At 38.7% G+C, this 56,262-nt stretch carries 70 protein-coding genes, 1 pseudogene and 2 other annotated features (1 of these 73 only partly in view); of the genes and pseudogenes, 68 read left to right on the top strand and 3 right to left on the bottom strand.

The window, feature by feature from the left end; translation table 11 throughout:
• From ispF to ACFSO7_RS14625, 63 genes and pseudogenes are all read left to right on the top strand, one after another.
• On the top strand, positions 1–129 hold the end of the coding sequence (ispF, locus tag ACFSO7_RS14935; RefSeq protein ID WP_377878131.1) for a 2-C-methyl-D-erythritol 2,4-cyclodiphosphate synthase. It extends 348 nt beyond the left edge of the window; 129 of the gene's 477 nt are visible here — the last part of the coding sequence; its start codon lies off the left edge, out of view; its stop codon occupies positions 127–129.
• 90 nt (positions 130–219) lie between these two features.
• A complete protein-coding gene (gene gltX / locus ACFSO7_RS14930) occupies positions 220–1,671 on the top strand; it encodes a glutamate--tRNA ligase (RefSeq protein ID WP_377878130.1) in 1,452 nt (483 codons plus the stop codon).
• A gap of 200 nt (positions 1,672–1,871) precedes the next feature.
• Positions 1,872–2,099, top strand: a binding site (T-box leader).
• A 69-nt stretch (positions 2,100–2,168) separates the two neighbouring features.
• On the top strand, positions 2,169–2,816 hold the full coding sequence (gene epsC, locus ACFSO7_RS14925; RefSeq protein ID WP_377878129.1) for a serine O-acetyltransferase EpsC: 648 nt from the start codon (positions 2,169–2,171) through the stop codon (positions 2,814–2,816).
• Entirely contained in the window at positions 2,806–4,203 is a 1,398-nt protein-coding gene (gene cysS / locus ACFSO7_RS14920) for a cysteine--tRNA ligase (protein WP_377878128.1), read from the top strand. Before epsC ends, cysS begins: the two co-directional genes overlap by 11 nt.
• Positions 4,204–4,206: 3 nt before the next feature.
• The gene (locus ACFSO7_RS14915; RefSeq protein ID WP_377878127.1) at positions 4,207–4,632 is read left to right on the top strand and encodes a Mini-ribonuclease 3; all 426 of its coding nucleotides are present in this window, start codon (positions 4,207–4,209) and stop codon (positions 4,630–4,632) included.
• Positions 4,629–5,372, top strand: coding sequence for a 23S rRNA (guanosine(2251)-2'-O)-methyltransferase RlmB (gene rlmB, locus ACFSO7_RS14910; protein ID WP_377878126.1), 744 nt, complete (start codon positions 4,629–4,631; stop codon positions 5,370–5,372). Before ACFSO7_RS14915 ends, rlmB begins: the two co-directional genes overlap by 4 nt.
• A 2-nt stretch (positions 5,373–5,374) precedes the next feature.
• Positions 5,375–5,884 (top strand): NYN domain-containing protein, encoded by a 510-nt coding sequence (locus ACFSO7_RS14905; RefSeq protein ID WP_377878125.1) that lies wholly within the window; start codon positions 5,375–5,377, stop codon positions 5,882–5,884.
• 45 nt (positions 5,885–5,929) lie between these two features.
• Positions 5,930–6,607 carry an RNA polymerase sporulation sigma factor SigH gene (sigH, locus tag ACFSO7_RS14900; RefSeq protein WP_377878124.1) on the top strand — a complete coding sequence of 226 codons (678 nt, stop codon included), beginning with the start codon at positions 5,930–5,932 and terminating at the stop codon, positions 6,605–6,607.
• 77 nt (positions 6,608–6,684) lie between these two features.
• A complete protein-coding gene (gene rpmG / locus ACFSO7_RS14895) occupies positions 6,685–6,834 on the top strand; it encodes a 50S ribosomal protein L33 (RefSeq protein WP_377878123.1) in 150 nt (49 codons plus the stop codon).
• 60 nt (positions 6,835–6,894) lie between these two features.
• Complete coding sequence (gene secE / locus ACFSO7_RS14890) at positions 6,895–7,077, top strand: preprotein translocase subunit SecE (protein ID WP_377878122.1); 183 nt, start codon at positions 6,895–6,897, stop codon at positions 7,075–7,077.
• A 264-nt stretch (positions 7,078–7,341) separates the two neighbouring features.
• On the top strand, positions 7,342–7,875 hold the full coding sequence (nusG, locus tag ACFSO7_RS14885) for a transcription termination/antitermination protein NusG (protein ID WP_377878121.1): 534 nt from the start codon (positions 7,342–7,344) through the stop codon (positions 7,873–7,875).
• 173 nt (positions 7,876–8,048) lie between these two features.
• Positions 8,049–8,474 carry a 50S ribosomal protein L11 gene (rplK, locus tag ACFSO7_RS14880; RefSeq protein WP_192654866.1) on the top strand — a complete coding sequence of 142 codons (426 nt, stop codon included), beginning with the start codon at positions 8,049–8,051 and terminating at the stop codon, positions 8,472–8,474.
• A gap of 111 nt (positions 8,475–8,585) precedes the next feature.
• Complete coding sequence (gene rplA / locus ACFSO7_RS14875; RefSeq protein ID WP_377878120.1) at positions 8,586–9,284, top strand: 50S ribosomal protein L1; 699 nt, start codon at positions 8,586–8,588, stop codon at positions 9,282–9,284.
• 48 nt (positions 9,285–9,332) lie between these two features.
• Positions 9,333–9,479: a sequence feature (ribosomal protein L10 leader region), on the top strand.
• Positions 9,480–9,513: 34 nt separating this feature from the next.
• Complete coding sequence (gene rplJ, locus ACFSO7_RS14870) at positions 9,514–10,014, top strand: 50S ribosomal protein L10 (RefSeq protein ID WP_377878119.1); 501 nt, start codon at positions 9,514–9,516, stop codon at positions 10,012–10,014.
• A 55-nt stretch (positions 10,015–10,069) separates the two neighbouring features.
• Positions 10,070–10,432, top strand: coding sequence for a 50S ribosomal protein L7/L12 (rplL, locus tag ACFSO7_RS14865; RefSeq protein WP_377878118.1), 363 nt, complete (start codon positions 10,070–10,072; stop codon positions 10,430–10,432).
• A gap of 99 nt (positions 10,433–10,531) precedes the next feature.
• Positions 10,532–11,140 (top strand): class I SAM-dependent methyltransferase, encoded by a 609-nt coding sequence (locus tag ACFSO7_RS14860; RefSeq protein WP_377878117.1) that lies wholly within the window; start codon positions 10,532–10,534, stop codon positions 11,138–11,140.
• A 242-nt stretch (positions 11,141–11,382) separates the two neighbouring features.
• Complete coding sequence (gene rpoB, locus ACFSO7_RS14855) at positions 11,383–14,943, top strand: DNA-directed RNA polymerase subunit beta (protein WP_377878116.1); 3,561 nt, start codon at positions 11,383–11,385, stop codon at positions 14,941–14,943.
• 104 nt (positions 14,944–15,047) lie between these two features.
• Positions 15,048–18,647, top strand: coding sequence for a DNA-directed RNA polymerase subunit beta' (gene rpoC / locus ACFSO7_RS14850; RefSeq protein ID WP_377878115.1), 3,600 nt, complete (start codon positions 15,048–15,050; stop codon positions 18,645–18,647).
• 127 nt (positions 18,648–18,774) lie between these two features.
• A complete protein-coding gene (locus ACFSO7_RS14845) occupies positions 18,775–19,023 on the top strand; it encodes a 50S ribosomal protein L7ae-like protein (protein WP_377878114.1) in 249 nt (82 codons plus the stop codon).
• 105 nt (positions 19,024–19,128) lie between these two features.
• A complete protein-coding gene (gene rpsL, locus ACFSO7_RS14840; RefSeq protein WP_377878141.1) occupies positions 19,129–19,551 on the top strand; it encodes a 30S ribosomal protein S12 in 423 nt (140 codons plus the stop codon).
• 47 nt (positions 19,552–19,598) lie between these two features.
• Positions 19,599–20,069, top strand: a complete 471-nt coding sequence (gene rpsG, locus ACFSO7_RS14835; RefSeq protein ID WP_377878113.1) for a 30S ribosomal protein S7 — start codon at positions 19,599–19,601, stop codon at positions 20,067–20,069.
• Positions 20,070–20,117: 48 nt separating this feature from the next.
• On the top strand, positions 20,118–22,196 hold the full coding sequence (gene fusA, locus ACFSO7_RS14830) for an elongation factor G (RefSeq protein WP_377878112.1): 2,079 nt from the start codon (positions 20,118–20,120) through the stop codon (positions 22,194–22,196).
• Positions 22,197–22,315: 119 nt separating this feature from the next.
• On the top strand, positions 22,316–23,503 hold the full coding sequence (tuf, locus tag ACFSO7_RS14825; RefSeq protein WP_377878111.1) for an elongation factor Tu: 1,188 nt from the start codon (positions 22,316–22,318) through the stop codon (positions 23,501–23,503).
• Positions 23,504–23,880: 377 nt separating this feature from the next.
• Positions 23,881–24,189: a 30S ribosomal protein S10 gene (gene rpsJ, locus ACFSO7_RS14820; protein ID WP_009336571.1), complete on the top strand. Its 309-nt coding sequence runs from the start codon at positions 23,881–23,883 to the stop codon at positions 24,187–24,189.
• 35 nt (positions 24,190–24,224) lie between these two features.
• Positions 24,225–24,851: a 50S ribosomal protein L3 gene (gene rplC, locus ACFSO7_RS14815; protein WP_377878110.1), complete on the top strand. Its 627-nt coding sequence runs from the start codon at positions 24,225–24,227 to the stop codon at positions 24,849–24,851.
• A 29-nt stretch (positions 24,852–24,880) separates the two neighbouring features.
• Positions 24,881–25,504, top strand: a complete 624-nt coding sequence (gene rplD / locus ACFSO7_RS14810) for a 50S ribosomal protein L4 (protein ID WP_377878109.1) — start codon at positions 24,881–24,883, stop codon at positions 25,502–25,504.
• Positions 25,501–25,788, top strand: a complete 288-nt coding sequence (rplW, locus tag ACFSO7_RS14805; protein ID WP_377878140.1) for a 50S ribosomal protein L23 — start codon at positions 25,501–25,503, stop codon at positions 25,786–25,788. Before rplD ends, rplW begins: the two co-directional genes overlap by 4 nt.
• A gap of 29 nt (positions 25,789–25,817) precedes the next feature.
• Entirely contained in the window at positions 25,818–26,648 is an 831-nt protein-coding gene (rplB, locus tag ACFSO7_RS14800; protein ID WP_377878108.1) for a 50S ribosomal protein L2, read from the top strand.
• A 60-nt stretch (positions 26,649–26,708) separates the two neighbouring features.
• Positions 26,709–26,987, top strand: coding sequence for a 30S ribosomal protein S19 (rpsS, locus tag ACFSO7_RS14795; protein WP_377878107.1), 279 nt, complete (start codon positions 26,709–26,711; stop codon positions 26,985–26,987).
• Positions 26,988–27,004: 17 nt separating this feature from the next.
• The gene (gene rplV / locus ACFSO7_RS14790) at positions 27,005–27,346 is read left to right on the top strand and encodes a 50S ribosomal protein L22 (protein WP_377878106.1); all 342 of its coding nucleotides are present in this window, start codon (positions 27,005–27,007) and stop codon (positions 27,344–27,346) included.
• Between the two features lie 3 nt (positions 27,347–27,349).
• On the top strand, positions 27,350–28,006 hold the full coding sequence (gene rpsC, locus ACFSO7_RS14785) for a 30S ribosomal protein S3 (RefSeq protein ID WP_377878105.1): 657 nt from the start codon (positions 27,350–27,352) through the stop codon (positions 28,004–28,006).
• Between the two features lies 1 nt (position 28,007).
• On the top strand, positions 28,008–28,442 hold the full coding sequence (rplP, locus tag ACFSO7_RS14780) for a 50S ribosomal protein L16 (RefSeq protein WP_377878104.1): 435 nt from the start codon (positions 28,008–28,010) through the stop codon (positions 28,440–28,442).
• Complete coding sequence (rpmC, locus tag ACFSO7_RS14775) at positions 28,432–28,635, top strand: 50S ribosomal protein L29 (RefSeq protein WP_230498271.1); 204 nt, start codon at positions 28,432–28,434, stop codon at positions 28,633–28,635. Before rplP ends, rpmC begins: the two co-directional genes overlap by 11 nt.
• 18 nt (positions 28,636–28,653) lie before the next feature.
• On the top strand, positions 28,654–28,917 hold the full coding sequence (gene rpsQ / locus ACFSO7_RS14770) for a 30S ribosomal protein S17 (protein ID WP_214898872.1): 264 nt from the start codon (positions 28,654–28,656) through the stop codon (positions 28,915–28,917).
• A 39-nt stretch (positions 28,918–28,956) separates the two neighbouring features.
• Complete coding sequence (gene rplN / locus ACFSO7_RS14765) at positions 28,957–29,325, top strand: 50S ribosomal protein L14 (RefSeq protein ID WP_377878103.1); 369 nt, start codon at positions 28,957–28,959, stop codon at positions 29,323–29,325.
• A 32-nt stretch (positions 29,326–29,357) separates the two neighbouring features.
• On the top strand, positions 29,358–29,669 hold the full coding sequence (gene rplX / locus ACFSO7_RS14760) for a 50S ribosomal protein L24 (RefSeq protein WP_377878102.1): 312 nt from the start codon (positions 29,358–29,360) through the stop codon (positions 29,667–29,669).
• 25 nt (positions 29,670–29,694) lie between these two features.
• On the top strand, positions 29,695–30,234 hold the full coding sequence (gene rplE, locus ACFSO7_RS14755) for a 50S ribosomal protein L5 (RefSeq protein WP_377878101.1): 540 nt from the start codon (positions 29,695–29,697) through the stop codon (positions 30,232–30,234).
• Between the two features lie 25 nt (positions 30,235–30,259).
• The gene (locus ACFSO7_RS14750; RefSeq protein ID WP_230498276.1) at positions 30,260–30,445 is read left to right on the top strand and encodes a type Z 30S ribosomal protein S14; all 186 of its coding nucleotides are present in this window, start codon (positions 30,260–30,262) and stop codon (positions 30,443–30,445) included.
• 31 nt (positions 30,446–30,476) lie between these two features.
• Positions 30,477–30,875 (top strand): 30S ribosomal protein S8, encoded by a 399-nt coding sequence (rpsH, locus tag ACFSO7_RS14745; protein WP_377878100.1) that lies wholly within the window; start codon positions 30,477–30,479, stop codon positions 30,873–30,875.
• 32 nt (positions 30,876–30,907) lie between these two features.
• Positions 30,908–31,444, top strand: coding sequence for a 50S ribosomal protein L6 (gene rplF / locus ACFSO7_RS14740; RefSeq protein ID WP_377878099.1), 537 nt, complete (start codon positions 30,908–30,910; stop codon positions 31,442–31,444).
• Between the two features lie 32 nt (positions 31,445–31,476).
• Positions 31,477–31,839: a 50S ribosomal protein L18 gene (rplR, locus tag ACFSO7_RS14735; protein ID WP_377878098.1), complete on the top strand. Its 363-nt coding sequence runs from the start codon at positions 31,477–31,479 to the stop codon at positions 31,837–31,839.
• 24 nt (positions 31,840–31,863) lie between these two features.
• Positions 31,864–32,364, top strand: coding sequence for a 30S ribosomal protein S5 (rpsE, locus tag ACFSO7_RS14730; RefSeq protein WP_377878097.1), 501 nt, complete (start codon positions 31,864–31,866; stop codon positions 32,362–32,364).
• A 14-nt stretch (positions 32,365–32,378) separates the two neighbouring features.
• Positions 32,379–32,561: a 50S ribosomal protein L30 gene (gene rpmD, locus ACFSO7_RS14725; protein ID WP_377878096.1), complete on the top strand. Its 183-nt coding sequence runs from the start codon at positions 32,379–32,381 to the stop codon at positions 32,559–32,561.
• 31 nt (positions 32,562–32,592) lie between these two features.
• Entirely contained in the window at positions 32,593–33,033 is a 441-nt protein-coding gene (gene rplO, locus ACFSO7_RS14720) for a 50S ribosomal protein L15 (RefSeq protein WP_377878095.1), read from the top strand.
• A complete protein-coding gene (gene secY, locus ACFSO7_RS14715) occupies positions 33,033–34,328 on the top strand; it encodes a preprotein translocase subunit SecY (protein WP_377878094.1) in 1,296 nt (431 codons plus the stop codon). Before rplO ends, secY begins: the two co-directional genes overlap by 1 nt.
• A 56-nt stretch (positions 34,329–34,384) precedes the next feature.
• Entirely contained in the window at positions 34,385–35,038 is a 654-nt protein-coding gene (locus ACFSO7_RS14710; protein ID WP_377878093.1) for an adenylate kinase, read from the top strand.
• Between the two features lie 53 nt (positions 35,039–35,091).
• A pseudogene (locus ACFSO7_RS14705) lies at positions 35,092–35,311 on the top strand (M24 family metallopeptidase); the annotation flags it as partial.
• Positions 35,312–35,400: 89 nt separating this feature from the next.
• A complete protein-coding gene (infA, locus tag ACFSO7_RS14700) occupies positions 35,401–35,619 on the top strand; it encodes a translation initiation factor IF-1 (RefSeq protein WP_040372572.1) in 219 nt (72 codons plus the stop codon).
• A 36-nt stretch (positions 35,620–35,655) separates the two neighbouring features.
• The gene (gene rpmJ / locus ACFSO7_RS14695; RefSeq protein WP_000868344.1) at positions 35,656–35,769 is read left to right on the top strand and encodes a 50S ribosomal protein L36; all 114 of its coding nucleotides are present in this window, start codon (positions 35,656–35,658) and stop codon (positions 35,767–35,769) included.
• Between the two features lie 23 nt (positions 35,770–35,792).
• Complete coding sequence (rpsM, locus tag ACFSO7_RS14690; RefSeq protein ID WP_377878092.1) at positions 35,793–36,158, top strand: 30S ribosomal protein S13; 366 nt, start codon at positions 35,793–35,795, stop codon at positions 36,156–36,158.
• A 22-nt stretch (positions 36,159–36,180) separates the two neighbouring features.
• Positions 36,181–36,570: a 30S ribosomal protein S11 gene (gene rpsK, locus ACFSO7_RS14685; RefSeq protein WP_377878091.1), complete on the top strand. Its 390-nt coding sequence runs from the start codon at positions 36,181–36,183 to the stop codon at positions 36,568–36,570.
• A gap of 169 nt (positions 36,571–36,739) precedes the next feature.
• Complete coding sequence (locus tag ACFSO7_RS14680) at positions 36,740–37,684, top strand: DNA-directed RNA polymerase subunit alpha (RefSeq protein WP_377878089.1); 945 nt, start codon at positions 36,740–36,742, stop codon at positions 37,682–37,684.
• 80 nt (positions 37,685–37,764) lie between these two features.
• Positions 37,765–38,127: a 50S ribosomal protein L17 gene (gene rplQ / locus ACFSO7_RS14675; RefSeq protein WP_377878088.1), complete on the top strand. Its 363-nt coding sequence runs from the start codon at positions 37,765–37,767 to the stop codon at positions 38,125–38,127.
• A 346-nt stretch (positions 38,128–38,473) separates the two neighbouring features.
• Positions 38,474–39,313 (top strand): energy-coupling factor ABC transporter ATP-binding protein, encoded by an 840-nt coding sequence (locus ACFSO7_RS14670; RefSeq protein ID WP_377878087.1) that lies wholly within the window; start codon positions 38,474–38,476, stop codon positions 39,311–39,313.
• Complete coding sequence (locus ACFSO7_RS14665; protein WP_377878085.1) at positions 39,289–40,158, top strand: energy-coupling factor ABC transporter ATP-binding protein; 870 nt, start codon at positions 39,289–39,291, stop codon at positions 40,156–40,158. The genes ACFSO7_RS14670 and ACFSO7_RS14665 overlap by 25 nt, the downstream gene beginning before the upstream one ends.
• On the top strand, positions 40,155–40,952 hold the full coding sequence (locus tag ACFSO7_RS14660) for an energy-coupling factor transporter transmembrane component T family protein (RefSeq protein WP_377878084.1): 798 nt from the start codon (positions 40,155–40,157) through the stop codon (positions 40,950–40,952). The genes ACFSO7_RS14665 and ACFSO7_RS14660 overlap by 4 nt, the downstream gene beginning before the upstream one ends.
• 12 nt (positions 40,953–40,964) lie before the next feature.
• Positions 40,965–41,702 carry a tRNA pseudouridine(38-40) synthase TruA gene (gene truA / locus ACFSO7_RS14655; protein ID WP_377878083.1) on the top strand — a complete coding sequence of 246 codons (738 nt, stop codon included), beginning with the start codon at positions 40,965–40,967 and terminating at the stop codon, positions 41,700–41,702.
• 422 nt (positions 41,703–42,124) lie between these two features.
• On the top strand, positions 42,125–42,562 hold the full coding sequence (rplM, locus tag ACFSO7_RS14650) for a 50S ribosomal protein L13 (protein WP_377878082.1): 438 nt from the start codon (positions 42,125–42,127) through the stop codon (positions 42,560–42,562).
• Positions 42,563–42,583: 21 nt separating this feature from the next.
• The gene (gene rpsI, locus ACFSO7_RS14645) at positions 42,584–42,976 is read left to right on the top strand and encodes a 30S ribosomal protein S9 (RefSeq protein WP_377878081.1); all 393 of its coding nucleotides are present in this window, start codon (positions 42,584–42,586) and stop codon (positions 42,974–42,976) included.
• A 246-nt stretch (positions 42,977–43,222) separates the two neighbouring features.
• Complete coding sequence (locus ACFSO7_RS14640) at positions 43,223–43,516, top strand: heterocycloanthracin/sonorensin family bacteriocin (RefSeq protein ID WP_377878080.1); 294 nt, start codon at positions 43,223–43,225, stop codon at positions 43,514–43,516.
• A gap of 223 nt (positions 43,517–43,739) precedes the next feature.
• Entirely contained in the window at positions 43,740–45,680 is a 1,941-nt protein-coding gene (locus ACFSO7_RS14635) for a putative thiazole-containing bacteriocin maturation protein (protein WP_377878079.1), read from the top strand.
• A complete protein-coding gene (locus ACFSO7_RS14630) occupies positions 45,680–47,620 on the top strand; it encodes a TOMM precursor leader peptide-binding protein (RefSeq protein ID WP_377878078.1) in 1,941 nt (646 codons plus the stop codon). The genes ACFSO7_RS14635 and ACFSO7_RS14630 overlap by 1 nt, the downstream gene beginning before the upstream one ends.
• A 21-nt stretch (positions 47,621–47,641) precedes the next feature.
• Positions 47,642–49,225: a SagB family peptide dehydrogenase gene (locus tag ACFSO7_RS14625; RefSeq protein ID WP_377878077.1), complete on the top strand. Its 1,584-nt coding sequence runs from the start codon at positions 47,642–47,644 to the stop codon at positions 49,223–49,225.
• 154 nt (positions 49,226–49,379) lie between these two features.
• Here ACFSO7_RS14625 and ACFSO7_RS14620 read toward each other — a convergent pair whose 3' ends face one another.
• Positions 49,380–50,573: a class I SAM-dependent methyltransferase gene (locus ACFSO7_RS14620; protein WP_377878076.1), complete on the bottom strand. Its 1,194-nt coding sequence runs from the start codon at positions 50,571–50,573 to the stop codon at positions 49,380–49,382.
• A gap of 159 nt (positions 50,574–50,732) precedes the next feature.
• On the opposite strand from ACFSO7_RS14620, the gene ACFSO7_RS14615 reads away from it, so the two are divergent.
• The 3 genes from ACFSO7_RS14615 (at position 50,733) to ACFSO7_RS14605 (ending at position 53,219) form a co-directional block, all read left to right on the top strand.
• On the top strand, positions 50,733–51,176 hold the full coding sequence (locus tag ACFSO7_RS14615; RefSeq protein ID WP_377878075.1) for a YbaK family protein: 444 nt from the start codon (positions 50,733–50,735) through the stop codon (positions 51,174–51,176).
• A 112-nt stretch (positions 51,177–51,288) separates the two neighbouring features.
• Complete coding sequence (cwlD, locus tag ACFSO7_RS14610) at positions 51,289–51,999, top strand: N-acetylmuramoyl-L-alanine amidase CwlD (protein WP_377878074.1); 711 nt, start codon at positions 51,289–51,291, stop codon at positions 51,997–51,999.
• 164 nt (positions 52,000–52,163) lie between these two features.
• Positions 52,164–53,219: an Mrp/NBP35 family ATP-binding protein gene (locus ACFSO7_RS14605; RefSeq protein WP_377878073.1), complete on the top strand. Its 1,056-nt coding sequence runs from the start codon at positions 52,164–52,166 to the stop codon at positions 53,217–53,219.
• A 66-nt stretch (positions 53,220–53,285) separates the two neighbouring features.
• Here ACFSO7_RS14605 and gerD read toward each other — a convergent pair whose 3' ends face one another.
• Entirely contained in the window at positions 53,286–53,927 is a 642-nt protein-coding gene (gerD, locus tag ACFSO7_RS14600) for a spore germination lipoprotein GerD (protein ID WP_377878072.1), read from the bottom strand.
• A 134-nt stretch (positions 53,928–54,061) separates the two neighbouring features.
• Between gerD and ACFSO7_RS14595 the strand changes: the two genes are divergently transcribed.
• Entirely contained in the window at positions 54,062–54,697 is a 636-nt protein-coding gene (locus tag ACFSO7_RS14595; RefSeq protein WP_377878071.1) for a KinB-signaling pathway activation protein, read from the top strand.
• Between the two features lie 173 nt (positions 54,698–54,870).
• Here ACFSO7_RS14595 and pdaB read toward each other — a convergent pair whose 3' ends face one another.
• Complete coding sequence (pdaB, locus tag ACFSO7_RS14590; protein WP_377878070.1) at positions 54,871–55,623, bottom strand: polysaccharide deacetylase family sporulation protein PdaB; 753 nt, start codon at positions 55,621–55,623, stop codon at positions 54,871–54,873.
• 135 nt (positions 55,624–55,758) lie between these two features.
• Between pdaB and ACFSO7_RS14585 the strand changes: the two genes are divergently transcribed.
• Positions 55,759–55,992 (top strand): hypothetical protein, encoded by a 234-nt coding sequence (locus ACFSO7_RS14585; RefSeq protein WP_377878069.1) that lies wholly within the window; start codon positions 55,759–55,761, stop codon positions 55,990–55,992.
• Positions 55,993–56,262 lie beyond the last annotated feature (270 nt).

Raw genomic sequence — 56,262 nt, 5'->3', positions numbered from 1 at the left:
ATTGCTGAATTGCTAGAATCGTCCGAGGATCAAGTAAATGTGAAGGCAACGACAACAGAAAAGCTTGGCTTCACTGGACGTGGAGAAGGTATTGCCTCGCAAGTAGCTGTGTTGCTACAGAAAGTTTGATTCTATTCATTCAAGGTAAGACATGATAAAATAGATTCCATTGGCTAGAAGCCATATATTGCGTTTTTCTAATGAGGAGGTTCACCACATATGTCAAATGAAATTCGTGTTCGTTATGCGCCAAGTCCGACTGGCCACTTACATATAGGTAATGCTCGTACTGCTCTATTTAACTATTTATATGCACGAAATAAAGGCGGTAAATTTATTATCCGCATCGAAGACACAGATCAAAAGCGAAATATCGAAGGCGGCGAGGAAAGTCAGCTGAAATATTTAAATTGGCTTGGGATCGATTGGGATGAAAGTGTTGATGTAGGGGGAGAGTATGGTCCTTATCGTCAATCAGAACGTAACGATATATACGAAGAGTACTATTCACAGCTTTTAGAACAAGGAAAAGCGTATAAATGCTATTGTTCAGAAGAGGAATTAGAAGCGGAGCGGGAAGCCCAAATGACCAAAGGGGAAAACCCTCAATATTCTGGTAAATGTCGTCATTTATCTGCAGAACAACGCGCTACTTATGAAGCAGAAGGACGTAAGCCAAGTATTCGTTTGATGGTTCCTGCAAATAAAGTATATGAGTTTGACGATATGGTAAAAGGCAATGTTTCTTTTGAGTCTGATGGTATTGGTGACTGGGTAATGGTAAAAAAGGACGGAATCCCGACTTATAATTTTGCCGTTGCGATTGATGATTACCTAATGAAGATCTCTCACGTGTTACGTGGAGATGACCATATTTCAAACACTCCAAAACAGTTAATGGTCTTTGAAGCACTTGGATGGGAAGTTCCTCAATATGGCCATATGACATTAATTGTAAATGAGAGTCGCAAAAAACTAAGTAAACGTGATGAAAGTATTATCCAATTCATCGAGCAATACGAAGAGTTAGGCTATTTACCTGAAGCTCTATTTAATTTCATCGTTTTATTAGGATGGTCGCCGTCTGGAGAAGAAGAGCTATTCACAAAGGATGAGTTTATTGAAATCTTTGATGCGAATCGTCTTTCAAAGTCTCCAGCATTATTTGATAAAAATAAACTTACATGGATGAACAACCAATACATTAAAAAGCTTGAATTGGATAAATTAGTGGAGATTTCTCTTCCGCATTTAATAAAATCTGGACGTCTTTCAAATGAACTTTCCAATGAGCAAAAGGAATGGGCACGCCAATTAATTGCTCTCTTCCAAGAAAAAATGAGTTTTGGAGCAGAAATTGTTCCGTTAACAGAAATTTTCTTCCAAGATGAAGTGAGCTATGAGGAAGAGGCAAGAGATGTATTAGCGGGTGAGCAAGTTCCAGAAGTATTACAAGCCTTTGCACAAGAAATAGAAGCCTTAATCGAGTTTAAAGCAGCTGAAATTCAATCTGCCATGAAGGCTGTTCAAAAATCAACCGGTCAAAAGGGTAAAAATCTCTTTATGCCAATACGAGTAGCGACAACAGGTCAAACTCATGGTCCAGACTTGCCAGAAGCAATCTCATTATTAGGGAAAGAAAAAGTTCTTCAACGTTTAAGACAATTTTAGTTAACATATGAATCAAAATGTAATATAGTAAGAGTAATTAAGAAAAGCGGAAGCGCCCGTTTAGCGGCGTATGAATTGGACCGCTCCGTATGAGATAAAGGAAACACGAACGAGCGCGAGCGTTCGATGTTGACTTATCGTAAGGAGGAGAAGGCCAATTCACTAGCCGTTTGACACTTGCGCTAGACAATAAAAATATGAGAAAAATGTTGATGAGGAAAAGTAGAAAAATGAAGCTTAAAAGAGAGAACCATCACCGGCTGAAAGTGGTTTAAGTCCCTCATTTTTTGAAGTGCCCCTCAGAGTCTCTAATTAAACGGATCTTTCCAAGTAAATTAGAGCGGAGCCTACCGTTATTAGGTTTTAAGCGAGATGATTTATTTAATCATCTAATCAGAGTGGAACCGCGTCTAACAAGCGTCTCTGTCTTCGGACAGGGGCGCTTTTTATTTTTGGAAATATTCAATCTATAAAGCACCAGAAAGGAGGGAAGCGGTATGTTTAAAACAATAAAAGAAGATATTGCAGTTGTTTTTGAACAGGACCCATCGGCAAGAAGTTATTTAGAAGTAATTTTAACTTACTCTGGTATACATGCGATCTGGGCTCATCGGATTGCGCATGCCTTTTATAAACGAAGATTTTTCTTTTTGGCCCGATTGATTTCTCAAATAAGTCGCTTTTTCACAGGAATAGAAATTCATCCTGGTGCAACCATTGGTCGCCGATTTTTTATCGATCACGGAATGGGAGTTGTCATCGGTGAAACGTGTGAAATTGGTGACAATGTTACAGTTTTCCAAGGGGTCACTCTAGGTGGAACAGGGAAAGAAAAAGGTAAGCGGCATCCAACGATTAAGGATAATGCGTTAATTGCTACTGGTGCAAAAGTATTAGGTTCGATTACGATTGGAGAGAATTCTAAAATAGGTGCTGGATCAGTTGTCCTAAAAGATGTTCCTCCAAATTCGACAGTCGTTGGCATTCCAGGCAAAGTCGTTATTCAGGATGGAATTCGAATTGGTAAAGATTTGAATCATTGTGATCTACCGGATCCAATCAATGACCGATTAAAAGAATTAGAATACGAAATTGAAACATTAAAGGAATCAACATTAGAAAGGAGCAAAGTAAATGGCGATTAAAATATATAATACAATGTCGAGAAAAAAAGAAGAATTTGTCCCGCTCGAAGAAGGAAAGGTAAAGATATATGTATGCGGTCCAACCGTGTATAACTTTATTCATATCGGTAATGCAAGACCACCGATCGTCTTCGATACAGTGAGAAGATATTTTGAGTACCGAGGATATGAAGTTCAGTACGTTTCTAATTTTACAGATGTTGATGATAAGCTTATTCGTGTAGCAAATGAATTAGGGGAAGATGTACCAACGATCGCGGATCGTTTTATTGAAGCCTATTTTGCTGATGTATCGGCATTAGGCTGCAGAAAGGCGGATGTACATCCGCGAGTGATGGAAACAATGGATATTATCATCGAGTTCATTGCAAAGCTAATAGAAAAGGATTTTGCTTATGAGTCCGAGGGTGATGTATACTTCCGTACAAGAAAATTTGATGAATATGGGAAGTTGTCACATCAATCTGTTGATGAACTTCGACTTGGAGCAAGGATTGAAGTTGGAGAGAAAAAGCAGGATGGTCTAGATTTCGCCCTTTGGAAGGCAGCGAAAGAAGGGGAAATTTCTTGGGAAAGTCCTTGGGGGCTTGGTCGACCAGGTTGGCATATCGAATGCTCGGCGATGATTAAGAAATTCATGGGAGATTCAATTGATATTCATGCAGGTGGGCAGGATTTATCTTTCCCTCATCACGAAAATGAAATCGCTCAATCCGAAGCCTTATCTGGAAAAGAGCTTGCACGTTATTGGATGCATAATGGTTATATTAATATCGATAATGAAAAAATGTCTAAGTCACTTGGGAACTTTGTCTTAGTGCACGATATTATTCAAAAGCATAACCCGCAAGTATTAAGATTTTTCATGCTATCTGTTCATTATCGCAACCCGATTAACTATAGCGAGGAACTATTAGAAAATACGGCAGCTGCTTTTGACCGAATTCAAACATCCTATCAGAATTTAACTCATCGCCGTGAAATAAGTGCTGATTTAAATCCGAAAAAGCAAGAATGGTTAGAAAAAATAGCGGAATTAAAAGAACAGTTTATCGAAGCAATGGATGATGATTTTAATACAGCAAATGCGGTGTCCGTGCTCTTTGAACTTTCAAAGCTGGCCAATTATTATTTGTTAGAGAAAAATACCTCCGTTGAAGTTATTGATGTCTTTAGGAAAGAATTTGAAGAATTATTTGGGGTACTCGGTCTGGAACTGAAACAAGCTGAGCTACTTGATGAGGAAATTGAAACGTTAATCCAAAAAAGAATTGATGCAAGGAAAAATCGAGACTTCGCATTATCTGACCAAATACGCGATCAATTAAAAGAGATGAATATCATTTTGGAAGATACACCTCAAGGCACCCGTTGGAAAAGAGGCTAAAGGATGCTTCCATATGATGAGAAAATTGATGAAAAACAATTAAATAGTCTTGCCCTTGCTTATATGGGTGATGCCGTATTTGAAACATATGTCCGTCATCACCTATTACAAAAGGGTAAGGTGAAGCCCAATCAGCTTCATCGGGAAGCGACAAAATTTGTTTCAGCAAAATCACAAGCGAGTTTATTATTTCATCTGCTAGATGAGGGATACTTAACAGAACATGAAATAGCGGTGGTGAAGCGGGGGAGAAATGCAAAGTCTGGTTCGATTCCGAAAAATACGGATGTTCAAACGTATCGGTATGGAACAGCCTTTGAAGCATTAATTGGCTATCTATATTTATCAAATAGTATCAATCGGTTAGAGGAAATGATCCAATTCATCTTTACATTTATAGAAGAAAAGGAAGGAGGAAAAGTAGAATGAGCGAAGAATACGTCATTGGTAAAAATCCAGTTTTGGAAGCATTAAAATCAGGTCGAGATATTAATAAAATTTATATTATAGAGGGATTGCAAAGAGGCCCAATGCTTCAGATTACCGAACTTGCAAAAGAAAATAATGTGATCATTCAATTTGTTCCGAAGAAAAAGCTTGATCAAATGAACGACGGGAATCACCAGGGGGTTATTGCTCACGTAGCTGCTTATCAATATTCAGAGCTGGATGATTTATTTAATTTGGCAGAAAAAAGAAACGAACTCCCTTTCTTTCTCATATTAGATGAAATTGAAGACCCGCATAATTTGGGCTCTATCATGAGAACAGCAGATGCAGTGGGGGCACATGGAATTATTATTCCGAAGCGTCGAGCTGTGGGATTAACCGCAACGGTAGCAAAGGTTTCAACAGGTGCTATCGAATATATTCCTGTCGTAAGGGTAACAAATATGGCAAGAACTATCGATGAACTAAAGGAAAGAGGCATTTGGATAGCAGGAACGGATGCAAAAGGCAGTGATGATTACCGGAGAATGGATGCAAGTATGCCGCTAGGTTTAGTCATAGGCAGTGAAGGAAAAGGAATGGGACGACTCATTCGTGAGAAATGTGATTTTCTATTTCATCTTCCTATGGCAGGTCATGTTACGTCCTTAAATGCTTCTGTAGCAGCAGCCATTCTAATGTATGAGGTATATCGAAAAAGACAACCGATAGAGGGATAAGCATGGATATCCTCATTGTTGATGGATATAACATGATCGGGGCTTGGGGAGAGCTACGAGCGTTAAGGGACAAGGATCTTCCCGCTGCGAGAGATCGTTTAGTGGAGATGATGGCGGAGTACCAAGCCTTTACTGGATATCGGGTCATTATCGTTTTTGATGCTCATTTTGTCCAAGGAACAGAGAAGAAATACCGAAATTATAAAATTGATATTATTTTTACGAAAGAAAATGAAACAGCGGATGAGCGAATTGAGAAGCTAGCCATTCAATTGAATAATCGAAAAACACAAATTCATGTTGCAACCTCCGACTTTACCGAGCAATGGTCAATTTTTGGACAAGGAGCCTTAAGAAAGTCAGCAAGGGAATTATTAATTGAAGTCCAATCCATTGATAAAAAAATTGAAAAGAGCGTTCAGAAAATTCAGGAGCAACGCCCGCTTTCGAAAATTAAGCTTAGTGATGAAGTGGCAGAAATTTTCGAAAAATGGCGCAGAGGACAGCAGTGACTCTCTTGACGCTTGGAAAAACCTTACTGTATAATATTGCTATCTATGCTTTTACAGTCGGAGGGATCTAGTGTGAGTGTTGACTTAAGAACAAAAATCAACGAAAAATATTCCCACCTAGAAGATGAAGAAATTGTTGATTTGGTCCATAAAGGTGAAAGCGAAGCGTTAGATTACCTCATACATAAATATCGTAATTTTGTTCGTGCAAAGGCTAGATCGTATTTTTTGATTGGTGCGGATAAAGAGGATATTGTACAGGAAGGGATGATCGGACTTTATAAAGCAATCCGTGACTTTAAAGAGGACAAGCTTACCTCATTTAAAGCATTTGCTGAACTCTGTATTACCCGGCAAATTATTACCGCTATTAAAACAGCGACTAGACAAAAACATATTCCTCTCAATTCCTATGTTTCTTTAGATAAGCCTATTTATGATGAAGAATCTGATCGAACTCTAATGGATGTGATATCAGGGGCGAAAGTAATGGATCCAGAAGAGCTCATTATCAGTCAAGAAGAGTTTGATCAGATTGAATTTAAGATGGCCGAATTATTAAGTGACTTGGAACGAAAAGTATTAGCCCTTTATTTAGATGGGCAATCATATCAAGAAATTTCAGAAGAGTTAAACAGGCATGTTAAATCCATTGACAATGCTCTTCAACGCGTAAAACGTAAATTAGAAAGATACCTCGAGATTCGTGAGTTTTCATTGTAATGTACGTGTTATTGACAACCCTTAACTCACATGTTACATTTTTAAGGATATAATTAAGGATATTAGTAGGTGTCAGGATGAATAAAAAAGTGGTTCTTTCTTGTGTAGATTGTGGTTCGCGGAACTATACAACAGTGAGCAATAAAGCAACTCAACCTGAAAGACTTGAACTAAAAAAGTTCTGTTCTACTTGTAATAAACATAGTATTCACCGAGAAACAAAGTAAAAACAATAGATATAAAATGAAAAAGAAATCATTGTATTATGGTGGTTTGGGGGTTAATAAATGCAACGCATAGTAAATTTTTTCCGTGATGTTGTTCGCGAAATGAAGAAGGTTAGCTGGCCCAAGCGTAAAGAGATGACTAATTATACAATTACGGTTATGGCAACAGTTACTTTATTTGCAATCTTTTTTGCGGTTTTGGATTTAGGGATTTCTGAGTTAATTCGTCTGATCCTTGAATAACCGATGGCAGGTTATGGTATAATGGAAAAAGAATGAGACAAACCGTGTAAAGCCCGTTTAGCGGGTTTTTTCATTTGGACAAGAAAAGCGGAAGCGGCTTATGATCTGAGGTCGACAAAAACGCGATGTCCTGTTGCATTGTCGACACTAGGACATCCTGTACGTCGGGACTAGCGTGCTTGCGCTAGACATTTTTTAAAAGCGAAATATTAACACTAAATTTATTTCAACGATAGGGAGGGAAGGACAATTTAGTCCTCTTGAATGGAAAAAAATTGGTATGTTGTTCACACGTACTCTGGATATGAGAATAAAGTAAAAGCAAACCTCGAAAAGCGTGTAGAATCGATGGGAATGCAAGATAAGATCTTCAGAGTTGTCGTTCCGGAAGAAGAAGAAACAGATATTAAAAACGGCAAAAAGAAAATTGTAAAAAGAAAAGTATTTCCAGGTTATGTATTAGTAGAAATTGTGATGACGGATGATTCCTGGTATGTGGTTCGTAATACACCTGGTGTAACGGGCTTCGTTGGTTCAGCGGGTTCTGGTTCAAAACCAACACCGCTTTTGCCGGAGGAAGTAGTTGTTATTTTAAAACGCATGGGTGTAGAAGAAAAACGTATCGACTTTGACTTTACGATTGGGGAAACCGTTCAGGTGAAAGAAGGTCCATTTGCAAACTTCACAGGTACAATTGAAGAGATGGATAAAGATAAAGCGAAGCTGAAAGTATTAGTGAATATGTTTGGTCGTGACACTCCAGTTGAGCTTGATTTTACACAGATTGAAAAAATATAACCCAAAAAAACTTGAAATCAAATTAAAAAAATGTTAATATTTCATAGGTCAGTATGTCTCGGAAATGAGACTGGACAAATTTGTAAAAGTTCTTTATTTTTATATAAAGAAAATTGTTGAGTGGGAGGGTAAAACCCTATTACCACATCACGGACTTTAAGGAGGTGTGTCTCGTGGCTAAAAAAGTAATTAAAGTTGTTAAATTACAAATTCCTGCTGGAAAAGCTAATCCAGCGCCACCGGTTGGTCCTGCACTAGGTCAAGCAGGTGTTAATATCATGGGATTCTGTAAAGAGTTTAACGCTCGTACAGCTGATCAAGCCGGTTTAATCATTCCTGTTGAAATTACGGTTTTTGAAGACCGTTCATTTACATTTATTACGAAAACTCCTCCTGCTGCAGTATTATTAAAAGTAGCAGCTGGAATCCAGTCTGGTTCTGGACAACCAAACCGTAATAAAGTAGCAACAGTTAAGCGTAATACAGTACGCGAGATTGCTGAACAGAAAATGCCTGACCTTAACGCAGCAAGCGTAGAAGCAGCTATGCGTATGGTTGAAGGTACTGCTCGCAGCATGGGTATTGTAATCGAAGATTAATCTTGTGTTTTGTTGTTTGATTGGGGTTGCGGGGGCGAACTAAGTTTCACTTCGCAACCTTTATTCGTGGGAGGTAAATCCGTTAAAACCACATTTTAGGAGGATTTTAAAATGGCTAAAAAAGGTAAAAAGTATTTAGAAGCTGCAAAGCTTGTAGATCGTACAAAAGCTTATCCAATTGGAGAAGCAATTGAACTTGCAAAGAAAACAAACTTTGCGAAATTCGATGCAACTTTAGAAGTAGCTTTCCGTTTAGGAGTAGACCCTAAGAAAGCTGACCAACAAATCCGTGGAGCAGTTGTGCTTCCAAACGGAACTGGTAAAGTTCAACGCGTTTTAGTTTTTGCTAAAGGTGAAAAAGTGAAAGAAGCTGAAGCAGCTGGTGCAGACTATGTTGGCGATGCTGAATACATCAACAAAATCCAACAAGGTTGGTTTGAATTTGATGTAATCGTTGCTACACCTGACATGATGGGTGAAGTAGGGAAATTAGGTCGTGTATTAGGACCTAAAGGCTTAATGCCAAACCCTAAAACAGGCACAGTTACATTTGATGTAACAAGAGCTGTAAATGAAATTAAAGCTGGTAAAGTTGAATACCGCGTTGATAAAGCTGGAAACATCCACGTTCCAATCGGTAAATCATCTTTCGAAAACGAAAAGCTAGTTGAAAACTTCAATACAGTTTTTGAAACAATGGTTAAAGTGAAACCTGCTGCAGCAAAAGGTACTTACATGAAGAACGTAACTGTTACTTCAACGATGGGACCTGGTGTGAAAGTAGACCCTTCATCTGTAACTGTAAAATAATAATTGACAATCGCTAAACAACTGATTATAATTAATTTTGTTGTTTGAAAATATATAACATTTGTACCGTAGACAGTAGGGGCTAACGCTTAAAAATCCTACCGAGGTTATTGATAGAATTAAGTTCGTTTAATTACGACTCTTTTATCTGCCTCCATGTCTACAAATGCAGCATGGAGGTTTTTATATGCTCGGTATAAATGTAGCAAATCTACAGGAGGTGTTATAGATGAGCAGCGCTATCGAATCAAAGAAATTAATCGTCGATGAAATCGCAGACAAGTTAAAAAACAGTAAATCAACTATTGTTGTTGATTACCGTGGACTAACAGTTGGTCAAGTAACTGAACTTCGTAAGCAATTACGTGAGGCAGGGATCGATTTCAAAGTTTACAAAAACTCTATGACTCGCCGTGCAGCAGAAGCTGCTGGGTTAGAAGGTTTAAATGCGGCTTTAACAGGCCCTAATGCTATCGCATTCTCAAATGAAGATGTAGTAGCACCAGCGAAAATCCTAAACGATTTTGCGAAAAAGAATGATGCACTTGAAATTAAAGCTGGTGTCATCGAAGGAAACATCGCAACTGTTGAAGAAGTTAAAGCTCTTGCTGAACTTCCATCACGCGAAGGTTTACTATCTATGTTACTCAGCGTTCTTCAAGCTCCTATCCGCAACCTTGCACTTGTTGCAAAAGCGGTGGCAGATCAAAAAGAAGAACAAGGCGCGTAAGCTGACCTTATCGGTATTATCATATTAAAACAAAATTTAAGGAGGAAATCTTATCATGACTAAAGAACAAATCATTGAAGCAGTTAAATCTATGACTGTTTTAGAATTAAACGACCTAGTAAAAGCAATCGAAGAAGAGTTTGGTGTAACTGCAGCTGCTCCTGTAGCTGTTGTGGCTGGTGGCGGTGCTGCTGCTGCTGAAGAAAAAACTGAGTTTGACGTTGTTCTTGCTTCTGCAGGCGACCAAAAAATCAAAGTTATCAAAGTTGTACGTGAAATCACTGGTCTTGGTCTTAAAGAAGCAAAAGACCTTGTTGACAACACTCCAAAGCCAGTTAAAGAAGGCGTTTCTAAAGAAGAAGCTGAAGATATCAAAGCTAAACTTGAAGAAGTTGGAGCTAACGTTGAAGTTAAGTAATTCAAATATGAAAAAGCTCGCTATTAGGCGGGCTTTTTTCCTCTAGTAAAAATTTAAATCCTCATTACACTTCTATCATATCTTTGGAGGTGGTAAAAGATGACTGAACATTACTATTCCAAAAAGCAACAAGTTGAAAGTAGTCCGCGAAACTGGAGTTTTAAACTAAGAGACCGTTCATTTCGATTTACAACAGACAATGGTGTATTTTCAAAGGCAGAGGTTGATTTTGGATCAAGATTATTAGTTGAAACTTTTATTTTTCCAGAAATAGGTGGGGACATACTTGATGTTGGTTGTGGTTATGGTCCAATTGGCCTTTCAATAGCGAATGCTGATTCTGGTCGTAAAGTACATATGGTAGACGTAAATGAAAGAGCACTTCATTTAGCAAAAGAGAATGCTGAGCTAAATCAAATCTCAAATGTTTCTATATATGAAAGTTATTGTTTGGACCAAGTGGTTACAGATAACTTTGCTGCAATCTTGACCAATCCACCAATTCGGGCGGGCAAGAAAGTGGTTCATCAAATTTTGGAACAAAGCTACCATCACTTAGTACCTCAAGGTGAATTGTGGGTTGTGATTCAAAAGAAACAGGGAGCACCTTCTGCGATTGAGAAATTAGAAGAGATTTTTTCTGAAGTTGAGGTCGTAGAGAAGAAAAAAGGCTATTTTATCATTAAGGCAACAAAACATTTGACGTAAGTAATACCCCTATGTTAGCATTATAAAATGCCAACAAAGTATACTCTGGAAAAATGCTAAATTAAACAATCTTTGTATAATTTTGGTTTAACGGGGAATGCTATTAAAATAATAGTGTAAATGTGGAAATGTGGTTTTTTTGCTTAAAAACCCTTTTTCTTTTTGTCTTATGGATGCATGATTTTTGCAACTATAAGATTTAATAGATGTAATAATAACGCTTGATTTGAGGGGTGAATCAGTTGACAGGACAACTAGTTCAATATGGACGACACCGCCAACGAAGAAGTTATGCGCGTATCAGTGAAGTTTTAGAATTACCAAATTTAATTGAAATCCAAACCTCTTCCTATCAGTGGTTTCTTGATGAGGGTTTGCGTGAGATGTTTCAGGATATTTCACCAATTGAAGACTTTACTGGTAATCTATCGCTAGAATTTATTGATTACAGTCTTGGCGAACCAAAATATTCCGTTGCGGAATCAAAAGAACGAGATGTCACATATTCGGCACCATTACGTGTGAAAGTGCGTCTTATCAACAAAGAAACTGGTGAAGTAAAAGACCAGGATGTTTTCATGGGGGATTTCCCTTTGATGACTGAAACAGGTACATTTGTGATCAATGGGGCTGAACGTGTTATCGTTTCTCAGCTTGTTCGTTCGCCAAGTGTATATTTCAGTGGGAAAGTTGATAAAAACGGTAAAAAAGGTTTTACCGCTACGGTTATTCCTAATCGTGGTGCATGGCTTGAATATGAGACAGATGCGAAAGATGTAGTATATGTTAGAATCGATCGTACCCGGAAACTACCCGTTACGGTTCTTTTGCGTGCTCTCGGGTTCGGCTCTGATCAGGAAATCACCGAATTGATTGGAGATAATGAATATCTTCGCAATACATTAGACAAAGACAATACAGAAAGCACTGAAAAAGCATTATTGGAAATTTATGAGCGTCTACGTCCAGGAGAACCGCCGACAGTAGAGAATGCAAAAAGCTTATTAGTTTCAAGATTTTTTGATCCTAAGCGCTATGATTTAGCGAGTGTAGGACGTTATAAAATTAATAAAAAGCTTCATATAAAAAATCGTTTGTTTGGTCAGCGTGTAGCAGAAACGCTTGTTGATCCAGAAACAGGTGAAATTATCGTTGAAAAAGGTACGATTTTAGATCGTCGTACTCTTGATAAAATTCTACCTTTCTTAGAAAACAATCATATTGGTTATAAGACGACACAGCCTGTAGGTGGGGTCGTTGAAGACGCAGTTACTTTACAGTCCATTAAAATCTATGCTCCGCATGATGATAATGAAAAGGTAATCAATGTAATTGGAAATGCCTATATTGAGGAACAGGTGAAAAATATTACGCCTGCAGACATCATGGCTTCCATTAGTTATTTCTTTAACCTATTACATGGGGTTGGCGACACAGATGATATCGATCATTTAGGTAATCGTCGCCTACGTTCTGTAGGTGAACTTCTACAAAATCAATTCCGTATTGGGTTATCTCGTATGGAACGGGTTGTTAGAGAAAGAATGTCTATTCAAGATACGGCAACTATCACTCCACAGCAATTAATTAATATACGTCCAGTAATTGCTTCTATTAAGGAGTTCTTTGGTAGTTCACAATTATCACAGTTCATGGATCAAACGAATCCATTAGCCGAGTTAACTCATAAACGTCGTTTATCTGCATTAGGACCAGGTGGTTTAACACGTGAACGCGCTGGATTTGAAGTACGTGACGTTCACTATTCGCATTATGGTCGTATGTGTCCGATTGAAACACCAGAGGGTCCAAACATTGGATTGATTAACTCTTTGTCGTCATATGCAAAAGTAAATCGCTTTGGATTTATCGAAACACCATATAGACGTATTGACCCTGATACAGGTAAAGTGACTTCTCGAATTGATTATTTAACAGCTGATGAACAAGATAACTATGTTGTCGCACAGGCGAACTCACTTCTATCTGATGACGGTTCATTCTTAGATGAAGATGTTGTAGCTCGTTTTAGGGATGAAAACGTCGTAGTCAATCGAGATCGAATTGACTATATGGATGTTTCGCCTAAGCAGGTTGTATCTGCAGCTACCGCTTGTATCCCATTCTTAGAAAATGACGACTCCAACCGTGCCTTAATGGGAGCGAACATGCAGCGTCAAGCAGTTCCGTTAATGCAACCAGAAGCTCCAAGAGTAGGAACTGGAATGGAATACGTTTCAGGTAAAGACTCGGGTGCTGCGGTTATTTGTAAACATGATGGAATTGTCGAACATGTGGAAGCACGTGAAGTATGGGTCCGTCGTGTAAAAGAAGTAGATGGTCAAGAAGTTAAGGGCGACCTAGATAAATATCGTATGCTTAAATTTATCCGTTCTAACCAAGGAACTTGCTATAATCAAAGACCAATTGTTGCTGTAGGTAATAGAGTAACAAAAGGTGAAATTTTAGCAGATGGTCCATCAATGGAACTGGGTGAATTGGCATTAGGACGTAACGTTCTTGTAGCCTTCCTAAACTGGGATGGTTATAACTATGAGGATGCCATCATCATGAGTGAAAGACTAGTGAAGGATGATGTATATACCTCGATTCATATTGAAGAATACGAATCAGAATCTCGTGATACAAAACTAGGGCCAGAAGAAATTACACGTGACATTCCGAATGTCGGTGAAGATGCTCTACGAAATTTAGACGAGCGAGGTATCATTCGAATTGGTGCTGAAGTAAAAGATGGAGATTTACTTGTTGGGAAGGTTACTCCTAAAGGTGTGACTGAATTAACAGCAGAAGAACGTCTATTACATGCTATATTCGGTGAAAAGGCTCGTGAAGTACGTGACACCTCCTTACGTGTTCCAAATGGTGGTGGTGGTATTGTTCTAGATGTAAAAGTCTTCAATCGTGAAGATGGTGACGAATTACCTCCAGGAGTAAACCAATTAGTACGTGCCTACATTGTTCAGAAACGTAAAATCTCTGAAGGTGATAAAATGGCTGGACGACACGGTAATAAAGGGGTAATTTCCCGTATTTTACCGGAAGAAGATATGCCGTATTTACCTGATGGTACACCTGTTGATATTATGTTAAATCCATTAGGGGTTCCATCTCGTATGAATATCGGTCAGGTATTAGAGCTTCATCTTGGAATGGCCGCACGTTATCTTAATATTCACGTAGCTTCTCCGGTATTTGACGGTGCTCGTGAGGAAGATGTATGGTCAACCATTGAAGAAGCAGGTATGGCTCGTGATGCGAAAACTGTCCTTTATGATGGCCGTACAGGAGAACCATTTGATAACCGTGTATCCGTTGGGGTCATGTACATGATTAAACTAGCGCACATGGTTGATGATAAGCTTCATGCTCGTTCTACTGGTCCTTACTCGCTTGTAACGCAGCAACCACTTGGTGGTAAGGCTCAGTTCGGTGGACAACGTTTTGGTGAGATGGAAGTATGGGCACTTGAAGCATATGGTGCTGCATATACATTGCAAGAAATTCTAACTGTAAAATCGGATGATGTTGTCGGTCGTGTGAAAACATACGAAGCGATAGTAAAAGGTGAAAATGTCCCTGAGCCAGGTGTCCCTGAGTCATTTAAAGTATTAATAAAAGAGCTTCAAAGTTTAGGTATGGATGTTAAAATTCTTTCCGGAAACGATGAAGAAATCGAAATGAGAGATACAGAAGATGATGATGACATTCAACAGGCAGAATCTTTTACGATTGCTCCTGAATCTGAAATCTCAGTAGAAACTGTAAGTATAAAAGACTAAATCCTCTTTCATTTATTGGTAGCTACTCCGCTCTAGAAAGAACGGAGTAGCGCCGATTAATCGCAATTAGGGTAAAACCTGAAGATCAAAAGGGAGGTAGCCCCTTGATAGATGTTAATAATTTTGAATATATGAAGATTGGTCTTGCTTCACCAGATAAGATTCGCTCTTGGTCTTTCGGTGAGGTGAAAAAGCCAGAAACTATTAATTATCGTACACTAAAGCCAGAAAAAGACGGTTTATTCTGCGAACGAATTTTTGGTCCTACAAAGGACTGGGAATGTCATTGCGGAAAATACAAACGTGTTCGTTATAAAGGTGTTGTCTGTGACCGATGCGGCGTTGAAGTGACGCGTGCAAAAGTCCGTCGTGAGCGCATGGGGCATATTGAATTAGCTGCTCCTGTATCTCATATTTGGTATTTTAAAGGGATTCCAAGTCGAATGGGTCTAGTATTAGACATGTCACCACGTGCATTAGAGGAAGTCATTTACTTTGCTTCTTATGTTGTGACAGAAACAGGCGACACGACTCTTGAAAAGAAACAATTATTATCAGAAAAAGAATATCGTGCTTACCGAGATAAGTACGGCAATAAATTCCAGGCATCTATGGGTGCCGAAGCCATTAAAAAGCTTTTACAAGATATCGAACTTTTAAAAGAAGTTGATATTTTAAAAGAGGAATTAAAAACAGCTCAAGGTCAACGTAGAACTCGAGCAATCAAACGTTTAGAAGTTTTAGAAGCATTCCGTAATTCAGGAAACGAGCCATCTTGGATGATATTAGATGTATTACCAGTTATTCCACCAGAACTTCGTCCGATGGTTCAATTGGATGGAGGTCGTTTTGCGACATCGGATCTAAATGATCTATATCGCCGTGTAATCAACCGTAACAATCGTTTAAAACGACTATTGGATTTAGGTGCTCCAAGTATTATCGTTCAAAATGAAAAACGTATGCTTCAGGAGGCAGTAGATGCTTTAATTGATAATGGTCGACGTGGACGTCCAGTTACAGGACCAGGAAATAGACCATTAAAATCTCTTTCACATATGCTTAAAGGGAAACAAGGTCGTTTCCGTCAAAATCTATTAGGTAAGCGTGTTGACTATTCTGGCCGTTCGGTTATCGTTGTTGGACCGAACTTAAAGATGTATCAATGTGGTCTTCCAAAAGAAATGGCTCTTGAATTATTTAAGCCGTTTGTTATGAAAGAGCTAGTAGAAAAAGGCTTAGCACATAATATTAAATCAGCTAAACGAAAAATTGAGAGAGTTCAGCCAGATGTGTGGGATGTCCTTGAGGATGTCATTAAAGAACATCCTGTTTTATTGAACCGTGCACCAACTCTACACAGACTTGGAATTCAAGCGTTCGAGCCGACATTGGTAGAAGGTCGTGCGATCCGCTTGCACCCATTAGTATGTACAGCTTATAACGCGGACTTCGATGGAGACCAAATGGCTGTTCACGTTCCGCTTTCTGCAGAAGCACAAGCAGAAGCTAGATTGCTCATGCTTGCAGCTCAAAACATCTTAAACCCTAAAGATGGTAAGCCAGTAGTAACACCTTCTCAAGATATGGTTTTAGGTAACTATTATTTAACGCTTGAGAGAGAAAATGCTGTTGGTGAGGGTATGATTTTTAAAGATACAAATGAAGCTTTACTAGCCTATCAAAATGGCTATGTTCATCTTCATACTCGTGTAGCAGTCCATGCTGGATCGCTTAATAACGAGACTTTTACAGATGAACAAAACCAAAAGTTATTAATTACGACTGTAGGTAAATTAATATTTAATGAAATTTTACCGAAGTCATTCCCTTATATTAATGAACCGACTCAAAATAATTTAGAGGTAGAAACTCCTGCTAAATATTTTGTGGAAAAAGGTGCAGATATTAAAACACTTATTAATGAAATGCCGCTAGTGGATCCATTTAAAAAGAAAATCCTTGGAAATATTATTGCAGAAGTATTTAAACGTTTTAAAATTACAGAAACGTCAAAAATGCTAGACCGCATGAAGGACTTAGGTTTTAAATATTCCTCTAAAGCTGGTATTACAGTAGGTGTAGCGGATATCGTTGTACTTGGTGAAAAAGAAGAAATTTTAAAAGAAGCTCAAACGAAAGTGGATAATGTCTTAAAGCAATTTAGACGTGGTTTAATCACTGAGGATGAGCGCTACGATCGTGTAATTTCTATTTGGAGCCAAGCGAAAGATGTTATTCAAGGAAAATTGATGAAATCTTTAAGTAAGACGAATCCAATTTTCATGATGAGTGATTCCGGAGCCCGTGGTAATGCTTCAAACTTTACACAGCTTGCTGGTATGCGTGGATTGATGGCCAACCCGGCTGGGCGAATTATTGAGTTACCGATTAAGTCAAGTTTCCGTGAAGGATTAACCGTTTTAGAATACTTTATCTCTACGCATGGTGCTCGTAAAGGTCTTGCGGATACAGCCCTTAAAACAGCTGACTCAGGATATTTAACAAGACGTCTTGTTGATGTTGCCCAAGATGTCATTGTCCGTGATGATGATTGTGGTACTGACCGCGGATTATTAGTAAGTGCGTTAAGAGATGGCACTGAAATTATTGAGCCGTTAGAAGAACGTCTAATCGGTCGCTATGCACGTAAAGTGATTAAACACCCTGAAACAAATCAAGTACTGGTAGAAGAGAATGGTCTAATTACTGAGGATATTGCGAAAGAGATTACTTCTTCCGGAATTGAAACAGTAAACATCAGATCTGCCTTTACATGTAATACGAGACATGGTGTGTGTAAAAAGTGTTATGGCCGCAATTTAGCAACGGGTCAGGAAGTAGAAGTAGGCGAGGCAGTTGGAATTATCGCTGCTCAATCTATTGGAGAGCCTGGTACACAGTTAACGATGCGTACATTCCATACTGGTGGGGTAGCAGGGGATGATATTACCCAAGGTTTACCGCGTATTCAAGAATTATTTGAAGCACGTAATCCTAAAGGGCAAGCTGTTATTTCTGAACTTAATGGTGTGGTTGTTGGAATTAATGAAGGTCGAGACCGTCAACACGAAATCATTGTTCAAGGTGAACTTGAATCAAGAACATACACAGCTCCGTATACTGCACGTTTAAAGGTTGCTGTAAACGATCATGTGTTAAGAGGTCAAGAGCTTACAGAAGGTTCCATTGATCCGAAGGAATTATTAAGAGTAAAAGACGTTGGTTCTGTCCAAGAGTATTTATTACGTGAAGTTCAAAAAGTTTACCGTATGCAAGGGGTAGAAATTGGTGATAAGCACGTTGAAGTAATGGTTCGACAAATGCTTCGTAAAGTTCGTGTTATTGATGCGGGTGAAACAGATGTATTACCTGGATCATTATTAGATATTCACCAGTTTACTGATGCTAACGAGAAGGCATTATTAGAAGGTAATTTACCTGCAACATGCCGACCAGTTCTTCTTGGTATTACGAAAGCTTCACTTGAAACAGATTCGTTCTTATCAGCTGCTTCTTTCCAAGAAACAACTCGTGTTCTAACAGATGCAGCAATCAAAGGTAAAAGAGATGAATTACTTGGATTAAAAGAAAACGTCATAATCGGAAAACTTGTACCTGCAGGAACTGGAATGCAGCGTTATCGCAAAACAGAGTCATTCCTAAAAGGTGAAATGACAGAAGAACCACTATTAGTAGAATAAACAGTTTCGGTACTTGTGGAATATCCACAAGTACCGTGTTTTTGAAATATCTTGTTGACAATGATTTTTACAAATGATAATATAGCAAAGGTGCTCCTATTCACCTGATACTTTGGAGGATATCCTAATGTCTTATGAAAAAGTATTACAGGCAAAAGATATAATTGTAGGAACAAAGCAAACAGTGAAGGCTCTACGAGAAGGTACCGTTAAATCTTTAGTCGTTGCAAATGATGCTGACCTAAGAGTAACATCAAAGGTAGTGGAAATTGCTAAAGAAGTTAATACGCCTATCTACTATGTGGATTCAATGAAAAAGCTGGGAAAGGCTTGTGGAATTGAAGTTTCTGCTGCCACTGTTGCCATACTTTATTAAAAACTGTTTTTGTGGGTCGTCTTGATCTTCAAGAACTTTGTTTTTGCTTCAAAATGAACCACCTGGATGTGTGGGCTTAACAAAAATGTGAAGGGAGGAAAAATCATGCCTACTATTAATCAATTAGTGCGCAAGCCTCGTAAATCAATCGAGGAAAAATCAAAATCACCTGCGCTTAATAAAGGTTATAATAGCTTCAAAAAATCTCATACGAATGTAACTTCACCTCAAAAACGTGGTGTTTGTACACGTGTTGGTACAATGACACCAAAGAAACCGAACTCAGCGTTACGTAAATATGCGCGTGTTCGTTTAACAAACGGTATCGAGGTAACAGCTTACATTCCTGGTATCGGTCATAACTTACAAGAACACAGCGTTGTATTAATTCGCGGTGGACGTGTAAAAGACTTACCAGGGGTACGTTATCACATTGTGCGTGGAGCGCTTGACACTGCTGGTGTTAACAACCGTATGCAAGGTCGTTCCAAATACGGAACTAAGAGACCGAAAGCTCCGAAAAAATAATAAACTAAAAATAATTTGAATGAACAAGTCTGAAAGGAGGAAACAACATGCCACGTAAAGGTCCTGTAGCAAAAAGAGATGTATTACCAGATCCGATTTACAACTCAAAATTAGTTACTCGTCTAATTAACAAAATGATGATAGATGGTAAAAGAGGTAAATCTCAAGCTATTCTATATGCATCATTTGATATCATCCGTGAACGCACGGGCAAAGAGCCAATGGAAGTTTTCGATCAAGCTCTTAAAAATATCATGCCAGTTCTAGAAGTAAAAGCTCGTCGTGTAGGTGGGTCAAACTACCAAGTACCAGTAGAGGTGCGTCCTGATCGTCGTACAACACTTGGTCTTCGTTGGTTAGTAAACTATTCACGTAATCGCGGTGAAAAAACGATGGAAGAGCGTTTAGCTCATGAAATTCTTGATGCAGCTAACAACACTGGTGCTGCGGTTAAGAAACGTGAAGATACACACAAAATGGCTGAAGCAAACAAAGCGTTTGCTCATTATCGCTGGTAGAATCACCTTCAATCCAATACTATTTATCCTAGGAAGGAGAAAGACCCAATGGCAAGAGAGTTCTCCTTAGAAAACACTCGTAATATCGGTATCATGGCTCATATTGATGCTGGTAAAACGACTACAACTGAGCGTGTCCTTTATTACACTGGTAAGATCCATAAAATCGGTGAAACACATGAAGGTGCGTCTCAAATGGACTGGATGGAGCAGGAACAAGAGCGCGGAATTACAATTACTTCCGCTGCTACAACTGCTCAATGGAAAGGTCATCGAGTAAACATCATTGATACACCAGGGCACGTAGACTTCACAATTGAAGTTGAACGTTCATTACGTGTACTTGATGGAGCGGTTGCTGTACTTGATGCACAGTCTGGTGTTGAGCCTCAAACTGAAACAGTTTGGCGCCAAGCAACAACTTACGGTGTACCACGTGTAGTATTCGTAAATAAAATGGACAAAATCGGCGCGGATTTCTTGTATTCTGTAGGTACAATTCATGACCGTTTACAAGCAAATGCACATCCAATTCAATTACCAATCGGTGCAGAAGATCAATTCGAAGGAATCATCGATTTAATCGAAATGAAAGCTACATTCTATGGTAATGATTTAGGAACCGATATCGAAGTACGCGATATTCCAGCTGAGTATATGGACAAAGCTCAAGAATATCGTGAAAAGTTAGTTGAAGCAGTCGCTGAACTAGATGAGAATTTGATGGAGAAATACCTTGGTGGCGAAGAGATCACTATCGAAGAGCTTAAAGCTGCTATTCGAAAAGGTACTACAAACGTTGAGTTTTATCCTGTAATTTGCGGATCTGCTTTCAAAAACAAAGGTGTTCAATTAATGCTTGATGCGGTAATCGACTATCTTCCATCTCCATTAGATGTACCTGCTATTAAAGGTACATTACCGGATACAGACGAAGAAGTAGAACGTCATTCAAGTGACGAAGAGCCGTTCTCAGCACTTGCATTTAAAGTAATGACGGACCCTTATGTAGGTAAATTAACATTCTTCCGTGTATACTCTGGAACATTAGAGTCAGGATCATATGTACAAAACTCTACAAAAGGTAAACGTGAGCGTGTAGGACGTATCCTTCAAATGCATGCGAACAGCCGTCAAGAAATTTCAAAAGTATATGCTGGTGACATTGCTGCTGCTGTTGGTTTGAAAGACACTACTACTGGTGATACGCTTTGTGATGACAAAAACCTTGTTATCTTAGAGTCTATGGTATTCCCAGAGCCAGTAATTGAGCTTTCAGTTGAACCTAAGTCAAAAGCAGACCAAGACAAAATGTCAACTGCATTACAAAAATTACAAGAAGAAGATCCATCATTTAGAGCACATACTGATGCAGAAACTGGTCAAACGATCATTGCTGGTATGGGTGAGCTACACTTAGACATCATCGTTGATCGTATGCGTCGCGAGTTTAAAGTTGAAGCTAATGTTGGAGCTCCACAGGTTGCTTACAGAGAAACTTTCCGTGCTTCTGCTTCAGTTGAAGGTAAGTTTGCTCGTCAATCTGGTGGTCGTGGTCAATACGGACACGTTTGGATTGAATTCTCACCAAACGATGAAGGAAAAGGCTTCGAATTCGTTAATGGAATTGTCGGTGGTGTTGTTCCACGTGAATACATCCCAGCAGTTGAAGCAGGTCTAAAAGATGCCCTTGAAAGAGGGGTTCTTGCTGGATATCCTATGGTTGATATTAAAGCAAGACTATTTGATGGATCTTACCATGATGTTGACTCCTCTGAAATGGCGTTTAAGATTGCTGCTTCTATGGCTCTTAAAAATGCTGCTTCCAAGTGTCAACCAGTCATCCTTGAGCCAGTCATGAAAGTAGAAGTAATTATTCCTGAAGAATATCTTGGTGATATCATGGGACAAATCACTTCACGTCGTGGACGAGTTGAAGGTATGGATGCTCGTGGTAATGCTCAAGTTGTTCGTGCAATGGTTCCACTTTCAGAAATGTTTGGTTACGCAACATCTCTTCGTTCAAGTACACAAGGTCGTGGAGTATTCTCTATGCACTTTGATCATTACGAAGATGTTCCAAAATCAATTTCTGAAGAAATCGTTAAAAAAAATAAAGGTGAATAATTGATTTTCACCAAACTTTAAAGTATAACTACTTATGTAAGCAGAGGTAAGAAAAAGGGACAACCCTTTTTCTTACTTCCATATATACTTAACCTTAAAATTAAGAGGAGGATTTCCTAATGGGTAAAGCTAAATTCGATCGCTCAAAGCCACACGTAAATATCGGTACAATCGGTCACGTTGACCATGGTAAAACAACTTTAACAGCTGCAATCACTTCTGTTCTTGCTAAATCAGGTAAAGCTGAAGCACGTGCATACGATCAAATCGACGGTGCACCAGAAGAGCGTGAGCGTGGAATCACTATCTCAACTGCACACGTTGAGTATGAAACTGACACTCGTCACTATGCACACGTTGACTGCCCAGGACATGCTGACTATGTTAAGAACATGATCACTGGTGCTGCTCAAATGGACGGCGGTATCTTAGTAGTATCTGCTACTGATGGTCCAATGCCACAAACTCGTGAGCACATCCTTTTATCTCGTCAAGTAGGTGTACCTCACTTAGTAGTTTTCATGAACAAATGTGATATGGTTGAAGACGAAGAGCTTCTTGAATTAGTAGAAATGGAAATTCGTGACCTATTATCAGAATACGAATTCCCTGGTGATGACACTCCAGTTATCAAAGGATCTGCCCTTAAAGCATTAGAAGGCGATGCTGCTTGGGAAGAAAAAATCATTGAACTTATGAATGCAGTTGATGAGTATGTACCAACACCAACTCGTGACACTGATAAGCCATTCATGATGCCTGTTGAGGATGTATTCTCAATTACAGGTCGTGGAACTGTTGCTACTGGACGTGTTGAGCGTGGAGTAGTTAAAGTTGGTGACGTAGTTGAAATCGTAGGTTTTACTGAAGAGCCAAAATCTACTACTGTAACAGGTGTAGAAATGTTCCGTAAGCTTCTTGACTATGCAGAAGCTGGAGATAATATTGGTGCACTTCTTCGTGGGGTATCTCGTGAAGAAATCGAGCGTGGTCAAGTTTTGGCAAAACCAAAATCAATCACACCACACACAAAATTTAAAGCACAAGTTTACGTATTATCTAAAGAAGAAGGTGGACGTCATACTCCATTCTTCACAAACTATCGTCCACAATTCTATTTCCGTACTTCTGACATCACTGGTATTTGTATGCTTCCAGAAGGCGTGGAAATGGTTATGCCTGGCGACCATATCGAAATGACAGTTGAACTTATTGCACCAATCGCAATCGAAGAAGGAACTAAGTTCTCAATTCGTGAAGGTGGACGTACTGTAGGTTCAGGTTCAATCACTACAATTACTGAATAATTTTTAAAATAGAAAAAGCAGTTGGATGACGATCCATCTGCTTTTTTTTATTAAATAAAACATGTTTCTTCTATATAAGTGTAAAAGATATATCACTTAAAATGGACAATAATAAATTGTTGAAATTTTTGGCGTTTCAATTCTTCTATTGTATTTGTGGTATCGAGTCGTTATAATATAAAAAGTGCAAAACATAAGTAAAAAACATAATTAAGTGTTGCATATGACTTATGTATTATGTATAATAGACAATGTTGGTCTTTGACTGCGATGATGTGAAAGGTTGCTGACACACCCGGCCGCTTTGCCATGGCGAGTGTGTGGGAAATTTTCACGGAGAATGTCTATAGTAAAATAGGCGAAAAGGAGGGAAAGTAATGGCAAAACAAAAAATTCGTATCCGTTTAAAAGCATATGATCACAGAATTCTTGATCAATCTGCTGAGAAGATTGTTGAAACTGCAAAACGTTCTGGTGCGGCTGTATCTGGTCCAATTCCGTTACCAACTGAGAAGTCAATTTACACAATTCTTCGTGCGGTTCATAAGTACAAAGATTCTCGTGAGCAATTCGAGATGCGTACTCATAAGCGTCTAATTGATATTGTGAATCCAACTCCACAAACAGTTGATTCATTAATGCGTTTAGATTTACCATCTGGTGTAGATATTGAAATTAAACTTTAATAAATAATTGTAGATTAACATAGGAGGTGTGACTAATGACCAAAGGAATCTTAGGAAGAAAAATTGGTATGACTCAAGTTTTTGCTGATAATGGTAATCTTATTCCGGTAACTGTAATTGAAGCTGCTGATAACGTTGTTCTTCAAAAGAAGACGATTGAAGCTGATGGATATGAGGCGGTTCAGGTTGGTTTTGAAACAAAGCGTGAAAAGGTTTCTAACAAACCAGAAAAAGGACATGTTGCCAAGGCAAATACTGCTCCTAAGCGCTTCGTACGCGAGTTTCGCGGTGAGGGTTTAGCAGCATATGAGGTTGGTCAGGAAGTCAAAGTTGAAATTTTCGCTGCAGGCGATATCGTAGATGTAACAGGTGTTTCTAAAGGTAAAGGTTTCCAAGGTGTAATTAAACGTCACGGACAATCAAAAGGACCAATGGCTCACGGTTCTCGTTACCATCGTCGCCCAGGTTCAATGGGACCTGTTGCTCCAAACCGCGTTTTCAAAGGTAAAAAGTTAGCTGGACGTATGGGTGGAGAGCAAGTTACTGTACAAAACCTAGAAATTATTAAAGTTGATGTTGAACGCAACTTATTATTAGTTAAAGGTAATGTACCTGGACCAAGAAAAGGTTTATTAAAAATTAAAAGTGCGGTAAAAGCATAATTAGTTTGTAAGAAAGGAGGAAAACGTAAATGCCGAAAGTAGCATTATTCAACCAAACTGGCAGTCAAGTTGGTGAAATTGAATTAAATGATTCCGTATTTGGTATCGCGCCTAATAACCATGTGCTTTTCGAAGCGGTTGTTATGCAAAGAGCATCATTACGCCAAGGTAACCATAAAGTAAAAGGCCGTTCTGAAGTACGTGGTGGTGGACGTAAGCCATGGAAACAAAAAGGAACTGGTCGTGCACGTCAAGGTTCAATCCGTTCGCCACAATGGCGCGGAGGTGGGATCGTATTTGGTCCTGTACCACGTAGCTATAGCTATAAATTACCGAAAAAAGTGCGTCGTTTAGCTATTAAATCAGCACTTTCTTCAAAAGTATTAGAGGAAAACATTTTAGTACTAGAAAGCCTTGCTTTTGAAGCTCCTAAAACAAAAGAATTCGCAAGTGTATTAAAAGGACTTTCTGTTGAGAAGAAAGCTTTAATCGTAACTGCGGATTTAGAAGAGAATGTTGCATTATCTGCTCGTAACATCCCAGGAGTTACTGTAGTAACTGCAGCAGGCATTAATGTTTTAGATGTTTTAAATCATGATAAATTAATCATGACTAAAGCAGCGGTTGAAAAAGTAGAGGAGGTGCTTGCATAATGGATGCACGCGATATCATTAAGCGCCCCGTAATCACTGAAAAATCAACTGATCAAATGACAGAAAAGAAATATACGTTTGAAGTTGATGTTAAAGCTAATAAAACTCAAGTTAAAGATGCTATTGAAGTGATCTTTGGAGTTGAGGTTGAAAAAGTAAACATCATGAACTATAAAGGTAAATTCAAGCGTATGGGTAAATTCGGTGGTTACACAAATAAACGCCGTAAAGCAACTGTTAAATTAACTGCTGATAGCAAAGAAATCGAATTCTTTGAAGCATAATTCATTCACTAGAAGAGGAGGGAAATAGAATGGCGATTAAAAAGTACAAACCTACCTCCAATGGTCGTCGCGGCATGACAGTTTCTGATTTCGCTGAAATCACAACTAGCACACCTGAAAAATCTTTGCTAGCTCCTGTAAAGAGAAAAGGTGGCCGTAATAACCAAGGTAAGTTAACTGTTCGTCATCAAGGTGGCGGCCATAAGCGTCAATACCGTCTAATCGATTTCAAACGCGATAAAGATGGCATTCCAGGACGCGTTGCTACAATTGAGTACGATCCAAACCGTTCTGCAAATATTGCACTAATTAACTATGCTGATGGAGAAAAGCGTTATATCTTAGCTCCTAAAAACTTAGTAGTAGGTCTTGAAGTAATGTCTGGACCAGATGCTGACATTAAAGTGGGTAACGCACTTCCGTTAGCAAATATCCCAGTTGGTACTGTAGTACACAACATCGAATTAAAACCAGGAAAAGGTGGACAATTAGTCCGTTCAGCTGGTACTTCAGCACAAGTTCTTGGTAAAGAAGGTAAATACGTATTAGTACGTTTAACTTCTGGTGAGGTTCGTATGATACTAGCTACTTGCCGTGCTTCAATCGGTCAAGTTGGTAACGAACAACACGAACTAATTAACATTGGTAAAGCAGGTCGTTCTCGTTGGTTAGGCAAACGTCCAACTGTACGTGGATCTGTAATGAACCCTAACGACCATCCACACGGTGGTGGGGAAGGACGTTCACCAATCGGACGTAAGTCTCCAATGTCTCCATGGGGTAAACCAACTCTTGGATTCAAGACACGTAAGAAAAAGAACAAATCCGACAAGTTTATTGTACGTCGTCGTAAAAAATAAAGGGATTGTACTACGGTTCGTAAATAGAACCGTAGACCAGTCACGAAGGGAGGTTCAATCATGGGTCGCAGTTTAAAAAAAGGACCATTTGTTGATGACCATTTATTCGTTAAGATCGAAAAATTAAATGAAACTGAAGGCAAACAAGTTGTAAAAACTTGGTCTCGCCGTTCTACGATCTTCCCACAATTTATCGGCCACACGATCGCTGTTTATGATGGTCGTAAACATGTGCCTGTATATGTTACAGAAGACATGGTAGGTCACAAGCTTGGAGAATTCGCTCCATCTCGTACTTACAAAGGCCATGGTAATGATGACAAGAAAACAAGACGTTAATGAGAGGAGGCATTTTCATGCAAGCTAAAGCTGTTGCAAGAACAGTTCGTATTGCTCCTCGTAAGGCACGTTTAGTGGTTGACTTAATTCGAGGCAAGCAAGTTGGTGAAGCGGTGGCGATTTTAAATCTTACACCAAAAGCAGCTTCTCCAATCGTGGAAAAAGTATTAAAATCCGCCTTGGCAAATGCTGAGCATAACTATGAAATGGATGTAAATAGTTTAGTGGTATCACAAGCATTCGTTGACGAAGGACCAACTTTAAAAAGATTCCGTCCTCGCGCAATGGGCCGTGCTAGCCAAATTAACAAGCGCACTAGCCATATCACTATCGTTTTATCAGAAAAGAAGGAGGGATAAGCCGTGGGTCAAAAAGTAAATCCGGTCGGATTGCGTGTCGGGATCATCCGTGATTGGGAATCCAAATGGTACGCAGGTAAAGACTATGCTACTCTTTTGCATGAAGACCTTAAGATTCGCGAGTATGTAGCAAAGCGTTTAAAAGATGCTTCAGTTTCTAAAGTTGAAATTGAGCGTGCTGCAAACCGTATAAATGTAACTATTCACACTGCGAAGCCTGGTATGGTTATCGGTAAAGGTGGTACGGAAGTGGAAGCACTTCGTAAAGCACTTAACGAACTTACTGGCAAGCGTGTACACATTAATATTCTTGAAATCAAAAAAGCGGATATGGATGCACTATTAGTTGCAGAAAATATCGCTCGTCAATTAGAAAATCGTGTATCATTCCGTCGTGCACAAAAGCAAGTTATTCAACGTGCTATGCGTGCAGGAGCTAAAGGAATCAAAACAATGGTATCTGGTCGTTTAGGCGGAGCAGATATTGCTCGCTCTGAACACTACAGCGAGGGAACAGTTCCACTTCATACTCTTCGTGCAGATATCGATTATGCACACGCAGAAGCAGATACTACTTACGGTAAACTTGGCGTAAAAGTATGGATTTATCGTGGAGAGGTCCTTCCTACTAAGAAGAAAACAGAGGAAGGAGGCAAATAATATGTTATTACCAAAACGCGTAAAATATCGTCGTGTGCATCGCGGAAATATGCGCGGTCAATCAAAAGGCGGTACTGAAGTAAACTTTGGTGAATTTGGTCTACAAGCTACTGAAGCTTCTTGGATCACTAACCGTCAGATCGAAGCAGCGCGTATTGCGATGACTCGTTACATGAAGCGTGGAGGAAAAGTTTGGATTAAAATTTTCCCACACAAATCATATACAGCAAAGCCTCTAGAAGTGCGGATGGGTTCCGGTAAAGGGGCACCAGAAGGATGGGTAGCAGTTGTTAAACCTGGAAGAATTATGTTCGAGGTTGCGGGTGTTTCTGAAGAAATCGCTCGTGAAGCATTGCGCCTAGCAGCACACAAACTTCCTGTAAAATGTAAGTTTGTAAAACGTGAAGAAATTGGTGGTGAATCAAATGAGAGCTAATGAAATTAAAGAACTTACCACTGCCGAAATTGAACAAAAAGTTAAGTCATTAAAGGAAGAGCTTTTCAACCTTCGCTTTCAATTGGCGACTGGACAACTTGAAAATACAGCTCGCATTCGTGAAGTGCGCAAAGCGATTGCTCGCATGAAAACTGTGATTCGTGAAAGAGAAATCGGCGTTAACAATCGATAATTGGGAGGAGGTTCGCAAATGAGTGAACGCAACCAACGCAAAGTTTATACTGGACGCGTTGTTTCAGATAAGATGGACAAAACAGTAACCGTTCTTGTCGAAACATACAAAAAGCATCCTCTTTACGGTAAACGCGTAAAGTACTCTAAAAAGTTTAAAGCTCATGATGAGCAAAACACAGCAAAGGTTGGCGACGTTGTACGTATCATGGAAACTCGCCCGCTTTCAGCTACAAAACGCTTCCGTTTAGTAGAAGTAGTAGAAAAAGCAGTTATTATTTAATTGTTCGGATAAGCTTCAATCCGAAGGGAGGTTACACACATGATCCAACAAGAAACACGTTTAAAAGTTGCTGATAATTCTGGTGCACGTGAAGTACTTACAATTAAAGTTCTAGGTGGTTCTGGTCGTAAAACGGCTAACATCGGTGATATAATCGTTTGTACGGTGAAACAAGCAACACCAGGTGGCGTTGTTAAAAAAGGTGATGTAGTTAAAGCAGTTATTGTTCGTACAAAAACTGGTGCTCGTCGCCAAGACGGTTCATACATTAAGTTCGATGAGAACGCATGTGTAATTATCAAAGAAGATAAGAGCCCACGTGGAACTCGTATCTTTGGACCAGTTGCCCGTGAACTTCGTGACAGCAACTTTATGAAAATTGTATCTTTAGCTCCAGAAGTATTATAATAAATTTTTTGCCTTTAAGGAGGTGCGAACAGATGCATGTAAAAAAAGGTGACAAAGTAATGGTCATCTCCGGTAAGGATAAAGGCAAAACAGGAGTAATTCTTGAAGCCTATCCTAAACAAAGCCGTGTACTCGTAGAAGGAATTAACGTTGTAAAAAAACATTCAAAACCTTCTCAAGCTAATCCGCAAGGCGGAATCATTAGCCAAGAGGCACCTGTCCATGTATCAAACGTTATGCCTATCGATCCAAAGTCCGGTAACCCAACTCGTGTAGGTTACAAAACGGTTGATGGCAATAAAGTACGCGTAGCGAAAAAATCCGGTGAAGTACTAGATAAATAGTCAATAAAGAAGGGAGGTACGATGGATGAACCGCCTAAAAGAAAAATATGTAAAAGAAATTACTCCAGCTCTTATGAGTAAATTTAGTTATAAATCTGTAATGCAAGTACCGAAGCTTGACAAAATCGTAATTAACATGGGTATCGGTGATGCAGTTGCTAACGCAAAAGCACTTGATGTTGCTGTTGAAGAATTAGCAACAATCACTGGTCAAAAACCAGTTGTTACTCGTGCAAAGAAATCAATTGCAGGCTTCCGTTTACGTGAAGGTATGCCTATCGGAGCTAAAGTAACACTTCGTGGCGAGCGTATGTATGAGTTTATCGATAAATTAGTATCTGTATCTCTACCACGTGTACGTGACTTCCGCGGTGTTTCTAAAAAGTCATTTGATGGCCGTGGTAACTACACTTTAGGTGTAAAAGAGCAATTAATCTTCCCTGAAATTGATTACGATAAAGTAAGCAAGGTACGTGGAATGGATATTGTTATCGTAACTACTGCTAACACTGATGAAGAGGCTCGTGAATTATTAACACAAATCGGAATGCCATTTCAAAAGTAATCGCTAAAATGAGGGAGGCGAAAACGTGGCTAAAAAGTCAATGATTGTGAAACAAAAGCGCACTCAAAAATTTAAAGTTCAAGAGTACACACGTTGCGAACGTTGCGGACGTCCACACTCTGTATACCGTAAATTTAAGCTTTGCCGTATTTGTTTCCGTGAATTAGCATACAAAGGACAAATTCCTGGTGTGAAAAAAGCTAGCTGGTAAAACCCAAATTCTGGGAAGGAGGTAAAAACAAATGGTCATGACAGATCCAATTGCAGATATGCTTACCCGCATTCGTAATGCGAACATGGTACGTCACGAGAAGTTAGAAGTACCTGCTTCTAACATGAAAAAAGAGATCGCTGAAATCCTTAAGCGTGAAGGTTTCGTACGTGATGTTGAATATATCGAGGATAATAAACAAGGTATTATCCGTATTTTCTTAAAGTATGGTTCAAACAATGAGCGCGTAATTACTGGTCTAAAACGTATTAGTAAACCAGGACTTCGTGTTTATGCGAAATCTAATGAAGTACCACGTGTACTTAACGGTCTAGGTATCGCGCTAGTTTCTACTTCACAAGGTGTTTTAACAGACAAAGAAGCTCGTGCTAAACAAGCTGGTGGAGAAGTTTTAGCGTACGTTTGGTAAGAGATTTTCTGAAATGATAGGAGGTGCACTAAATGTCACGTATTGGTAAAAAACCAATTGAACTACCAACAGGTGTTACGTTAACAAACAATAACGGCACTGTTACTGTAAAGGGTCCTAAAGGTGAGTTAACTCGTACTTTTAACTCTGATATCGAAATCAAAGTGGAAGAGAATGTTGTAACTATTTCTCGTCCATCTGATGCAAAAGAACATCGTGCTTTACATGGTACAACACGTGCCGTTCTTGCTAATATGGTTGAAGGTGTTTCTAACGGATTTGCAAGAAACCTTGAGTTAATTGGGGTTGGTTACCGTGCTCAAAAGCAAGGGAACAAACTTATATTAAACGTAGGTTACTCTCATCCAGTAGAATTTGAACCGGAACAAGGTCTAGAAATCGAAGTTCCTGCTAACACAAAGATCACTGTTAAAGGAATTGACAAAGAGCGTGTTGGCGCATTAGCTGCTAATATTCGTGATGTTCGTCCACCAGAGCCGTATAAAGGTAAAGGTATTCGTTATGAAGGTGAATTTGTTCGCCGCAAAGAAGGTAAAACAGGTAAGTAATGCCGCATAGGTAAACGAAAGGAGTGACGTAAATGATTACGAAGCTTGATAAAAACGCTACTCGCAAGAAAAGACATGCTCGTGTTCGTGCGAAACTTAGCGGTACTGAAGCTCGTCCTCGTCTAAATGTGTTTCGTTCTAGTAAACACATTTACGCTCAATTAATTGACGATGTAAACGGAGTAACTTTAGCTAGCGCTTCTAGTTTAGATAAAGAATTAACTCTTGATTCTACAAGCAATGTTGAAGCAGCACAAAAGGTCGGAGAATTAGTTGCTAAACGTGCGGTAGAAAAAGGTATTAAAGCTGTCGTATTCGACCGTGGTGGATACCTCTATCATGGACGCGTTCAGGCATTAGCTGACGCTGCTCGCGAAAACGGCTTAGAATTTTAATAGTCAAAGGAGGGACACAAAAAGATGCGTCGTATTGATCCAAACAAACTTGAACTTGAAGAACGCGTAGTTACCGTTAATCGTGTAGCTAAAGTTGTTAAAGGTGGACGTCGTTTCCGTTTCTCTGCTCTTGTAGTAGTTGGAGATAAAAACGGTCACGTTGGTTTCGGTACTGGTAAAGCACAAGAGGTACCAGATGCTATCCGTAAAGCAATTGAAGATGCGAAGAAAAACTTAATTGAAGTACCTATGGTTGGTACTACACTTCCACACCAAGTCATCGGTCAATTTGGTGCTGGTGAAATTCTTTTAAAACCTGCTGCTGAAGGTTGTGGAGTTATCGCTGGTGGACCAGTTCGTGCCGTACTTGAATTAGCTGGAGTTCAAGATATTCTTTCTAAATCACTAGGAACTAACACTCCTATTAATATGGTTCGTGCAACAATGAACGGACTTAAACAATTAAAACGTGCTGAGGACGTAGCGAAATTACGTGGTAAATCAGTAGAAGAACTGTTAGGATAAGGAGGGAAAATCAAATGGCGAATAAATTAGAAATTACCCTTACTCGCAGTGTGATTGGCCGTCCACAAGATCAACGTGAAACAGTTAAAGCCCTTGGATTACGTAAAGTAAATCAAACTGTTGAGCAACAAGACAACCCGGCTATCCGTGGTATGATCAACAAAGTTGCTCACCTTGTTACGGTTAAAGAACTTTAATCGATTCTTCTTACATTAAGGAGGTGCCCATATGAAACTTCATGAATTAAAACCTGCAGAAGGATCTCGTCAAGAACGTAAGCGTTTAGGACGTGGTATTGGTTCTGGTCAAGGTAAAACTGCTGGTAAAGGACATAAAGGTCAAAACGCTCGTTCCGGTGGCGGTGTACGTCTAGGATTTGAGGGTGGTCAAACACCTTTATTCATCCGTTTACCAAAACGTGGATTTACAAATATCAATCGTAAAGAATTTGCAATTGTAAACCTTGACACTTTAAACCGCTTCGAAGATGGTACTGAAGTAACACCAGAATTATTAATCGAAGCTGGTATTGTTAAAAGTGAAAAAGCAGGAATTAAAATTCTTGCTAAAGGTAGTGTTGAGAAAAAATTGACAGTGAAAGCTCACAAATTTTCCTCAGCTGCTAAAGAAGCGATTGAAGCTGCTGGCGGTCAAACTGAGGTGTTGTAATGTTTTCGACAATCTCCAATTTTATGCGCGTGGGTGATATTAGACGAAAAATCATATTCACCCTTTTAATGTTAATCGTATTCCGAATTGGTACATTTATACCTGTGCCAAATGTGAATGCTGAAGTTCTTGCTGCACAAGATCAGCTAAGTGTGTTCGGTGTTCTAAATACCTTTGGTGGTGGAGCGTTAAAAAACTTCTCCATTCTTGCAATGGGGATTATGCCGTATATTACTGCATCAATCATTATCCAACTTTTACAGATGGATGTGGTGCCGAAATTTACGGAATGGTCTAAGCAGGGAGATGTTGGACGCCGTAAACTAGCACAGTTTACCCGTTATTTCACGATCGTGCTTGGATTTATTCAAGCATTTGGAATGTCCTATGGTTTTAACAATATGGCCAATGGACAATTAATTGAAAAACCTGGAGTAACTACGTACTTGTTGATTGCAACTGTTTTAACTGCAGGTACTGCATTTCTATTATGGTTAGGGGAACAGATTACTTCAAAAGGTGTAGGAAACGGAATCTCTATTATTATCTTTGCTGGTATCGTAGCTGGTATTCCTTCTACAGTGAACCAGATTTACGCACAACAATTCGAGAATGCTGGAGAGCAACTTTTCTTACGTATTATTACAGTTATTTTGATTATCCTAGCTGTAGTTGCTGTAATTGTTGGAACAATTTTCATTCAACAGGCACTACGTAAAATTCCAATTCAATATGCGAAACGAATGAGTGTGGGTCGTAATCCAGTTGGCGGACAGTCAACTCATTTACCATTAAAAGTAAATGCAGCTGGTGTTATTCCTGTTATCTTTGCCGTTTCATTTATCATTACACCAAAAACGATTGCGTCATTTTTTCCACAAAATGATGTAACACTTTGGATTCAACGAGTTTTTGACTACACTCATCCAATAGGGATGATTATGTATACTGTTTTGATTATCGCCTTCTCTTATTTTTATGCCTTTATTCAAGTTAACCCTGAACAAGTGGCTGAAAATCTGAAGAAACAAGGTGGATATGTACCAGGTATTCGTCCAGGTAAAAGCACTCAAGAATATTTGACACGTGTTTTATACCGCTTAACTTTAGTTGGATCTTTATTTTTAGCAGTCATCGCTGTTCTTCCTGTCTTTTTTGTTAATATTGCTAACTTGCCACCATCAGCTCAAATTGGGGGAACCAGTTTGCTAATTGTAGTGGGTGTTGCACTAGACACAATGAAGCAGCTTGAAGCACAGCTTGTAAAACGACATTATAAAGGTTTCATTAAGTAAAGGATTTAGGGAACTTTTTGTTCCCTATAACCAATACTGTATCAGGGGGTATACGTGTGAACTTAGTATTAATGGGTCTTCCTGGAGCTGGAAAAGGTACACAGGCAGAAAAAATCGTTGATCAGTACGGCATACCTCATATCTCTACAGGAGATATGTTCCGTGCGGCAATGAAAGAGGAAACAGAACTTGGCTTAAAAGCAAAATCCTTTATGGATCAAGGTGCACTTGTTCCTGACGAAGTTACAATAGGTATTGTTCGTGAGCGACTAAGTAAACCAGATTGTGAGAAGGGTTTTCTACTTGATGGTTTTCCAAGAACTGTCCCTCAAGCTGAAGCATTGGAAGATATTCTTTCTGAATTAGATAAAAAAATTGATTTTGTTATTAATATTGATGTCAATCATGAATTATTAATGGCGAGATTAACCGGTAGACGTATTTGTAAGAGTTGCGGATCTACTTATCATTTAGTATTTAATCCTCCAACCAATGAAGGTACTTGTGACCGTTGTGGAGGAGAGTTATATCAACGTGCTGATGATAATGAATCAACAGTTCAAAATCGTTTAGAGGTTAACATGCAACAAACTGCACCGTTGTTAAACTTCTACGAAGCAAAAGGATATTTGCAAAATATTAATGGACAGCAAGATATTGAAGTAGTCTACTCAGACATTAAAGAATTACTTGGGAGTTTAACTGAATGATCATTTGTAAAACCCCTCGTAGCATTGATGTGTTGGAAGTAGATATGGATATGCAGCGTCTATTTGATGTTACTGAAGAATCGTTATTAAGAGGTTTGAAAGAAGCAAATCCAGGTGAATGCCTTTCGAACATCTCCGATAAGATCCAAACGTATGTGGAAGAGAGTGGCTTTTCTATTGTACGCGAGTATGCTGGTCACTGAAATCGGGTAAGACTTACATGAGGATCCAGAAATTCCACATTACGGTCCGCCTAATAAAGGACCACAATTAATAGGTCGTATTTCAAAGGAAAGCGTCATTTGCTTTTGCAAATTTTATTAACCACTACGTTATTTAGGATGAGAAGGGAGACGAAAAGAATGGCTAAAGATGATGTAATTGAGGTTGAAGGCACAGTAACGGAAACTTTGCCGAATGCCATGTTTAAGGTAGAGTTGGAAAATGGACACACAGTTCTTGCTCATGTTTCTGGGAAAATTCGTATGCATTTTATTCGTATTTTACCAGGTGATAAGGTTACTGTTGAACTTTCTCCATATGATTTAACGCGCGGAAGAATTACTTACCGCTTTAAATAACTCATTGCACTCCGTACTATTAAGGAGGTTAGGATAATGAAAGTAAGACCATCGGTAAAGCCAATCTGCGAAAAGTGTAAAGTTATTCGTAGACGTGGTAAAGTTATGGTTATTTGTGAAAACCCTAAACATAAACAAAAACAAGGTTAATATTGAAGGAGGTGCGCTATTTAATGGCACGTATAGCTGGTGTAGATGTTCCACGTGAAAAACGTATCGTTATTTCTTTAACATATATTTATGGTATTGGAAAAGTCACAGCTCAAAAGATTTTAGCTGAAGCTGGCGTTTCTGAAGATACTCGTGTACGCGATTTAACGGAAGATGAGTTAAATAAAATTCGTGACATCATTGACAAATTAAAAGTTGAAGGTGACCTTCGTCGTGAAGTTTCCCTTAACATTAAGCGTCTAATGGAAATTGGCTGCTATCGCGGTTTACGTCATCGCCGTGGCTTACCGGTTCGCGGACAAAACACGAAAAACAACGCTCGTACTCGCAAAGGCCCTCGTAAGACGGTAGCGAACAAGAAAAAATAATCGGTAAAGGAGGTAACATTCAATGGCTCGTAAAACAAATACTCGTAAACGTCGTGTGAAAAAGAATATTGATACTGGTATTGCACACATTCGTTCTACTTTTAACAATACAATCGTAACGATTACTGACGCTCATGGTAACGCTCTTGCTTGGTCAAGTGCTGGTGCTCTTGGATTTAAAGGTTCTCGTAAATCTACTCCATTTGCTGCACAAATGGCTGCTGAAACAGCTGCTAAGGCTTCCATTGAACATGGTATGAAAACTTTAGAAGTAACAGTTAAAGGACCTGGTGCAGGACGTGAAGCTGCGATCCGTGCATTACAAGCTGCTGGTCTTGAAGTTACTGCAATTAAAGACGTTACTCCAGTTCCACATAATGGATGTCGCCCACCAAAACGTCGCCGTGTTTAATTTTTCTGTATAGAATTTGCATCATGAGTCTATAATGGGATATGATGCATTTATTATATGATTATACAGGTAAAAATATCGAGTTGTTGTGCACATACGGGAACGTAAACAGGGGAATTTCAGTTAGTCCAAAACTGAAGTTTCGACGTTTTGAAGGAGGGTGTATTGGATGATCGAAATAGAAAAACCAAAAATTGAAACGGTTGAGATCAGCGATGATGCCAAGTACGGGAAGTTCGTCGTAGAGCCACTTGAGCGTGGATATGGTACCACTTTGGGTAACTCCTTACGTCGTATCCTATTATCTTCACTCCCAGGTGCCGCTGTAACGTCGATTCAAATCGATGGGGTACTTCATGAGTTTTCAACAATCGAAGGCGTCGTAGAAGATGTAACATCCATTATCTTAAACATTAAGAAGCTGGCCCTTAAGATTTATTCAGACGAAGAAAAGACGTTAGAGATTGATGTTCAAGGTGAAGGTGAAATTAAAGCTTCTGATATCACTCATGATAGTGATGTGGAAATTTTGAATCCTAATCTTCATATTGCTACATTAGGTAAAAACGGCCATCTTCGTATGCGTTTAATGGCTAGACGTGGACGAGGCTATACGCCTGCTGTTCAAAACAAGAGAGAAGATCAACCAATTGGTGTTATTCCAATTGATTCAATCTATACTCCAGTTTCTCGAGTATCTTATCAAATTGAAAATACTCGTGTCGGTCAGTTAACAAACTATGATAAGCTTACGCTAGATGTTTGGACTGATGGAAGTACTGGACCAAAAGATGCGATTGCTCTTGGCTCTAAAATTTTAACTGAGCATTTGAATATCTTTGTTGGATTAACTGATGAAGCTCAAAATGCTGAGATTATGATTGAAAAAGAAGAAGATCAAAAAGAAAAAGTTCTAGAAATGACTATTGAAGAACTTGACCTTTCTGTTCGTTCTTACAATTGCTTAAAGCGTGCTGGTATTAATACCGTACAAGAATTAGCAAATAAAACAGAAGAAGATATGATGAAGGTACGTAACTTAGGCCGTAAATCTCTAGAAGAAGTCAAAGCAAAGCTTGAGGATCTAGGATTAGGTTTAAGAAAAGATGACTAGATAATTTCAGATTAACTAGGCAATTTTAGTGCCCAAATCTAAATGCCAATTTCATTACTTCAACAAAGGAGGGAATCCTCATGGGATACAGAAAGTTAGGACGCACTAGCTCACAACGTAAAGCGATGCTACGTGATTTAACTACTGATTTAATCATCAATGAGCGCATTGAAACAACTGAAACTCGTGCGAAAGAAATTCGTGTAACAGTTGAGAAAATGATCACTTTAGGAAAACGTGGTGATTTACACGCTCGTCGTCAAGCTGCTTCTTACGTTCGTAATGAAGTTGCAAACGCTGAAACTGGTCAAGATGCATTACAAAAGTTATTTGCTGATATCGCTCCTCGTTACAATGAGCGTCAAGGTGGATATACTCGTATTATGAAACTTGGACCACGTCGTGGCGATGGTGCACCAATGGTTATTATCGAATTAGTTTAATAATTATTACAGACAACAAGGGTGAGGACAGTTTCAAACAAACTTGTTCTTTGCCCTTTTTCTGTAGTTATGTTGAAGCAAATGTTGTTTCAACCGAAACCAAGCCAAATTTTGAGCGTTATGATGAGCATTAGCGAAAAGTGATTGTTGCTTTTCGATGTATCTGCATTTTACTATAGCTTATCTAGTGTCTTGTCTAGCTCATGCCTCCCCTTCCATTCTTAAAAATGGTCATAAAAGCAAAGGTAATTCGACTTTTGCTTTTGGAAGGGGACGCAGGCTTTTTTTTATACAACGAAATAGAGATGAGTAGAGTTAGGGAAGTAGAGACGAGAGGGTGAGGGTTATGAGTAAACCGATATTGGAAATCGATCAAATTTCTTTTCGGTATGATCACCAGCCAAATTGGGCATTAGAGAAAATTCAATTAAATATCTTTGAGGGTGAATGGCTTGCCATTGTGGGCCATAATGGTTCAGGGAAATCCACGCTAGCAAAGTTATTAAATGGACTACAATTTGCCCAGGAAGGTAGTATTAAAGCATGTGGAATTGAATTGAATGAGGAAACAATTTGGACGGTTCGTAAGCAAATTGGGATGGTTTTTCAAAATCCAGATAATCAGTTTGTTGGCACGACGGTTCAGGATGATGTGGCTTTTGGCTTAGAAAACAATGGTATTCCTAGAGAAGAAATGACTAAACGGGTTGTGGATTCCTTAAAGAAGGTGAAAATGGACGACTTTCTGAATCAAGAGCCGCATCATCTTTCAGGGGGACAGAAACAAAGAGTTGCCATTGCGGGAGTTCTTGCCTTAAAACCAGCGATCATTATTCTTGATGAAGCTACTTCTATGTTAGACCCAATCGGAAGAGAGGAAGTTCTAGAAACAGTTAGGGAGCTTAAAAAGGATCACTCGATGACGGTTATTTCTATTACGCATGATCTAGACGAAGCTGCAAAGGCAGATCGGATCATTATTATGAATAAAGGTAAGATTTATCGAGAAGGAACTCCAGATGAAATCTTTCAACTAGATGAAGAATTGGTGAATTTAGGTTTAGATATTCCTTTTTCAGTCAAAGTGAGTAAGTCACTTAGGGAAAAAGGTATTTCACTTTCTAAGCACCATTTGTCAGAAGAGGAGTTGGTTAGGGAATTATGGACATCTCACTTAAACAAGTAGAATATCGTTACCAAGCCAATACTCCCTTTGAAAGACTAGCGATAAGTGATGTTACTTTTGAAATCCCTTCAGGTACTTACTTAGCCATTATTGGGCATACTGGTTCTGGAAAGTCGACGATCCTCCAACATTTAAATGCCATTTTGCAGCCTACCAATGGCCAGATTACGTTAGGAAATCGGACCATCTCGGCAGGGAAGAAAGAGAAAAATCTTAAGGATATCCGAAAAAAGATAGGGATTGTTTTTCAATTTCCTGAGCATCAACTTTTTGAAGAAACCGTTGAAAAGGATATTTGTTTTGGCCCAATGAATTTTGGGGTATCTGAAACTGATGCTAAAAGGCGTGCGAGAGAAGCCATTAAACTAGTTGGTTTGTCAGAGGAGATACTCATGAAATCGCCTTTTGATTTATCCGGAGGTCAAATGCGAAGAGTGGCAATAGCCGGTGTTCTCGCCATGGAACCCGATGTCATTGTTTTAGATGAACCGACTGCTGGTTTAGATCCGCGTGGAAGAAAAGAAATCATGAATCTCTTTTACAAACTTCATAAGGAGAAAGACCTTTCGACGATTCTAGTCACACATAGTATGGAAGATGCTGCCCAATATGCGGATCAAATCGTTATTATGCATAAAGGTACCGTATATAAACAAGGAAGCCCTGAGGAAATCTTCTCCTCCCCTAGTGAATTAGTGGATTTAGGACTAAATGTCCCCGAAGTTGTTCGTTTTCAAATGCTTCTGGAAGAAATGAGCGGAATGAAATTTAATCGTAAGTATCTTCGCTTAGAGTTGCTTACGGATGCAATTGCTTCCGAGTGGAAGGAGCGAGTCCGCTTATGATGGAGAAAATGATATTCGGTCGTTATGTTCCTATCGACTCCGTTTTGCATCGGATGGATCCACGGTCAAAGCTATTATTAGTTTTTTTATTTGTTTGTATTGTATTTATTGCCAATAATGCAATGACTTATTTTCTTTTAGGTGTTTTTACAATCATAATGTTAGGGTTGTCTAAAATCCCCTTGCGGTTTTTAATAGCTGGATTGAAACCAGTCATGTGGTTAGTATTTTTTACTTTATTGCTGCACTTATTTTTAACAAAAGAAGGAGATTTGTTAGTTAAATTTGGTTGGATTGAAATTTATGAAGGTGGAATTAGACAGGGGGTCTTTATTTCTTTGCGCTTTTTCTATTTAATTTTAATTACTTCCCTTTTAACGTTAACGACAACTCCGATAGAGATTACCGATGGGTTGGAAACACTTCTTGAGCCGCTTAAGAAAGTAAGGTTTCCAGTGCATGAAATGGCGTTAATGATGTCGATTTCATTACGATTTATTCCAACTTTAATGCAAGAAACAGATAAAATTATGAAAGCGCAAATGGCAAGGGGAGTAGAATTTTCAAGCGGACCAATTAAAGATCGTTTAAAAGCAATTGTTCCGTTACTCATTCCATTATTTGTGAGTTCGTTCAAGCGTGCGGAGGAATTGGCAATTGCGATGGAAGCTAGAGGTTATCGCGGTGGTGAAGGAAGAACAAAATATCGCATGTTAGTTTGGACTTATATCGATACATTAGTACTTGTTTTAATGGCTATTTTAACCATTCTCCTTGTTTTATTTAGGACATAAGGAAGTTTTAGTATGCAAAGATTAAAATGTATAATTTCCTACGATGGAACCGAATTTTCTGGCTATCAAATTCAACCGAATGGTCGAACTGTTCAAGAAGAAGTAGAGAAAGCGTTAAAGAAATTGCATAAAGGTCAGGATATCAAGATAGCAGCTTCAGGAAGAACAGATGCAGGTGTCCATGCAAAAGGGCAAGTCATCCATTTTGATACGAATATCAATATTCCTTTAGAAAAATGGTCAATAGCGCTGAATTCATTGCTCCCTGCTGATATATCCGTGATAGAGGCAGAAAATGTGGATACAAGCTTTCATGCCCGTTTTGATGCAAAGGGGAAGGAATATCGTTATTTTGTTTATCCTTCCAAAATGAGAGATCCTTTTAGAAGAAATTATGCGACGATTTTTCCATATGAATTGAATAAGGATTTAATCCAAGAGGCCATGAGTTTATTTATAGGGACGCATGACTTTACTAGCTTTTGTTCGGCTAAAACGGAAGTGGAAGATAAGGTTAGAACCATTTATGAGATAAACATTTGTGAAGAAAATGGTTTACTTGTATTTCGTTATGTCGGAAATGGATTTTTATATAATATGGTAAGAATTATGACGGGAACTCTACTTGAGATTGGCACGGGAGATCGAGCAGCAAATTCCATCTCAAAAATTCTTGAAAAAAAAGATCGAAGTTTTGCTGGGAAGACAGCCCCTGCACAAGGATTATATTTGTGGAGAGTTGTTTATTAACTGTCTAGCTGCAGCGGCTAGCCCTGAGGCCATAGCCACTCCATGAATAAAGGCAAAGAACGCCTTCTTTCATGGAGCGTCTTATGCTTGACAACCCAAAAACGGTTTGCATAAGTGCGTCTAGGCCTCTGGCTTCGCTACTCTCGCCAATCGACCAGTCTTCTTTATCGGGGCTGATCGAGTCGCTTCCGACGGACAGGACGTCCTAGTGCCGACGAAGACATGCGGATGTGGCGATTTTAGTCGGCCGCTTTTCTATTAACAACCCATCCTGGTGTAACATTTTCTTGACATATGATTGTGAAAGTTATATTATAGCATATGGTAATGTTTTTAATCCCACAAATAAGCCCCGGAACTTATCTGTGATAAAAATATACGAAACCAATTTAGTAATGGACTATTTATTAGGAGGTAAAATCATGCGCACAACATTTATGGCGAACGCACAAAATATCGAACGTAAATGGTTAGTTGTAGATGCTGAAGGTCAAACTTTAGGTCGTCTTGCAAGTGAAGTAGCAGCCATTTTACGTGGTAAACATAAACCAACTTTTACACCGAATGTTGATACAGGTGATCATGTTATCATCATCAACGCTTCTAAAATCGAATTAACAGGTAAGAAATTAACAGACAAAATCTACTACCGTCACACAATGCACCCAGGTGGATTAAAGCAAAGAACGGCTCTTGAAATGAGAACGAACTATGCTGAAAAAATGCTTGAACTAGCGATTAAAGGAATGCTTCCAAAGAATTCTTTAGGTCGTCAAATGTTCAAAAAATTACATGTATATGCTGGAGCTGAGCATAAGCACCAAGCACAACAACCTGAAGTTTACGAACTTCGCGGATAATTTTAAGGGGAGGTAATTAACTTGGCACAAGTTCAATATATTGGTACTGGTCGTCGTAAGAGCTCTGTTGCACGTGTACGTTTAGTTCCAGGTAACGGAAGCATCATCATCAACGATCGTGAAATCACAAACTATATTCCATTCGAAGCATTACGTGAAGTGGTTAAACAACCATTAAACGCTACTGAAACTTTAGGAGCATATGATGTGCTTGTAAATGTTCATGGTGGAGGTTACACTGGTCAAGCTGGCGCAATCCGTCACGGTATCGCTCGTGCGTTACTTCAAGTTGACCCAGAATTCCGTCCAACATTAAAGCGTGCAGGTTTATTAACTCGTGATGCACGTATGAAAGAACGTAAAAAATACGGACTTAAAGGTGCTCGTCGTGCGCCTCAGTTCTCAAAACGTTAATTTTTGGCGTTTTCAAAGGCTCTCAACTAATCTGGTTGGGAGTCTTTTTTTTTTCTCTTTTAACGACTCATCATTCTATGATGAAATTAGGCTCTTACATCAGTAACAATGACCTAAAAAAATCATAATTTGATGAAGAGAGAACACTTAGGATTTGATGGTTTATTAACATAAAACTCAAATCACTTTCGTTTAACTCTCTGTCAGGTGTTTAACCTGATTATTAAATATAAAGGGGAGGAAAAAATGCAATATTTTCAGAATGATTTACAAGCGTTAGGAATGGATAGTTACCAAGTTGGAGAGTTAACTCCAATGGGTCTTCAGAGCCAAGATCCGAGTTCGTTTCGCCGTTGTGGTGGTTTTGGTCGATGCGGAGGATTCGGTCGTTGTGGAGGATTTGGACGTTGTGGAGGATTTGGTCGCTGTTTCGGACTTGGTTTAGGTTTAGGTTTAGCTGGTTTAGCTTTAAGCTGTTTTGGCTGTTATAGCTGCTATAGCTGCTATAGCTGTTCAAGTTGTTGGGGTTGGGGCTGGTAATTCCCAATAGAAAAAAATGATTAATTCATAAAATAAAAGTGCCCTGCGTGATTTTTATGCCAGGGCACTTCTTTTCTAGCTGTTTGGGAAACTAAATCGACCAGTCTTCTTTATCGGGGCTTATACGCGCGCTTATGCTTTTGTTTTTATCATAATGGACAAAAAATAGTACATAAACTGATAGTGCGACAATTAGAAACGATTAGAAATAAGGAGGAGTAGAATGACAAAACTTAACTCGTCCACACGTTTAAAGGTGAAAAGAGATACCCTTTTTCTCCCGGACCCAAGGGGTGGTGTATATTTTCGAAATAACTTAAGTTCATTCCGAATGGAAGGCAATACGATCTATCAGTGGATTGAAAAATTGATGCCGATGTTTAATGGGGAGCAAACATTAGGAGATTTGACAAAGGGATTAACGGCGCCGTATCGTGACAGGGTATATGATATCGGAGAAACGTTGTACAAGAATGGCTTTGTTCGAGATATAAGCAAAGATACTCCACATCAATTAAATGGTGAAATTTTGAAAAAATATGCTTCACAAATTGAATTTATCGAAAATTTCTCGGATTCAGGTGCTGCTTATCGTTTTCAAGAATACCGTCTGGCTAAAGTGTTAGCTATAGGATCCGGAACATTCTTGGTGTCATTGGTTGCTGCACTAATTGAATCGGGACTTCCAAAATTTAACTTTGTGGTAACGGATTCAGAACCTACAAATCGATTACGGATTCAAGAGCTTGTAAGCAATGCCAAGAAAACCGACTCCGATGTGGAAATAGAAGAAGTATCTTTTGACCGAGAAGAAGAGGATTTTTGGAATGAAGTAGTGCGAGCATATGATTGGATACTATACACTTCTCAGGATGGAAAGGTGAAAGAACTTAGAGAGCTAAATTTGGTTTGCAAAGAACAGCAAAAGGGTTTTATACCTGCGATATGTTTAGACCAAATTGGGATTGCCGGTCCATTGGTTCATCCTGATTCAGAGGGATGCTGGGAGTCCGCTTGGCGACGAATCCATCAATCTTCTTTGAATTTAGATCGGCAGCTACAATCTTTCTCTACCACAACCAAATCCATTCTTGCGAATGTTACAGTATTCGAATTATTTAAAAAGGTTGCAGGGATATCAAGCTCAAGTGAGAATAACCAATTTTACAGACTTGATCTTGAAACACTTGAAGGAGAATGGATATCGTTCATCCCACATCCGTTAGTAACATCTACTAGTATATTGCCCAGATTAGTTGAAGATATTGATCTAAGGGTTAAACAAGAATCAGAAAAAAAAGACCCCATGGTTTTCCTCTTGGAATATTTCAGTTTATTAACTTCAGAAGAGACAGGGATTTTCCATACATGGGAGGAAAGAAACTTGGAACAGCTTCCTCTCTCTCAGTGTTATGTTCAGGCAGTTAATCCACTATCAGATGGACCAGCAGATCTTCTGCCAGAGGTTATCTGTTCTGGTTTTACACATGAGGAGGCAAAAAAGGAAGCTGGGCTCACAGGTATTGAAATGTATGTTTCGCAAATGATTTATAGAGCTGTGAAAGATAAAGCTGATGTGAACTGGCCAGTAGGATTTATTGGAATTGGTGCTGGGGACACAATCGCAGAGGCTGTTTGTCGTGGACTGCAAATTTATTTAGAAGAAGAAAGGAGAAAAAGAAAACGAGATCAACAGAATACCATTTATAAATTACACTTAGGAACCATAGAAGATAAACGTTGTAGATATTATTTAAATACACTAACCACCTTGAACGGTGCACCGACAATTGGCTTGGAAGAGGAGGTACTGGGATTCCCGGTATTATGGGTAAGGTCGAATGGTCGTTGGTACAATGGGTTAGGTTTAAATACAACGTTGGCGTTAAGAAATGCATTACAACAAGCGTTATTGGACGCTCAAAACCAGAGTGATTTAACAGGTAGGAACGTTGAATCTGCTATTATTCTGAAAGAAAAGGGATTACAAATCGAAATCCCATCTTGTGAAGAAATAACACAAACGGAGCTATTACATTCTTCCATTCAGACCTTGTACCAAAACAACAAACAACTAGTAGTTTATGATCTTTCATTCGAACCTTTTTTAAAGCAGGAACTGGCAGGGGTATTCGGAGTGCAGGTAAGGGAGGGGGAATCCTGATGGTTGCCCATATTTTATTGGACGGACATGGGCTATTAGCGGATTTTGTCTATGATCAATTGTCAGGCAACTATCTAATAAAGCGTCAAAGCCTAGTAGAAGCGTCTCTCGAAGAAATAGATTTTGCACTGGTTCTGCACGATGCTTGGCACCCAGCGATTCTTCAAAGTGCGGAAGAAAGATTTAGAGCTGCAGGTATTCCATGGCTTAGAGGTTTTGTTTCTTTCGGGGAGGGAATCATCGGTCCATTCGTACGCCCTCATACACCGGGATGTTCTCGCTGTGCTGACTTACGGCGCATGATTGCTGAACCTGATCGCCAGCAGATGTGGGCGTTTCAGGTGAGAATGGCAGCTGATGAAAATGTACGGCAAGATGCATGGGCATCACGAATCGGACTATTGCAAATGGCAACATTAATAAGTAACGAAGTACAGAGGATCAGTAAAGAAGAACCCAGTAACTTAGAAGAAAAAGTGCTGATTACGAACCTGAGAACGTTAACAACATCGAGCCATCTTTTCTTGCCTGATCCATTATGCCCAATGTGTAGTTCATTACCAGATGATTTCTCGGAATTAGCTCAAATTAAGATCGAATCTAGTCCTAAAATTAATGGTAGCAGTTATCGAAGCCGTTCGATAGATGAATTAAAAACGGTACTAGTCAAAGATTATCTCGATTATCGTACCGGGATCATGAACGGAAAAATGCAGGATCACAACCTGCCATTTGCGGATGTTTTAGTGAATATGCCATTGTTTGAAGGCAATGAAGGAGTAGCTGGCCGATCCAATTCTTATGAAATGAGTGAGCTAACGGCCATTTTAGAGGGTTTAGAACGATATTGCGGAATCGGGCCAAGAGGGAAAAGGAAGGTAGTACGTGATCGTTATTTTAATGTAAAGGACACAGCACTAAATCCTGCAAGAGTAGGTTTACATGAAAAGGAACAATATGCAAAGCCTCATTTTCCGTTTAAACCATTTCATCCTGATAACCCAATGGATTGGGTTTGGGGATATTCGTTTTTACAAGAACGTCCCATACTGGTTCCGGAGTTACTTGCTTATTACAGTTTGGGCTATGAAGAGGGCTTTGTTTATGAAACCTCCAATGGATGTGCATTAGGAGGGAGTTTAGAGGAGGCCATTTTCCATGCCTTAATGGAGGTCGTCGAGCGAGATTCATTCTTATTAACTTGGTATGCTAAGCTTCCGCTTCCGCGTATTGACCTTCAATCTGCTAATGATAAAGAACTAGATATGATGGTAGAACGTATACGTGAGGTGACGGGTTATGACCTTTATTTCTACAATTCGACGATGGAGCATGAGATACCAAGCGTATGGGCAGTGGCAAAAAATCGAAGATCCAAGGGCTTAAACCTTATTTGTGCAGCTGGAGCTAGCCTAGATCCTGTAAGGGCTGTTAAAAGTACGATTTATGAGCTTGCAGGAATGATGTTTAGGCATGACGAAAAATTGGAGAAAAATCGACTAAAATATGAAGAGATGCTGCTAGATCCGTTCAAAGTTCGTACAATGGAGGATCATGGAATGCTGTATGGTTTGCCTGATGCAGAAGAACGACTGAATTTTTTATTGGGCGACCATCGTCCATTACGTACGTTTGCTGAGGAATTTAAGCCGACGCAGGCAAATACTGATTTGAAGGATGATCTTCTTGATATTCTTCAAAGGTTTCGCCGGTTAAACCTTGAAGTCATTGTGGTGGACCAAACAACGCCAATAACCAAGCGAAATGGATTATTTTGTGTGAAGGTATTAATTCCAGGAATGTTACCGATGACATTTGGACATCATCTTACCCGAGTGAAGGGATTAGAGAGGGTACTTATGGTACCGATGCAGCTAGGCTTTAGGAAGACACCGTTAACGTTTGAACAACTTAATCCATATCCCCATCCGTTTCCATAATGGATGAGTAGGAGGCCTAAGATGGAGCTGGAAACATTTCTACATCAACTACATTTTGATACGGATAAGATCTTTCCACCAAATTGGCAGGTGGATTGGGAAGACGCGCCACTTCCCTATAAACTATACCGCGGCTTACCTGAAATTTCCCTTACCGCAGATGTACCGTTAACACTCAATAGAAGAGAAGCTCATCAAAACCCAAGCATTGTAGATCTTGGGCATTTCTTATGGTTTGTATACGGACTTACACAATACTCTCAAGTTTTATCAAGCGAGGGAGCCATGGAGAAAGCGAAGAGCTTTGTCCAATCCAAACGGAGATTTGTTCCCTCAGGAGGAGCGTTGTATCCCAATGAATTATATGTGTATTTAAAACTCGATGATGTTCCAAAAGGGATTTATCATTACGATGTGGCACATCATCGCCTTGTTTTGGTGCGCGAAGGAAATTACGATTCCTACTTATCCAGAAGTCTTAAAAATGATCTTCCTATTACAGACTGTTTTGGCACTGTTTTTATCTCGACGATGTTTTGGAAAAATTTTTATAAATATAATAATTTCTCTTACAGGCTTCAAGGATTAGATGCAGGAGTGTTAATTGGGCAATTGTTAGAGGTGGCAAATCGAATGGGGTTCTATCCGCGAGTATGCTACCAATTCCTTGATCAGTCTATTAATCATTTGCTTGGTTTATCTGAACAGGAAGAAAGTGTATACGCGGTTATCCCATTATCTATTGATCAATCAATTCATTGTACCACTCGTGATCATAATAGAGAAGAAATGGTTTCGGCCACTGAATTGTGTCGGGAATTACCTTTACTAAAGCATACTACCTATAAACGTTCCAAGAGAGTCATTGATTATCCTACTTTAAGAAAACTTAATGAAGTATCCATGTTTGAAACAACGAAGTCATTTGTGGAGGTAAAGAAAAATAATAGTAAGAAACTTTCTTCAAGTATGGAGATGATATTGCTGCCTTATACGAATAGATTTACGTACGATTTCGTATCCGTTTGTAGAGAGCGGCATTCTCCTGATATTGATTTTATCATAGGAAAAGTGAGTCAAACGCAACTTTCAACTTTACTAAAAGAAACTTTATCCTTCGCGTATCAAAATGACTTGGATGACAAACAGGGGGATATTGAGGATCGGGTTTCGTTGTATGGGAGTTTTTATAACGTGGAGGGAGTTCCAGATGGAGCCTACTCTTATGACCAAGGAAATCATGCACTTATAAGAATAACACCGGGAGATTACCGGCAGTTTTTACATTTTGGATTAACATTGCCAAATGTAAATTTGAATCAAGTTCCGCTCTGTATGCATGTCGTTGGAAATAGGGATCACCTAGTAGAGAAATTGGGGTACAGAGGATATCGAATTCAACAAATGGAAGCGGGTATTCTCGTACAACGAATGTTATTGGTGTCTTGTGCTTTAGGAATGGGCGGGCATCCACTGCTTGGATTCGATGCGAACCAATGTGATGAACTCTATAAGATCCATTCGAAAGGAAAAACCAGCTTGATCCAAATTCCGGTAGGTCCATACCGTCCCCGTGCCTGGTTAAAAGGGAGTTTACTTAGCTAGAGAGACAAGTAAAGCTTTGTTTATGAAAAGATGTTCCTCGTAATTCTCTGTTAGTTATCAACGCTTCAAGGCTCTCAACTAATATGAATTTGGGGGTCTTTTTTTATTTAGAAAGGAAAAAGGAACTTCCAATAGAGGGAGTTCCAAACAATAACTAAATTTTTTCCGCAACGATCGTAAAGGTTTTTGGAAGCCCAATATCATCAATTTTCGTATTAGGCTCTTCTTCCAATACACGTATGAAAAGACCTGATTGAGCGATGGCAGTTACGATTTCCCCAAGGGTCCATCGACGAAGGTGCACTTTATCTAATGTTTGCTGTTTATCGAAATCAAGATGCTTACTAAAGGCAACGTTTTGAACTTCGATGGATTTGTCGAAGTAATTTCCAGTTACCTTATGTTTCTTTCCTTTAGATGTAATTAACTTAGTGGAGATGGGATGAAAGTCTTGAATAATCACTCTTCCACCAACCTGCAAAAGATTTGAAATCACCTTTGCAAGAGGTTCTAAATCAATAAAGTAATGTAAGACACCTAATTCCATTAAGACGATATCATATTTTTCGGCAAAAATTTCAGAGGGCATATGGAGTACATCAGATACAATATAATTCAATTCGACCTCTGCTGCTTGTGCAACCTCTAATGCATAACGTTCATTTTCCTTTGAAATGTCGACAACGGTTGCCCTAGCCCCCAATAAAGCCATACTAATGGCTTTCGCTCCATGTGACCCAAGTAAATTGATGACACTCTTTCCTTGCAAATTTTCTAGATGTTTATAGATGGATCTTATACGTAATTTTGGATCTCTTTTTAATTTATCAGCTGCCTTATCCGGAGTACCGTATTTATTCAAACATGCCGTATAGGCTTCATTGTTCCATGCTCGCTTATTCAGCTGACTATTCTTTTGCTGGATCGACTGTAAATGATTTTTTATCGCTTGAAAATGAACATCATTAGCTGGCAAGTTTTTTAAAAAATAATCGAATGATTTGACCCAAATTATTAGCCCGTGATAATTGACGTTCATTCGGTCTGGATCTGTTTCAATCACGGTGTTGTAATAACATAGAATGTTTATATTTAATTCATTAATTGTAAAATCGAAACAATCATATTCTGGGCTTTTAGTTATTTCACTTACCCCGTAAGGTACAAAAATTTGATATGCCTTTTGGAACAAATCCCATTGAACAGAAATGGTAATGGAATGAGGGTAAGGAACATCCTCGACACCATGTAGGATTAGTGCTGATGTATCAATAAGACAGTAAGTAATCTGTTCATTATTAAGTAATTCAGTGGCGGTTAATAGGGCATTTAGATACGTATCTTTCATTTTGAAAATTCCTCCTATAGTATTTTATAACATTTATCCTTTATTAAAGCGAACCGAACTTAGTTAGAAAATATTCGTACCAACTTCATGTAGAATTGGAAAACAAAATGATGGATAGTCATCGCCCGTGGATAAAGACTATTTTTAAGAGGTGATGAGATGAATGTAATTACAACTCTTAAAGATAAAAGAAGAGATAAGCAGATTAAATATGAACGTACGGTATTACGTGATTTATCTATAAATATGTTAAAGGGACGCGTTCAAAAATTTTTCGGTTCAACAAGATTTACCCAAAATTTATTGCTCCAGTCGGGAATAGAAGAAGCTTGCTATGACGTGGCGATCGAGGCGTATTTATTAGGAGCGAAGTTCAGCCGATTTGGCCATTATGGTGAAGCAATGGAATCGATAAGGCAGCGTTGTGCAACGGAAGAAAAGCATTTTATCGATACACTTTATAACTTTCTCACCTATTTAGGATCTTTTGATGAAGGTGTGTATAGTGAATCCCTTTACTATTTATGTGAGCAATATGTAGGAGAGTGGTGGCTAGAAGGCTTTAAAAAGGGAGAAAGAAGATATAAGCTACGCTTACATTAGTTTCCTAAATGCGATAACTCAACACTTTGCCGATTGCTTTTTCAAGTTCTAAAAACCATTCCTGTCCCATATAGTGAAATGAATAGGGACGAGCAGGAGGGAATGGTTTTTCATGAAACGAAAATTGAATATAGGTATATTTGCTGTTGGACTCATCTTATTACTAATAATCCTTCAATTCGACTTTATGGACGATGATTCTTGGAATTCCTGGAACCTCCCTTTATCAGGGAAAATCATCTTAGTTGATCCTGGACATGGGGCTCCTGATCCAGGGGCAGGTCCAAAGGATGCATATGAGAAGGATATTGCCCTAAGTGTATCATTAAAATTGAAAGACTATTTGCAGGAGCAAGGGGCATTAGTGATGATGACAAGGGAAACGGATACGGATTTAGCGGATCCAGGATTAAAAGGGTACAGTAAAAGAAAAGTGCAAGATTTGAAGAGGCGATTGGAAATGATTAATGATTCGCAAATCGATTTCTTTTTAAGTATCCACTTAAATGCTATTCCTGAACCGCAATGGAGAGGAGCGCAAATATTTTATGCTCCGCAATATATCGAAAATAAACGCGCTGCGAAGTTTATTCAGGACGAATTTCGCCGTAACTTAGAAAATACAGACCGAAAAGCAAAACCAAGCAATAGTATATATTTATTAAGAAATGCGGATAAACCTGGCGTTCTAGTGGAGATTGGGTTCCTTTCAAACCCTGAGGAAAAAGAAAACCTAAAAAGTGACAAATATCAAGACCAGGTAGCAGCATCCATTTATAATGGAATATTGAGGTATTTTTCTAATGAAAATAAACGAGACTAAAGAGGGCTGAAAAACGTCCCTCTTTTTATTATAAATATGGTTATTTACGTTAAACAAAATGTTAATAAGGTAAAAACGGTATCAGTGTGATTCAGTTAACAGTGTTGAAAAGAAAATATGCTATACTGTAAATTGGAAACTTTATATAAAAGGTGGGGTTTGGAATGTTAACAGAAGCAAAAGTATTAGAAGTGTTAAATGGATTAAAGGAGCCCTTTTTACATAAATCATTAGGTGAAGTAAATGCAGTTGAAGAAATAAAAATTAAAGAAGAAAAAAATCATGTTAGCGTAAAAATTGCCATTGCCAAAACTGGTACGGCAGAACAGCTACAACTTCAATCTCAAATTGTCCAAGCTTTAAAAGAAGCGGGTGCTGAATCCGTTGGTTTGAGATTTAGCCAGCTGCCAGATGAAGAATTAGTTAAGCATCAAGTCTCAAAACAAGAAGAAGATAAGGGATTATTAGGGGTAGGAAATAAAACAACCTTTATCGCTATTGCTAGTGGTAAAGGTGGCGTAGGAAAATCAACAGTATCTGTCAATTTAGCTGTATCTTTAGCTCGATTAGGAAAAAAGGTTGGCCTAGTGGATGCGGACATTTATGGATTTAGCGTGCCAGATATGATGGGGATTACGAAGAGACCAGCTGTGAAAAATGAAAAAATACTGCCGGTAGAACGTTTTGGTGTGAAAGTAATCTCTATGGGCTTCTTTGTAGAAGATAATGCACCAATTATTTGGCGCGGTCCAATGCTTGGAAAAATGCTCAATAGCTTTTTTAATGAAGTAGAGTGGGGCGAGTTAGATTATTTATTACTTGATTTACCGCCTGGAACAGGGGATGTCGCCCTTGATGTTCATACGATGCTACCTACCTGTAAAGAAATTATTGTTACGACTCCACATGCAACAGCTGCATTCGTTGCTGCTCGCGCAGGGGCGATGGCTCTACGAACAGAACATGAAATTCTTGGTGTAGTCGAGAACATGTCTTATTTTGAAAGTAAAGTAACAGGGGAGAAGGAATATGTGTTCGGACAAGGTGGAGGAGACAAGCTGGCCGAAGAACTGCGAACAGAGCTATTAGGACAACTTCCTCTTGCACAACCAGATTTGGATGAGAAGGACTTTGCCCCTTCTGTTTATCAAGAAGATCATAAGCTAGGTAAAATTTATCTGGGAATTGCTGAAAAAGTCGTTCAGGCACTAAGTAAATAAAGGAAAAGAGGCTGAGTAAAATCAGCCTCTTCTTCTTATCTAACTTCTGCGCCTGAGCATTTAATATTAACCTCCACTACTGTCTCCTTCACTTCCAGACCCCTCACCAGAGTCACTACCGCTGCCTTTATCCTCGCCTTCTCCACTTTTCGCTTCAGAACCTTTTAATTCTTCCGCTGCTTTTATAAGAATTTCTTGCATTTTCACTTTGAATAAAGGACTATTGAATGTCTCTGTGATCACCTTTTGTAGATGTTCGCGATATTCTTTGCTTTTTAATACGGTTGTTAAATCTTTAGTAAGTTCAGGGTCCTTCATGATTTCCATCATCATGCCCCTATATTCTGGATCTTTCATTAAATCCTTAAGAAGTTTTTCATTTTCCTTTTTCATACTCTTCGCAACACTTTCAGCAAACTTCGGATCTTCAAATGATTTTTTCCAGAAGTCTTCCCCTTTTTCTGAGGTCAACGTTTTTTCTATTGTTTCTGTTACTACCTTTTGATCCATTACGAGCTTTTCCTGCATCTTATCGTCCGCCATAACATCCTGAATAGCCTTTTTCCCATCATCTGTCTTCAGGATATCAACAACCATTTTCTTTGTTTGCTCATAATCCAATTCACCACCACTGGATTCATTTCCAGAACAGCCAGCAATGGTGAAAATCATAAAAATTAGGAGGAGCAATCTTTTTTCATTAAACATCTGCAAGCTCCTTTCACAAAATTATCCTTAATCTTAGGATGGGAAAATGTCGGGAAATTATTCGACCTAGATTTTTCTAAACTTGATTGTTACAATTAGAAAGGTATGGAATTTTTATTTTGGAGGAAAAACGCGTGACAAGCCGAAATTTGGTAAGATTATTTATGTCCACATTATTAATAGGTGGAATAACGACAGGAATAGTAGGGTTTTTCGTACGATGGGAAGAGTTTGAACCTATTATTACAAGTTTCCATATGGGTGAAATTCTATCTATACTATTTTGGTTGGTGGGAGTAGGTCTTATTTTTAGTGTTCTAAGCCAAATGGGCTTTTTTGCTTATTTAACCGTGCATCGGTTTGGATTAGGAATTTTTAAATCGATTAAATTATGGAATGCTGTACAAGTTATACTAATAGCTTTTGTTTTATTTGATTTAGTCTACTTAAGATTTTCTTCTTTTGCAAAAGCGGGAGAAAGTATCTTGCCGTATGTAGGCTTAGCAGTTTTTATTTTTATCTTTGGATTAGTTATAGCCTACATAAAAGCGAAACAAACGAATAAAGAAGCCTTTGTACCAGCATTATTTTTTATGGTCGTTGTTACGATTATAGAATGGGTACCAGTTTTACGTGTAAATGAAAAAAGCTGGTTACCGTTAATGCTTATCCCGTTGCTAGTTTGTAATGCTTATCAATTGTTAATTCTTCATAAGTTAAATGAAAAATCTATGATTCAAAGGCAACAAAAAGTAAAGCCATCCAAATAAGGATGGCTTTACTTTTTTTACAAGGTAAGAAACATTTTCGGACTTCGGAAATTGTCCAGTTCCAGCGCCTAGCCTCTCGGGGTCAAATGTTCGCCACCCAAAAAGTCAAAAAACGACTTTCCGGGTGGCGAAGCATTTGCTTGTCGGGGCTTACAAGTGCGCTTCCGCTTTTCTTATTTTATTTCATTTGATTTTGCATTGCCGTTTGCAATCATTGCAGACACGGTCACTAATTTTAATCTCTTGTTATTTAAATCATTCAGAATAGTTGGCAAGGCTTTTGCTGTTTGCTTTGCAGAATCAGAAGCATGTAAAAGGATAATGTCTCCCTTCTTAGTCATACTTACATTTTCAACAATTGCGCCAACTCCTGGATTTGTCCAATCTTTTGAATCGATGCTCCAATGAACGACAGAGTATCCAAAACGTTCAGCGATATCCAACGTTCTTTTATCAAAATGACCAGTTGGAGCTCTTAAAAGCTTTATGTCCTTAATATTTAATTTATTAAAGGCCACTTGTGCTTTTGAAATGTCTTTCCTTATCTCATTATCCTCTAAATCTGAGTAGTCAACATAGGCATAACCAAGAATTCCAATTTCGAATCCAGACTTTACAATTCTTGCGACAAGATCCGGGTGTCTTTCAGCCCATGCTCCAGAAAGAAAAAATGTAGCGGATTTGATTCCCTTTTTTTCTAAAATATCAAGAATAGGAGCAGCTTTTTCATCCCCCCAACCGATATTGAATGTAAGAGCTACATCCTTTTCTCCTTTGTAAACTGCCTTAGGTCCATCTTTTGTAGAGAATATAGGTGAATAAGCTAAATTCTCCATATAAAGAAAGAGGGCAGTAAAAAAAGCGAGAATAACAATAAGGGAAACTTGCTTTAGCGATTTACCATTCATAACAAAGAAAATATTCATTAATTTAACCACCTCGTCCAAAACACTTCTTGTCTCCATTTTTATGCAGAATTTCATTAGTTATGAATAATTAATTATAAAAATAAACGAAATGGAAAAGACTACAGAAACAAGGAAAAAATAGGAGGTTTGCAAATGCTAGGTATGTTAGTAAATGAAAAAGAGGTAAAAGAAATTCAATATCTAATAAAAAGAGAAATGGATGAGATTCTATTTGACTTAAAAGATGAACGGATCGATCATATTGTGAAAAGAGCTATGGAAGAACGATATAAAATTTTATTTACCTTATTTAAGAGGATTGCTTCACCTAATGAGTGTTTAAAATACATAAGAAAACAGGGAAAGAAAATCAATAAAGGCGGTTGAGAAAAAAATATTAAAATATAGTTGACTTAAATCTAGTTATTCTGGTATATTAATAAACGTCGCCGCAAGACATATCAAAATAACTGATAAAAAAGCGGTTGACAGTAACATTGAGACATGTTACTATAACGAAGTCGCTTTAAGGCGATAATAAAAAATTGCTCTTTGAAAACTAAACAACCAAACATTAACAAATAAAAAACTTCTATTATAGAAGTAAGCCAGAGTAAACTTTATGAGCTAATCAAACACTTTATTGGAGAGTTTGAT

Origin of the sequence: Bacillus sp. CGMCC 1.16607 (assembly GCF_042683745.1) — a bacterium.
Classification (GTDB): Bacteria; Bacillota; Bacilli; order Bacillales; family Cytobacillaceae; genus Pseudoneobacillus.
This window is presented reverse-complemented; position numbering and strand designations above follow the sequence as displayed.

Coding starts and splice junctions, on each gene's coding strand:
- rpsS (WP_377878107.1), top strand. CDS start 26,709: ATGGGTCGCAGTTTAAAAAAAGGACCATTTGTTGATGACCATTTATTC.
- ACFSO7_RS14860 (WP_377878117.1), top strand. CDS start 10,532: ATGACTGAACATTACTATTCCAAAAAGCAACAAGTTGAAAGTAGTCCG.
- rplV (WP_377878106.1), top strand. CDS start 27,005: ATGCAAGCTAAAGCTGTTGCAAGAACAGTTCGTATTGCTCCTCGTAAG.
- gerD (WP_377878072.1), bottom strand. CDS start 53,927: ATGTTTAATGAAAAAAGATTGCTCCTCCTAATTTTTATGATTTTCACC.
- rplM (WP_377878082.1), top strand. CDS start 42,125: ATGCGCACAACATTTATGGCGAACGCACAAAATATCGAACGTAAATGG.
- rpmC (WP_230498271.1), top strand. CDS start 28,432: ATGAGAGCTAATGAAATTAAAGAACTTACCACTGCCGAAATTGAACAA.
- rplR (WP_377878098.1), top strand. CDS start 31,477: ATGATTACGAAGCTTGATAAAAACGCTACTCGCAAGAAAAGACATGCT.
- rpsE (WP_377878097.1), top strand. CDS start 31,864: ATGCGTCGTATTGATCCAAACAAACTTGAACTTGAAGAACGCGTAGTT.
- rplP (WP_377878104.1), top strand. CDS start 28,008: ATGTTATTACCAAAACGCGTAAAATATCGTCGTGTGCATCGCGGAAAT.
- rplD (WP_377878109.1), top strand. CDS start 24,881: ATGCCGAAAGTAGCATTATTCAACCAAACTGGCAGTCAAGTTGGTGAA.
- ACFSO7_RS14605 (WP_377878073.1), top strand. CDS start 52,164: ATGTTAACAGAAGCAAAAGTATTAGAAGTGTTAAATGGATTAAAGGAG.
- ACFSO7_RS14635 (WP_377878079.1), top strand. CDS start 43,740: ATGACAAAACTTAACTCGTCCACACGTTTAAAGGTGAAAAGAGATACC.
- rplX (WP_377878102.1), top strand. CDS start 29,358: ATGCATGTAAAAAAAGGTGACAAAGTAATGGTCATCTCCGGTAAGGAT.
- ACFSO7_RS14680 (WP_377878089.1), top strand. CDS start 36,740: ATGATCGAAATAGAAAAACCAAAAATTGAAACGGTTGAGATCAGCGAT.
- ACFSO7_RS14630 (WP_377878078.1), top strand. CDS start 45,680: ATGGTTGCCCATATTTTATTGGACGGACATGGGCTATTAGCGGATTTT.
- fusA (WP_377878112.1), top strand. CDS start 20,118: ATGGCAAGAGAGTTCTCCTTAGAAAACACTCGTAATATCGGTATCATG.
- secY (WP_377878094.1), top strand. CDS start 33,033: ATGTTTTCGACAATCTCCAATTTTATGCGCGTGGGTGATATTAGACGA.
- ACFSO7_RS14585 (WP_377878069.1), top strand. CDS start 55,759: ATGCTAGGTATGTTAGTAAATGAAAAAGAGGTAAAAGAAATTCAATAT.
- rplL (WP_377878118.1), top strand. CDS start 10,070: ATGACTAAAGAACAAATCATTGAAGCAGTTAAATCTATGACTGTTTTA.
- pdaB (WP_377878070.1), bottom strand. CDS start 55,623: ATGAATATTTTCTTTGTTATGAATGGTAAATCGCTAAAGCAAGTTTCC.
- sigH (WP_377878124.1), top strand. CDS start 5,930: ATGCTTTTACAGTCGGAGGGATCTAGTGTGAGTGTTGACTTAAGAACA.
- nusG (WP_377878121.1), top strand. CDS start 7,342: ATGGAAAAAAATTGGTATGTTGTTCACACGTACTCTGGATATGAGAAT.
- rplN (WP_377878103.1), top strand. CDS start 28,957: ATGATCCAACAAGAAACACGTTTAAAAGTTGCTGATAATTCTGGTGCA.
- ACFSO7_RS14620 (WP_377878076.1), bottom strand. CDS start 50,573: ATGAAAGATACGTATCTAAATGCCCTATTAACCGCCACTGAATTACTT.
- rplB (WP_377878108.1), top strand. CDS start 25,818: ATGGCGATTAAAAAGTACAAACCTACCTCCAATGGTCGTCGCGGCATG.
- secE (WP_377878122.1), top strand. CDS start 6,895: ATGCAACGCATAGTAAATTTTTTCCGTGATGTTGTTCGCGAAATGAAG.
- rplE (WP_377878101.1), top strand. CDS start 29,695: ATGAACCGCCTAAAAGAAAAATATGTAAAAGAAATTACTCCAGCTCTT.
- rplC (WP_377878110.1), top strand. CDS start 24,225: ATGACCAAAGGAATCTTAGGAAGAAAAATTGGTATGACTCAAGTTTTT.
- ACFSO7_RS14905 (WP_377878125.1), top strand. CDS start 5,375: ATGGATATCCTCATTGTTGATGGATATAACATGATCGGGGCTTGGGGA.
- rplO (WP_377878095.1), top strand. CDS start 32,593: ATGAAACTTCATGAATTAAAACCTGCAGAAGGATCTCGTCAAGAACGT.
- rplF (WP_377878099.1), top strand. CDS start 30,908: ATGTCACGTATTGGTAAAAAACCAATTGAACTACCAACAGGTGTTACG.
- rpsK (WP_377878091.1), top strand. CDS start 36,181: ATGGCTCGTAAAACAAATACTCGTAAACGTCGTGTGAAAAAGAATATT.
- rplJ (WP_377878119.1), top strand. CDS start 9,514: ATGAGCAGCGCTATCGAATCAAAGAAATTAATCGTCGATGAAATCGCA.
- rpsJ (WP_009336571.1), top strand. CDS start 23,881: ATGGCAAAACAAAAAATTCGTATCCGTTTAAAAGCATATGATCACAGA.
- ACFSO7_RS14660 (WP_377878084.1), top strand. CDS start 40,155: ATGATGGAGAAAATGATATTCGGTCGTTATGTTCCTATCGACTCCGTT.
- rplA (WP_377878120.1), top strand. CDS start 8,586: ATGGCTAAAAAAGGTAAAAAGTATTTAGAAGCTGCAAAGCTTGTAGAT.
- ACFSO7_RS14915 (WP_377878127.1), top strand. CDS start 4,207: ATGCTTCCATATGATGAGAAAATTGATGAAAAACAATTAAATAGTCTT.
- ACFSO7_RS14845 (WP_377878114.1), top strand. CDS start 18,775: ATGTCTTATGAAAAAGTATTACAGGCAAAAGATATAATTGTAGGAACA.
- ACFSO7_RS14615 (WP_377878075.1), top strand. CDS start 50,733: ATGAATGTAATTACAACTCTTAAAGATAAAAGAAGAGATAAGCAGATT.
- rpsG (WP_377878113.1), top strand. CDS start 19,599: ATGCCACGTAAAGGTCCTGTAGCAAAAAGAGATGTATTACCAGATCCG.
- rplQ (WP_377878088.1), top strand. CDS start 37,765: ATGGGATACAGAAAGTTAGGACGCACTAGCTCACAACGTAAAGCGATG.
- cwlD (WP_377878074.1), top strand. CDS start 51,289: ATGAAACGAAAATTGAATATAGGTATATTTGCTGTTGGACTCATCTTA.
- ACFSO7_RS14640 (WP_377878080.1), top strand. CDS start 43,223: ATGCAATATTTTCAGAATGATTTACAAGCGTTAGGAATGGATAGTTAC.
- infA (WP_040372572.1), top strand. CDS start 35,401: ATGGCTAAAGATGATGTAATTGAGGTTGAAGGCACAGTAACGGAAACT.
- rpmJ (WP_000868344.1), top strand. CDS start 35,656: ATGAAAGTAAGACCATCGGTAAAGCCAATCTGCGAAAAGTGTAAAGTT.
- rlmB (WP_377878126.1), top strand. CDS start 4,629: ATGAGCGAAGAATACGTCATTGGTAAAAATCCAGTTTTGGAAGCATTA.
- rpmG (WP_377878123.1), top strand. CDS start 6,685: ATGAATAAAAAAGTGGTTCTTTCTTGTGTAGATTGTGGTTCGCGGAAC.
- ACFSO7_RS14670 (WP_377878087.1), top strand. CDS start 38,474: ATGAGTAAACCGATATTGGAAATCGATCAAATTTCTTTTCGGTATGAT.
- rpsM (WP_377878092.1), top strand. CDS start 35,793: ATGGCACGTATAGCTGGTGTAGATGTTCCACGTGAAAAACGTATCGTT.
- ACFSO7_RS14665 (WP_377878085.1), top strand. CDS start 39,289: ATGGACATCTCACTTAAACAAGTAGAATATCGTTACCAAGCCAATACT.
- rpsL (WP_377878141.1), top strand. CDS start 19,129: ATGCCTACTATTAATCAATTAGTGCGCAAGCCTCGTAAATCAATCGAG.
- truA (WP_377878083.1), top strand. CDS start 40,965: ATGCAAAGATTAAAATGTATAATTTCCTACGATGGAACCGAATTTTCT.
- rpmD (WP_377878096.1), top strand. CDS start 32,379: ATGGCGAATAAATTAGAAATTACCCTTACTCGCAGTGTGATTGGCCGT.
- cysS (WP_377878128.1), top strand. CDS start 2,806: ATGGCGATTAAAATATATAATACAATGTCGAGAAAAAAAGAAGAATTT.
- rpsQ (WP_214898872.1), top strand. CDS start 28,654: ATGAGTGAACGCAACCAACGCAAAGTTTATACTGGACGCGTTGTTTCA.
- rpsH (WP_377878100.1), top strand. CDS start 30,477: ATGGTCATGACAGATCCAATTGCAGATATGCTTACCCGCATTCGTAAT.
- tuf (WP_377878111.1), top strand. CDS start 22,316: ATGGGTAAAGCTAAATTCGATCGCTCAAAGCCACACGTAAATATCGGT.
- gltX (WP_377878130.1), top strand. CDS start 220: ATGTCAAATGAAATTCGTGTTCGTTATGCGCCAAGTCCGACTGGCCAC.
- epsC (WP_377878129.1), top strand. CDS start 2,169: ATGTTTAAAACAATAAAAGAAGATATTGCAGTTGTTTTTGAACAGGAC.
- ACFSO7_RS14625 (WP_377878077.1), top strand. CDS start 47,642: ATGGAGCTGGAAACATTTCTACATCAACTACATTTTGATACGGATAAG.